The organism is Mucilaginibacter terrae (genome assembly GCF_042679325.1).
Taxonomy (GTDB): Bacteria; Bacteroidota; Bacteroidia; order Sphingobacteriales; family Sphingobacteriaceae; genus Mucilaginibacter; species Mucilaginibacter terrae.
The window spans coordinates 287939-345609 of the sequence record NZ_JBHTMJ010000003.1; the positions used below are offsets into that span (position 1 = coordinate 287939).

General features: G+C 42.3%; 46 protein-coding genes (2 of these 46 running past the window's edge). 23 read left to right on the forward strand and 23 right to left on the reverse strand.

The features are described 5' to 3' along the window. A protein-coding gene (locus ACFQ3S_RS03370; RefSeq protein ID WP_377161239.1) for a DUF294 nucleotidyltransferase-like domain-containing protein crosses the window boundary here: on the forward strand, positions 1-1433 show its 3' portion. Its footprint begins 469 nt before the window's first position; the window shows 1433 of its 1902 coding nt (coding positions 470-1902); its start codon lies off the left edge, out of view; the stop codon is at positions 1431-1433. Between the two features lie 97 nt (positions 1434-1530). Here ACFQ3S_RS03370 and ACFQ3S_RS03375 read toward each other — a convergent pair whose 3' ends face one another. From ACFQ3S_RS03375 to ACFQ3S_RS03385, 3 genes are all read right to left on the reverse strand, one after another. Then, positions 1531-1980 carry a retropepsin-like aspartic protease gene (locus ACFQ3S_RS03375; protein ID WP_377161241.1) on the reverse strand — a complete coding sequence of 150 codons (450 nt, stop codon included), beginning with the start codon at positions 1978-1980 and terminating at the stop codon, positions 1531-1533. 172 nt (positions 1981-2152) lie between these two features. After that, positions 2153-4414, reverse strand: coding sequence for a translocation and assembly module lipoprotein TamL (gene tamL, locus ACFQ3S_RS03380; protein ID WP_377161243.1), 2262 nt, complete (start codon positions 4412-4414; stop codon positions 2153-2155). A gap of 4 nt (positions 4415-4418) precedes the next feature. Then, positions 4419-9590 (reverse strand): translocation/assembly module TamB domain-containing protein, encoded by a 5172-nt coding sequence (locus ACFQ3S_RS03385; protein ID WP_377161245.1) that lies wholly within the window; start codon positions 9588-9590, stop codon positions 4419-4421. Positions 9591-9882: 292 nt separating this feature from the next. Here ACFQ3S_RS03385 and dnaE point away from each other — a divergent pair, with 292 nt between their 5' ends. Together dnaE and ACFQ3S_RS03395 are read left to right on the forward strand one after the other, a co-directional pair. Then, positions 9883-13467 carry a DNA polymerase III subunit alpha gene (gene dnaE, locus ACFQ3S_RS03390; protein ID WP_377161247.1) on the forward strand — a complete coding sequence of 1195 codons (3585 nt, stop codon included), beginning with the start codon at positions 9883-9885 and terminating at the stop codon, positions 13465-13467. Between the two features lie 152 nt (positions 13468-13619). After that, the gene (locus tag ACFQ3S_RS03395; RefSeq protein WP_377161249.1) at positions 13620-14744 is read left to right on the forward strand and encodes a DNA cytosine methyltransferase; all 1125 of its coding nucleotides are present in this window, start codon (positions 13620-13622) and stop codon (positions 14742-14744) included. Here the strand turns inward: ACFQ3S_RS03395 and ACFQ3S_RS03400 are convergent. Beyond that, complete coding sequence (locus ACFQ3S_RS03400) at positions 14734-15738, reverse strand: O-methyltransferase (RefSeq protein WP_377161251.1); 1005 nt, start codon at positions 15736-15738, stop codon at positions 14734-14736. The two genes, ACFQ3S_RS03395 and ACFQ3S_RS03400, sit on opposite strands and share 11 nt — an antisense overlap. A gap of 1 nt (position 15739) precedes the next feature. Further along, positions 15740-17194 (reverse strand): ATP-binding protein, encoded by a 1455-nt coding sequence (locus ACFQ3S_RS03405; RefSeq protein ID WP_377161253.1) that lies wholly within the window; start codon positions 17192-17194, stop codon positions 15740-15742. A gap of 75 nt (positions 17195-17269) precedes the next feature. Between ACFQ3S_RS03405 and ACFQ3S_RS03410 the strand changes: the two genes are divergently transcribed. Further along, a complete protein-coding gene (locus tag ACFQ3S_RS03410) occupies positions 17270-17692 on the forward strand; it encodes a very short patch repair endonuclease (RefSeq protein WP_377161255.1) in 423 nt (140 codons plus the stop codon). A gap of 297 nt (positions 17693-17989) precedes the next feature. Beyond that, a complete protein-coding gene (locus ACFQ3S_RS03415; protein ID WP_377161257.1) occupies positions 17990-18757 on the forward strand; it encodes a slipin family protein in 768 nt (255 codons plus the stop codon). A 314-nt stretch (positions 18758-19071) separates the two neighbouring features. On the opposite strand, the gene ACFQ3S_RS03420 is transcribed toward ACFQ3S_RS03415, so the two are convergent. After that, positions 19072-21231, reverse strand: a complete 2160-nt coding sequence (locus tag ACFQ3S_RS03420; RefSeq protein WP_377161259.1) for an LruC domain-containing protein — start codon at positions 21229-21231, stop codon at positions 19072-19074. Between the two features lie 198 nt (positions 21232-21429). On the opposite strand from ACFQ3S_RS03420, the gene ACFQ3S_RS03425 reads away from it, so the two are divergent. The 4 genes from ACFQ3S_RS03425 to ACFQ3S_RS03440 all read left to right on the forward strand — a co-directional run bounded on the left by ACFQ3S_RS03425 (position 21430) and on the right by ACFQ3S_RS03440 (position 26451). Beyond that, complete coding sequence (locus ACFQ3S_RS03425; RefSeq protein ID WP_377161261.1) at positions 21430-22569, forward strand: acyltransferase family protein; 1140 nt, start codon at positions 21430-21432, stop codon at positions 22567-22569. 9 nt (positions 22570-22578) lie between these two features. Further along, the gene (locus tag ACFQ3S_RS03430) at positions 22579-23010 is read left to right on the forward strand and encodes a VOC family protein (RefSeq protein WP_377161263.1); all 432 of its coding nucleotides are present in this window, start codon (positions 22579-22581) and stop codon (positions 23008-23010) included. 106 nt (positions 23011-23116) lie between these two features. Next, positions 23117-25123: a DUF1800 domain-containing protein gene (locus ACFQ3S_RS03435; protein ID WP_377161265.1), complete on the forward strand. Its 2007-nt coding sequence runs from the start codon at positions 23117-23119 to the stop codon at positions 25121-25123. Positions 25124-25176: 53 nt separating this feature from the next. After that, positions 25177-26451: a DUF1501 domain-containing protein gene (locus ACFQ3S_RS03440; RefSeq protein ID WP_377161267.1), complete on the forward strand. Its 1275-nt coding sequence runs from the start codon at positions 25177-25179 to the stop codon at positions 26449-26451. Positions 26452-26533: 82 nt separating this feature from the next. Here ACFQ3S_RS03440 and ACFQ3S_RS03445 read toward each other — a convergent pair whose 3' ends face one another. Beyond that, complete coding sequence (locus ACFQ3S_RS03445; RefSeq protein ID WP_377161269.1) at positions 26534-27478, reverse strand: DUF5996 family protein; 945 nt, start codon at positions 27476-27478, stop codon at positions 26534-26536. Positions 27479-27568: 90 nt separating this feature from the next. Here ACFQ3S_RS03445 and ACFQ3S_RS03450 point away from each other — a divergent pair, with 90 nt between their 5' ends. After that, entirely contained in the window at positions 27569-28141 is a 573-nt protein-coding gene (locus ACFQ3S_RS03450) for an NUDIX hydrolase (protein WP_377161271.1), read from the forward strand. Here the strand turns inward: ACFQ3S_RS03450 and ACFQ3S_RS03455 are convergent, their stop codons facing one another. Beyond that, entirely contained in the window at positions 28142-28843 is a 702-nt protein-coding gene (locus tag ACFQ3S_RS03455; RefSeq protein ID WP_377161273.1) for a pseudouridine synthase, read from the reverse strand. A gap of 184 nt (positions 28844-29027) precedes the next feature. On the opposite strand from ACFQ3S_RS03455, the gene ACFQ3S_RS03460 reads away from it, so the two are divergent. The 7 genes from ACFQ3S_RS03460 (at position 29028) to ACFQ3S_RS03490 (ending at position 35471) form a co-directional block, all read left to right on the forward strand. Continuing rightward, complete coding sequence (locus ACFQ3S_RS03460; protein ID WP_377161275.1) at positions 29028-31229, forward strand: tetratricopeptide repeat-containing hybrid sensor histidine kinase/response regulator; 2202 nt, start codon at positions 29028-29030, stop codon at positions 31227-31229. Between the two features lie 118 nt (positions 31230-31347). Further along, positions 31348-32448: a glycoside hydrolase family 43 protein gene (locus tag ACFQ3S_RS03465; RefSeq protein ID WP_377161277.1), complete on the forward strand. Its 1101-nt coding sequence runs from the start codon at positions 31348-31350 to the stop codon at positions 32446-32448. A 427-nt stretch (positions 32449-32875) separates the two neighbouring features. After that, a complete protein-coding gene (locus tag ACFQ3S_RS03470) occupies positions 32876-33376 on the forward strand; it encodes a hypothetical protein (protein WP_377161279.1) in 501 nt (166 codons plus the stop codon). After that, entirely contained in the window at positions 33351-33836 is a 486-nt protein-coding gene (locus tag ACFQ3S_RS03475; protein WP_377161281.1) for a hypothetical protein, read from the forward strand. The genes ACFQ3S_RS03470 and ACFQ3S_RS03475 overlap by 26 nt, the downstream gene beginning before the upstream one ends. A gap of 88 nt (positions 33837-33924) precedes the next feature. Then, on the forward strand, positions 33925-34377 hold the full coding sequence (locus tag ACFQ3S_RS03480) for a ferritin-like domain-containing protein (protein ID WP_377161283.1): 453 nt from the start codon (positions 33925-33927) through the stop codon (positions 34375-34377). Positions 34378-34381: 4 nt separating this feature from the next. After that, on the forward strand, positions 34382-34891 hold the full coding sequence (locus ACFQ3S_RS03485; protein ID WP_377161285.1) for a TspO/MBR family protein: 510 nt from the start codon (positions 34382-34384) through the stop codon (positions 34889-34891). A 40-nt stretch (positions 34892-34931) separates the two neighbouring features. Continuing rightward, complete coding sequence (locus tag ACFQ3S_RS03490) at positions 34932-35471, forward strand: hypothetical protein (protein ID WP_377161287.1); 540 nt, start codon at positions 34932-34934, stop codon at positions 35469-35471. 114 nt (positions 35472-35585) lie between these two features. On the opposite strand, the gene ACFQ3S_RS03495 is transcribed toward ACFQ3S_RS03490, so the two are convergent. Both ACFQ3S_RS03495 and ACFQ3S_RS03500 read right to left on the reverse strand, forming a co-directional pair. Continuing rightward, positions 35586-36299, reverse strand: coding sequence for a ZIP family metal transporter (locus ACFQ3S_RS03495; RefSeq protein WP_377161289.1), 714 nt, complete (start codon positions 36297-36299; stop codon positions 35586-35588). Continuing rightward, positions 36296-36865: a phosphatase PAP2 family protein gene (locus ACFQ3S_RS03500; RefSeq protein WP_377161291.1), complete on the reverse strand. Its 570-nt coding sequence runs from the start codon at positions 36863-36865 to the stop codon at positions 36296-36298. The genes ACFQ3S_RS03495 and ACFQ3S_RS03500 overlap by 4 nt, the downstream gene beginning before the upstream one ends. Before the next feature lie 203 nt (positions 36866-37068). Between ACFQ3S_RS03500 and glmM the strand changes: the two genes are divergently transcribed. Together glmM and ACFQ3S_RS03510 are read left to right on the forward strand one after the other, a co-directional pair. Then, positions 37069-38454, forward strand: coding sequence for a phosphoglucosamine mutase (glmM, locus tag ACFQ3S_RS03505; protein ID WP_377161293.1), 1386 nt, complete (start codon positions 37069-37071; stop codon positions 38452-38454). A 233-nt stretch (positions 38455-38687) separates the two neighbouring features. Continuing rightward, on the forward strand, positions 38688-39818 hold the full coding sequence (locus ACFQ3S_RS03510; protein WP_377161295.1) for a cysteine desulfurase family protein: 1131 nt from the start codon (positions 38688-38690) through the stop codon (positions 39816-39818). Positions 39819-39933: 115 nt separating this feature from the next. On the opposite strand, the gene ACFQ3S_RS03515 is transcribed toward ACFQ3S_RS03510, so the two are convergent. From ACFQ3S_RS03515 to tgt, 4 genes are all read right to left on the reverse strand, one after another. Next, the gene (locus ACFQ3S_RS03515) at positions 39934-40233 is read right to left on the reverse strand and encodes a hypothetical protein (RefSeq protein ID WP_377161296.1); all 300 of its coding nucleotides are present in this window, start codon (positions 40231-40233) and stop codon (positions 39934-39936) included. A gap of 1051 nt (positions 40234-41284) precedes the next feature. Beyond that, entirely contained in the window at positions 41285-42199 is a 915-nt protein-coding gene (locus ACFQ3S_RS03520) for a DMT family transporter (protein ID WP_377161298.1), read from the reverse strand. 122 nt (positions 42200-42321) lie between these two features. Next, positions 42322-43431 carry an LptF/LptG family permease gene (locus ACFQ3S_RS03525; RefSeq protein ID WP_377161300.1) on the reverse strand — a complete coding sequence of 370 codons (1110 nt, stop codon included), beginning with the start codon at positions 43429-43431 and terminating at the stop codon, positions 42322-42324. Beyond that, entirely contained in the window at positions 43431-44561 is a 1131-nt protein-coding gene (tgt, locus tag ACFQ3S_RS03530) for a tRNA guanosine(34) transglycosylase Tgt (RefSeq protein ID WP_377161302.1), read from the reverse strand. The genes ACFQ3S_RS03525 and tgt overlap by 1 nt, the downstream gene beginning before the upstream one ends. A 163-nt stretch (positions 44562-44724) precedes the next feature. Here tgt and ACFQ3S_RS03535 point away from each other — a divergent pair, with 163 nt between their 5' ends. Genes ACFQ3S_RS03535 through rsmG form a run of 3 tightly spaced genes read left to right on the forward strand, consistent with a single transcriptional unit; the run spans position 44725 to position 47069 of the window. After that, positions 44725-45858, forward strand: a complete 1134-nt coding sequence (locus tag ACFQ3S_RS03535; protein ID WP_377161304.1) for a glycosyltransferase — start codon at positions 44725-44727, stop codon at positions 45856-45858. Beyond that, the gene (locus ACFQ3S_RS03540) at positions 45849-46442 is read left to right on the forward strand and encodes an RNA polymerase sigma factor (protein WP_377161306.1); all 594 of its coding nucleotides are present in this window, start codon (positions 45849-45851) and stop codon (positions 46440-46442) included. Before ACFQ3S_RS03535 ends, ACFQ3S_RS03540 begins: the two co-directional genes overlap by 10 nt. Next, complete coding sequence (rsmG, locus tag ACFQ3S_RS03545) at positions 46443-47069, forward strand: 16S rRNA (guanine(527)-N(7))-methyltransferase RsmG (RefSeq protein WP_377161308.1); 627 nt, start codon at positions 46443-46445, stop codon at positions 47067-47069. A gap of 41 nt (positions 47070-47110) precedes the next feature. On the opposite strand, the gene ACFQ3S_RS03550 is transcribed toward rsmG, so the two are convergent. Both ACFQ3S_RS03550 and ACFQ3S_RS03555 read right to left on the reverse strand, forming a co-directional pair. Then, complete coding sequence (locus ACFQ3S_RS03550; RefSeq protein WP_377161310.1) at positions 47111-48727, reverse strand: M56 family metallopeptidase; 1617 nt, start codon at positions 48725-48727, stop codon at positions 47111-47113. After that, complete coding sequence (locus ACFQ3S_RS03555; protein WP_377161312.1) at positions 48724-49098, reverse strand: BlaI/MecI/CopY family transcriptional regulator; 375 nt, start codon at positions 49096-49098, stop codon at positions 48724-48726. Before ACFQ3S_RS03555 ends, ACFQ3S_RS03550 begins: the two co-directional genes overlap by 4 nt. Before the next feature lie 342 nt (positions 49099-49440). Between ACFQ3S_RS03555 and dprA the strand changes: the two genes are divergently transcribed. Next, positions 49441-50544 carry a DNA-processing protein DprA gene (dprA, locus tag ACFQ3S_RS03560; protein WP_377161314.1) on the forward strand — a complete coding sequence of 368 codons (1104 nt, stop codon included), beginning with the start codon at positions 49441-49443 and terminating at the stop codon, positions 50542-50544. Here the strand turns inward: dprA and ACFQ3S_RS03565 are convergent. From ACFQ3S_RS03565 to sppA, 7 genes are all read right to left on the reverse strand, one after another. Then, complete coding sequence (locus ACFQ3S_RS03565; protein ID WP_377161316.1) at positions 50537-51022, reverse strand: SixA phosphatase family protein; 486 nt, start codon at positions 51020-51022, stop codon at positions 50537-50539. The two genes, dprA and ACFQ3S_RS03565, sit on opposite strands and share 8 nt — an antisense overlap. An 80-nt stretch (positions 51023-51102) precedes the next feature. Then, the gene (locus ACFQ3S_RS03570; RefSeq protein WP_377161318.1) at positions 51103-51732 is read right to left on the reverse strand and encodes a porin family protein; all 630 of its coding nucleotides are present in this window, start codon (positions 51730-51732) and stop codon (positions 51103-51105) included. A gap of 183 nt (positions 51733-51915) precedes the next feature. Next, complete coding sequence (locus ACFQ3S_RS03575) at positions 51916-52944, reverse strand: glycosyltransferase family 9 protein (protein ID WP_377161320.1); 1029 nt, start codon at positions 52942-52944, stop codon at positions 51916-51918. Between the two features lie 2 nt (positions 52945-52946). Beyond that, positions 52947-53549 carry a DUF4254 domain-containing protein gene (locus tag ACFQ3S_RS03580; protein ID WP_377161322.1) on the reverse strand — a complete coding sequence of 201 codons (603 nt, stop codon included), beginning with the start codon at positions 53547-53549 and terminating at the stop codon, positions 52947-52949. 30 nt (positions 53550-53579) lie between these two features. Then, positions 53580-54074, reverse strand: a complete 495-nt coding sequence (rfaE2, locus tag ACFQ3S_RS03585; RefSeq protein WP_377161324.1) for a D-glycero-beta-D-manno-heptose 1-phosphate adenylyltransferase — start codon at positions 54072-54074, stop codon at positions 53580-53582. A gap of 153 nt (positions 54075-54227) precedes the next feature. Further along, positions 54228-55913: a helix-hairpin-helix domain-containing protein gene (locus ACFQ3S_RS03590; RefSeq protein WP_377161326.1), complete on the reverse strand. Its 1686-nt coding sequence runs from the start codon at positions 55911-55913 to the stop codon at positions 54228-54230. Positions 55914-56228: 315 nt separating this feature from the next. After that, positions 56229-57671: the 3' portion of a signal peptide peptidase SppA gene (gene sppA, locus ACFQ3S_RS03595; RefSeq protein ID WP_377161328.1), read on the reverse strand. The gene runs 342 nt beyond the window's last position; 1443 of the gene's 1785 nt are visible here — the last part of the coding sequence; the start codon falls outside the window, past its right edge; the stop codon is at positions 56229-56231.

The following is a 57671-nucleotide window of genomic DNA, read 5'->3' on the forward strand; positions in this document are numbered from 1 at the left end:
AAGCAGACCAACTGTATTCGCGCAAGGTAGAGAGTATTGAATACCGGCCTATTGTGCAATGCCATGGCAGTACACCTATTTACGAAGCCGCGCGCCAAATGGCTGCACATAAGGTGAGCTGCCTGTTTGTAACGGATGAACAACAGCGCATTTTTGGATACGTTACCGATATTACCCTGCGCGACAAGGTAATTGCCCGGCAAAAAAATGCTGCAGATAATGTGAATACTGTAATGGATAACCCCATTGTAAGTATCAATGTAGAGGCTTATGTGTATGAGGCTCTATTAATGATGTTCAGTACCAAAACCAGGTATTTACTGGTAGAAAAGCAGGGCGAGTTCATTGGCTTTTTAAGCCGTAATAAATTATTGAGCGAGCAGGCGCAATCGCCGCTGGTGTTTATCCAGTCGGTTAAATCGGCTTTGTCTGATGACGAATTGAAGCGCAAGTGGGACTCGGTTCCGCACTTTGTGAATCAACTATTGGAGCGGGGTGTAAACGCGCAAATTGCCAACCAAGTGGTAACCACCATTGCCGATACTATTGCCCAAAAGGTGATTGAAGGGGTAATTGAACAGGTAGGGACACCGCCAGCCAAATTTGTGTTCATGGTTTTAGGCAGCGAAGGCCGTAAGGAGCAGACCTTTAAAACCGACCAGGATAACGCCATTATTTATGAAGACAAAGCCAACGAACACCGCGAAGAAGTGCGTGAGTACTTCCTGGAATTTGCTACACAGGTTTCGGGCAGGTTAAATAGTATAGGTATCGCTTATTGCACAGGTGGCTTTATGGCACAAAACCCTAAATGGACGCACTCTTTATCGCACTGGAAACGCAACTATGTGAGCTGGATGGCCGAATCGTTACCCGAAACGGTGATCCATTTTTCTACCTTTTTTGATTGCCGCTTTGTTTATGGCGATGCCACTATTATGGATGAGCTTAAAGTTTTCCTGAACGAGGAACTGCAGAAGCCAATGGATAAGCTGTTTTACAACATGACTATCAATGCCTTGCAATACGAACCGCCGTTAACATTTTTTAATAATATCCGTACGTTTACCAAAAACAGCCGGGAAGTGTTCGATATTAAAAAAGCAATGACGCCTATAGTAGACCTGGTACGGGTTTATGCACTTAAAAACCGGGTGTTTGAAGTAAATACCGGCGAACGGATGAAGGCTCTGCGCAAGATAGACGTATTTACAGAAACGGCATATAACGAGTTATACCAGTCTTATTATTTTTTAATGAGCATGCGCCTGAAAAATCAGGCAACCCAAATTATACACGATAAAAAGGAACCCGACAATTATATCGACTTATCCAATCTCACCAAAATAGAGCGGGTAACCTTGAAAGAAATCTTTAAAGTAATCGGTAATTTTCAGTCGAAAATTAAAATAGATTTTACGAATAGCCTGTAGAGGAAAGAAACAAGAGATAAGAAGCAAGAGACAAGAAGCAAGAGACAAGAAATAAGATGGGGTCTGTAAGTGTACCGCTAAAGTTTACAGTAGGCTTCTATCTTGTCTCTTGGTTCTTATCTCTTGTTTCTAACTTAAGCTTTCTTTTCCCATAATCAATAACCGCATTATTCTGCATTAATATATCGCCGCCTAATACACCTAATACTTGGGGGTGGTTAAGCTGCGCATAGGCCTGGTTAATGGTTGATAAGTCTAATACCGCTACTTCAAAGTTAAGCAAACTAAGGCGACCGATTTTAAAAACAGGCAGAGTGGCGGTATAAGAAGCCATAGTTAAGGTGCCTAACCCGGCTGATAATCTGTCGGTGGACTCTATAACAATATCATTACTGGCTTTGGTAAGCATCATTTGGTCGAACACCGTTTTAGAGGCACCGGTATCTAACACTACTTTATAGCGTGTTCGGCCAATTTTTACCTCCACCAGTAAATGGTAACCATCGCCCTGCATATCAATTATATGTAGCGGAATATTAATTTTCATAGCAGGGGTAAAGGTATGGAAAGGTCAGAGTATGCCAATACTTAAATAAAGCCTGTCATTTCGAATGATAACGAGAAATCTTGTTAGACTAAGTAAGTTGCTTACTTTGCATTGAACAAGATCTCTCACTACCGTTCGAGATAACAACTGTGTTTAGTGTTGCTATGTGCACCTAAAAAGGATAACCTATAGCCAGGTTAAACACCATTTTATCGTAGTTTACAAAACTATTGCTTTGCGTAAAAGGTTTTAACACCGGGAAGCCAAGATCAGTGCGGAGCACCAGGACACTGGCATCAAAACGTAAACCAAAGCCAACGTCAGCAGCTATCTGGCTTAAAAACTTACCACCAAATGTACCACCTGCCTGATGGGGCTTAGCATTCCATACATTACCTGCATCTGCAAACAAAGCACCATAAACTATGCTGAATAGGTGAGGACGGTATTCGATGCTGGCTTCGAGTTTTATATCGCCAGACTGGTCAGCAATGAAACCCGTGTTCGGGGTAATATATTGTGAAGGATCAACCGAACCTGGACCAATAGAGCGGGCTCTAAATCCTCTTAAACTATTTGCGCCTCCAATAAAAAATTGCTGACTGTAAGGTAATATCGTAGAGTTACCGAAAGGTAGCCCTGCACTGGCAATTAAACGCGCCGCAACAGTGCTTTTTGCACCTAACTTATGGTAATATCGTATTTCATTTTCCAGTTTAATGTACTGGTTGAAATTTGTTCCTAAAACCTTTTTAGGGTTGCCTCCTAACGTATCGGCTCCGGTTAGTAAACCTGTCAGAAATCCTGATGTACTTAAACGGCTATTATAATATATGGTGTTAGTACGGTAAGTTTCGGTAGTGTTGGTATAGGTGTAACCGTAACTCGGGCCGAAAGTAAACTGGGGATCGATAACATGTTGCAGTGTTGGATTACGGGTTACCAGTATATTATTGGTATAAGCGGTGTCTACATTAGCTGGCTTGACAATAGTAACGTTTAATAAGTTAAGCTCATGACTCTTGTGCGTGCTTTGCTTCCATTGATAACCAAAAGAACCGTTAAATGAACTCAGATTATACAGCCCGCTACGGTTGATGATAGAATATCCTACTGACAAATTAGTACGTGGTATATAAGCATTGTCAGCCTTAAAATTAAACGGACTAATAAATCTCGGCCACGATAGCGTAGTTTGAATACCCACCTGCGATAGTGCGCCACCAGCGCCAAATTGCCCGGATATTTGTCCGTCGGTACTGCCAAACAGCGTTACGGTGAGGTTTTCGGCACCTTTAAAGGCGTTACGGTTGCGCCAGTTAATGTTAATCTGTGTACCATTGTAGTTAGCCGATGTAGTACGTACCAACGCATCTAATGATAATGATTTGCGTGGGTATTGTGTTAAAAAATAAAATACGTTAAGCTTAGCCGAATCGGTAGATACATCCTCAAAGCGGTTTTTTACGAACTTAAACGGGCCTAATTCCACAAAACGGTTCAGCGAATTGTTATGATCGGTACGGTTATAAACTTCACCCGGGTGCAGCAAAATGGTGTTTTTGAATACAAACGGTTTTACGGTACGGCGGCGGCGGTCTATTACATTATACCAGCGGTATTGCAAAGCCGAATCAAGCTTTAACGCGGTATCCCTTAACGAATAATTGGGGTACACATATATTTTATTGATACTATAAACTTTACGGGCCCTGTTATTTACATCGTTTTTTACACGCATGTAGGCATCTATCTGGTGGCCTGCAATGGTAGTATCAAACGCGCTGAAAATTAAATTTTCGGGGGCAAAATAATAAAAGCCTTTCTCTTTTAAACGGGCATCAATACGTAAACGTTCGGCCTTTATAGCGTCAAGGTTATACTGCTCTCCTTTTTTTAGAATGGTTTCGGAGGCGGTTGCCGCTATGGCGGTGTCTAACGGATCGGTACCGGTTGGGAATATGATGTTGCGGTAATGGTAAGACGGGCCTGCCGATACGGTGAAGACCGCTTTTGCCACCTTTTCTTTACCTACGGTATCACCTGTTACCTGCGCCTGAAAATAACTGCGGTTTTGTAAACGGTTCTGTAAGATAGTGCTGTTTTGAACAAGGTCTATCGCGCTAATTAAAACAGGTGGCTCGCCTTTGGTCATTAACCAATGTTTAAGACCTTTGGTTTTGTTGGTCTTAAATTTTTCATAGATCCATAGCTTAACGCGAAACGGGCCGATTTTGCCATTAGGTTTTGGCCTTAACAGTCCTTGCAAGTCGCTTTGTAACAAGCTTTGTTCTTTTTTGGTAATATCCTTATCGGTAAATTTTATTTCGGCGCCTGTATATAATTTTTGACCCGCAGGTAAATTTTTTGTAGTACTACAGGCACTAATTAATAAAGTTGAGGTTAACAGTAAATAGGCTAAATTTTTGGTCATCGGTTTAGTTTATTGTAGACGCGCTGTCTGTAGTAGTTTTCTTCGGTTCATCAGCAGGTTGTTGCAGTTCCTGTTGTTTTTCTTTTTCATCCTGCGCTTCTTTTTTGGCTTTGTCTTCGCGTTTACGCTGGCGTATCAGGGCTTTTTCTTCCCGGTTATTTTTAGAAAATATCTCTTTAAAGCGGTTGTAATCTACATTAACAGAGAAGCCAACACCGGTTTCTATCACCTGCCCTTGTATTACAATATACTGGTCGCGGCGATATGCGCGCAAGGCATAACGGCCATCTTTAGTTAAGCGATAGTTTACCGAAACGTTACCCGCTATAGTGCTCGAACGCTGGCCCGGCTGCTGTTTACCTTCCAGTTGAAAGTTGTTGCCCACTGTTACGGTAAGGCGGTCGTTCAGGAAACGTTTGGATAATCCCACATTCAAATCCGTCCGGTTTTGCTCTGTACCACTCGAATAATCCTGACCCGATTGCAGGTCGAAGTTCAGATCTACCCCACCAATAAAGTCGCCGGCCAATTTATTCAACTGGTTTGATAATAAGCTGCTCACACTGTTACGTACGGCACCTTCTACACCAGCGCTACCGCCCTGGCTTTCTAAAGGATTATCGCCAATAAAGTGACCCAGTACCAACACGCCTAATACCTGTTTGTTCATCTCGTTAGGATCGCGCCTTATTTGAGCTAAACGGTTGTTCACATTATCTATTACACTTTGAGTAATGGCGTAGTTACTGTCTGGCAAAATAATATCAAAACTTATTTTAGGCGTTAAAAGCTGGTCTTTCATGTTCAGGTTCACGTTGAAAGGTAACTTTTGTTTATATATGGTACTTGATCCGTCTGTACCGCCTAATTGATCTTGTACCAGATCGATAGGAGGAACGTTGGCTACATAAATTGCTGTAAGGTCAACGTTGGCATTGGTAGGATCACCGTTCCATACAATGGTGCTGCCTTGCTTAAAGGTAAATAAACGGCTCACCGGCCCGTATGATAATTGGTACGAACCCTGGTTAACGGTATAAGTTCCTGTTAGGTTAATTTTGCCGCTTGGGTCTATACCTGCATTTAATTGCGCTTCACCCTTAATATGTACCACGTCGCCGTTGCGCTCATCTATCACAATATTAAAGTTGGCATTTTTATGAACTACGATGGTGGCATTTACATCTAAACCAGTTAACTCCGATTTGCGCAATGAATCCAGCTGTTTTGCTACAAACATGGAATCCATATTAGGGTCTTTGCTAATAAATTCGACCACGCCTTTACGATCTTCCACACCCGGATCGGTGGTGGGCAGCACAAAGGTCATGTCGGTGTTATCATCTACGGTTAAATTAGCATCCACAACCGGCTTGTTCATATCGCCGCGGATCTTAACACGGGTATCAATGTAAAGCTTACCATAAAATAATTTATTATCGGCCTTGGTAGAGTTTACCGCGCGGAAATTAGTAGCGTTTATATCCAATCCAAAACGGAAATCGGTATAGGTTTTAGTGTAAACAGCTCCCGAAATAATGGCCTTGTTACCCGTAGAGTCGATCATGGTAAAATCGTTAAAGCGTACCCCTTCGTTATTAAAGGTGATACTTTCTTTAGGCATGGTAAAGTAAGAATTGAGCATAGATACATTAAAACCTACCTGATTAAAGTTTATATCTCCCCTTACAACCGGTGCTGCTGTATTACCTGTAATTTTTAGTCCGCCCGTAATATTACCCGTGGCCCTGCGGATGCTGCCGAAGCTAAAGCCTTCAATACTTTTCATGCTCAGGTTAACAATATTGAGGTCCATGTCCATTCGTCCTTCGGGGGTATCGGTATAATACATACCACCCAAGGTAACTTGGTTACCCTTTCCGGTGATGCTCACATTGGCCGCGTAGGCATTGGCAGTTTGGTTGTTTACCTTAACAGCAATATTTCCCAGCGTATCGCCTTTAAAGTTAAAATCTCCGATGTTCATATCTGCCAAAAAAACCGGTGACGTTTGCAGGTTACTTACCACCGCGTTTCCGTTAATGGTACCGCCAACTAAAAGTGAATCCTGCTGCGCCATGCGGGTAAGCGTTTCTATATGAAAGTTGTTAAACTGAACAGTAAGCGGAGCATTAGGCTGCGCCGGATTGCTATTGATACTTAATACCTGGTTGTTATTGGTTAAAGCAAAATCGCGTGCTAAAATACCTTTGCTGCCGTATTGGAATGAGTTATTTGGATTAACGGCCCATTCGGCATAATCTAACAGCAACCCATTTTGCAAAAAGCTAAATTGGTAGGCACCCGGCAATATATTAAATACCCCGGCTATACGATAGCGTTCTTTTTTTGCCGCGTCACGAATCTGTAGGCTTAAATTAAGCTTATCGTTTTGGGCGTTACCACTTAGGCTTGGATACAACAGTTTTAAGCTGCTACCTACTTGTATTTGGTCGAACGTAATGCCATAGTTTAAGGATTTGTTATTAGTGTTAATATTGATCTTACCGTTGTCTATTACGTTGGTGCCGTAAATGATCTTCGGCATGCTGCCATTCACTAAAAGTTCGCCGGTTTGGCTATTGAAACGGCCATTGATCAGCACCGGGTCAAGCTGTTTAAGGTCGGGTGCAAACTCATCTAACAGCTTGGTTTTTACCAGGCGCATATCAAAATTAAACTGTTGCGGCGAGTATGGTATCGATTTTACCGCTTTTGCTTGTGTAGCCGGTGCGGCAGCTAATGCGGTATTAAAGTACTTGTTAATGTTATCTTGCAAAGCCGTACCTATTTGGGTCAGCTTATATTTACCACCTAAATGCGCGGTTAAAAACGGTGTCGTCAATCGTAAAGTACTGCTATCGGCATTGGCTGTAGATACCATGCTCACGGTATCGAGTGCTATACGCTGGCCTTTATTAACCAGCAACATATCGGTTAATAATACGCTGCCGTTTAAATAGTCAGCATCGGCGGTTGGCAGGTCGGCTATCAGCTTACCATGAAAGCGCATATCATCCTTTACAAAATTTAGCTTTTGTAAGTTAATGCTATCAATCATCATCGTAGCATTAACCGACGGATACTTTTTATTCATGTTGGCCTTGGCATCCAAACTAAAGTTAATGTTAGGATCCTTCATGCGGGCGTTGGCCACATAAGCGCCGTTACGGGCGCTGCCTTTAGCCACCAGGTTGCGGTAGGTATATCCCTTTATTTGGGCGCTTATCACATTGGCGGCAAACTGCACATTTAAGTGTTTTGGATCGGCACCTATACCTTTAGCATTTGCTGTCAGTGTTAAACGGCCAACCATTTGCGGCATTTTAGCTAAGGCACCCGCGTTCAGGTTATTCAGTTTAACCCTGGCATCGTAAGCTATGCGCTTCATATCCATAGCGTTCTTTACATTGGCGGCCACATCGGCACTGCCATAGCTCGAACGCAGGTTCATTTGGGTAGTTAAGTCCTTCATGCTGCCTTTCAACTTACCTCTCAGGCTCATAAATTCAGGTATGCTCACCGTAGGAGGGATGGTACCACGTGGGGCCAGGCGCATAATATCGCGGCGGCTGGTGGTAAAGTCAGTAAGGTTTACATCAAAGTAAGCCTTGTTAACATCGGGCATTCCACGTAAAACTGCCGAAGTTTTAATGTGTGTGTTTGATAAACCAGTTATCTCTAAATTAGGAATACGCAGATCGTTCACGCGTCCGCTCACATTACCGTTAATTTTGAACACGGCGTTAGGTGTGCTCTTGAAGGGTTCCATACTGGCCATGGTTGGCATCAGGAGTAATACATCTTTTAAGCCTAAACGGCTACCATCTAAATTGGCATTAATGCCTAACTTGCCAATATCTTTGGTCAGGCTTTCTATGGATGGATAAGTAACTTCTACATTGCGTTGCAATACAGTTTGCGGCGTTTCTACATACAAGTCTTTCAGGTAAGCGCTTTTAGCGCCATACATAAATGAGGTGCGAAACTGCTTTAAGTTAAAACCGCTTTTATCGGTAAAAGTAAATTGCTCTACCTTACCGGTAATGGTATCGGGGCTGTATGACAAGTTTTCAATTTCGGTACTTAGGTTTTTAATATCCATGTGCCCAAAATCAATACCACGGCGCAATGGGGCTTGAGCATTGTTGTCAAACTTAATATCATTATTGGCAAAGCTGATCTTGCCAATGGTAGCCCTCCAGGGCTTAGTACTATTTGGTGCTGTAACCAAAGTGTCTAACTTTTTTGCGCCTTTAACTACAGCCTGCACTACCGATTGTGGTTTGGCCAGCGTTAAGCCGGCTTTAGTATCGTTTAAGGTAATGCTTTTAATACCTACGCGCTGGTTCTTCAGGTCTATCTTGTCCATTTCTACCAACAGTTTGCCCAGGTTGGTAACGGTTTTCATTTCATTGGTACGATAATCTATCTTGATCTTCGAGAAATCGATAGTACCCAGTTCCAGTTTCAAATTGAGCGGGGTAGTGGCGGTATCAACCTTATTGGTTTGAGCTATTGACGAACCGGCAGGTGTTTGAATAATACGGGCGTTCACATCCGATAGGTTGATCTTTGGAATAGCAAAACGCATGCTATCCAGGTCGAAGGTTTTTATACGGGTATCAAAGTGTCCTAACAAAAACTTCACGTCGTTACCGGTAGTCACATCCTTATAAGCAATGTTGATCTTGTCGAGGATGATCTTATCCAACAAAAACTTCATGGTCGAAGTAGTGTCTTCAGGCTTAACCTCTTTTTTTTGCTCTCCGGCAAAGGCTTTAATAATGTAATCGAAGTTGAAAGCGCTATCGGGGCCGCGGCTAATTTTGGCGGTAATACCTTGCAGGTTGATCTCGTTAATTTCCACCTGGCTTTTTAGTAGCTTCATCATGCTGATGTCTACCTTTAGTTTATCGCCGGCTATCAGGGTATCGCGTTTTTGGTCTTCAAAGTACACGTCTTCTAAAACCAGCATTTTAGGTAATGCTAAAGAGATGCGGCCAATTTCTACTTTGGTACCAATTTTTCCTTCTAAGAAATTTACAGCTTTTGTTTTAGCGAAGTTTTGTACGGCTGGCACTTGTATCAAAACGAATACAAGCAGCACCAGAAAAATGACACTACCAATTATCCATAGAATGGTTTTTAAAGCTATACGACCAAATTTTTCCAATTTATTAATTTTTCAAAGGTGAAGATTGATACCATTGCAAGTAGTACAAACACTATGCCTTAGCCCTCCCATCCCCCTAAAGCCAGGGGTAGAATAGAAGGGCTGGTTTGTGTAAAAACCGATAAATGTATAAATAGTTTGACTATAATGATGGGAAATTAGTGATATGAAGGGTTTAAAAGCAAGCCGTGCAATGTGATGAATAAGCATGTCATTTGTTGATAATATATTGCCCCTCATTTAGTGGGCTGGGGGGGCTTTTTCGTATTTTTGCGATTGAAACGGATTAGCTATGCCAGATTTTTCTCATTTACACGTACATACTCAATTTTCCTTACTCGACGGTGCTGCCGATATATCCAAGCTCTATAAAAAAGCAGCCGCCGATGGCATGAAAGCGCTGGCCATAACCGATCATGGTAACATGTTCGGGGTATTTAAGTTTGTGGCCGAGGCTGCCAAGCACAATGTAAAACCTATTGTAGGCTGCGAGTTTTACGTGGTGGAAGACCGGCACAAAAAGCAATTCACCAAAGAAAAAAGGGACGTTAGGCACCACCAGTTATTGCTGGCTAAAAATGCCCAAGGCTATAAAAACCTGATCAAGCTATGTTCCCTGGGGTATATGGAAGGCTTGTACAGCAAGTGGCCCCGTATAGATAAGGAACTGATTTTGCAATACCATGAAGGACTGATTGCCACCACCTGTTGTATCGGTGCATCGGTGCCCCAGGCTATCCTCAAAAAAACCGAGTACGAGGCCGAGGCCGAGTTTAAATGGTGGCTGGATATTTTTGGTGAAGACTATTATATAGAAGTACAACGTCATGATATACCCGAGCAAACCATTATTAACAACGCGCTCATCAAGCTTTCTAAAAAGCATAATGTAAAGATCATTTGCTCTAACGATTCGCACTACGTGGATCAGCAGGATGCTAACGCGCACGATATTTTGCTGTGCGTAAATACCGGCGATATGCAAAGCACGCCCATTGCAACCGATGAAGAAGGCGGCAAGGGTTACCGCTTCGGTTTTCCTAACGACCAGTTTTATTTTAAAACACAGGCCGAAATGGCTAAGCTGTTTCACGACATCCCCGAATCGTTAGATAATACCAACGAAATTGTAGATAAGGTAGACGTGCTGAAGCTGAAACGCGACATCATGCTGCCTAACTTTCCAATCCCGCCCGAATTTAAAATACACCAGGGTGCCGAGTCGGATGTGTTGAACCAGTGGGAGTATTTAAAGCACCTCACCATGACCGGCGCGCGCGAACGCTATATAGACTTTACGCCCGAGGTAGAAGAGCGCATCAACTTTGAGCTGTTTACCATTAAAACCATGGGTTTTGCCGGGTACTTCCTCATTGTGGCCGACTTTATTAAGGAGGGCCGTAACATGGGTGTGTTCATTGGGCCGGGCCGTGGTTCGGCGGCGGGTTCGGTAGTGGCCTATTGTACGGGCATCACCAATATCGATCCTATTAAGTATAACCTCCTGTTCGAGCGTTTTTTGAACCCCGACCGTAAGTCGATGCCCGATATTGATACGGATTTTGACGACGCGGGCCGCCAAAAGGTGATCGACTACGTGGTGGATAAATACGGCAAAAACCAGGTAGCGCAAATTATTACCTACGGTTCCATGGCTGCGCGTACCAGTATTCAGGATGTGGGCCGGGTACTGGATATGCCGCTGGCCGACGTAAATGCCCTGAAAAAGCTGGTGCCCGAAACCTTAGGCATCAACCTTAAACAAGCCATTGAGCAGGTGCCCGAACTGAAAGAGATCTACAAATCGAAAGATTTAAAAGGCGTTGTACTCCGCGAGGCCGAAAAGCTGGAAGGATCGGTACGTAACACGGGTGTACACGCGGCGGGTATCATCATTGCGCCCGACGATCTCACCAATATTGTCCCGGTGGCTACGGCTAAGGACTCGGACCTGTTGGTGACCCAGTACGACGGCCGGGTAATTGAGGATGCAGGTGTAATTAAGATGGACTTTTTGGGCTTAAAAACCCTCACCATTATTAAGGATGCCCTGCGGCTGATCAAGCAAAATCATGGGGTAGATATTGACATAGATTACATACCGCTCGACGATCAGCAAACTTACGAGCTTTACCAGCGCGGCGATACCAATGGTACTTTCCAGTTTGAAAGTGACGGCATGCAAATGTACCTGCGCGACCTGAAACCCGATAGGTTTGAGGATTTGATTGCCATGAACGCCCTGTACCGCCCGGGCCCAATTGAGTACATCCCCAGCTTTATTAAGCGTAAGCATGGTTTAGAGCCGGTATCGTTTGATTTGGCCGATATGGAAGAGTACCTGGGCGAAACTTATGGTATTACTGTGTACCAGGAGCAGGTGATGCTTTTATCGCAAAAGCTGGCCGGCTTTAGTAAAGGCGATGCCGACGTTTTGCGAAAGGCCATGGGTAAAAAGCAAATTGAGGTCCTCAACAAAATGGAATCGCAGTTTATGGATGGGGCGGCTGCCAAAGGCCACCCTAAAGATAAGCTGACCAAGGTTTGGAACGACTGGAAAGCCTTTGCCCAGTACGCGTTCAATAAATCGCACTCTACCTGTTACGCCTTTGTGGCTTACCAAACGGCTTACTTAAAGGCGCATTACCCGCCCGAGTATATGGCCGCGGTATTAAACAACCAAAACAACATCGAAAAGATCTCTTTCTTTATGGAAGAAACCCGCCGCATGGGTATTAACGTGCTGGGACCTGATGTAAATGAATCGGACATGGCCTTTGCCGTGAACAAGGCGGGCGATGTACGCTTTGGCCTAACCGGGGTGAAAGGCGTGGGCGATAAGGCTATTGAAAGTATTATAGACGAGCGCAACCTTAACGGGCCATATAAATCCATATTTGATTTTGCGCAGCGTAGTAACGTGCGTAACGTCAACAAAAAATCGTACGAAAACCTGGTTTATAGCGGGGGCTTCGATAGTTTTGGCTTGAACCGGGCCTGCTTTTTTGCCAAGACCGAAAACGGCTTGCTAACCGGCGTGGAACGTTTAATTAAATACAGTAACGATTACCAGAACACCAGGAGCAGTTCGCAGTCGTCGTTATTTGGTGGTACGGTGGAGGCTTATATACCCGAACCTGCCATGCCCGAATGCGAAGAATGGCCGCTGATAGAGAAGCTTAAGTATGAAAAAGATGTGATCGGCATCTATTTAACCGGTCACCCTTTGGATAATTACAAACTGGAACTGGAAAAATACTGCCAGAACAAGGTATCGGATTTAAAGGTGCTGGTAGCCATGCGCAACGGCGAAGCCCCGCCCGAAACTATGGAACGCTTTGCCTACCTGCGTAAGCAGGGCGAGCTGAGCATTGGTGGTTTAATGGCCAACATACAGCACAAAATGACCAAAACGGGTAAACCCTTCGGTACATTTGTAATAGAGGATTACTTCGACAGCTACGAGTTCGCCTTGTTTGGCGACGATTATATCAAGTTCCGCAACCTGCTGGGCGATGGCTATTTCATCCAGATTAAAGGGAGTATTGAAGAAAAATACCGGCAGAAAGATAACTGGGATTTGCGCCTGAGCGCCATTAACCTGCTCTCGGAAATGCGGGATAAACTGACTTCATCATTAACGGTGTGTATGCACCTGCATGCGCTAAACGACCAAATGGTACAAAGCCTGCACGATATGGTGGAACTAAACAATCAAAAGTACCCGCTAAAGAACTGCGAATTACGCTTTATGATTAAAGACAGCGAAGATACCCTGTTTATAGACCTGCCCTCCAAAACCTGCAAAGTAAACCCAAGTGATGATCTGATACAGGGGATTTATGGGTTGACCAATGTGCAACCGGTGTTAAAGTAGGATGATATTGAATAGATTACTTACGCAGATGAATATTGGAATCGTATCAATTACTTACGGATTCTATTATCTCTAAGTAATGTGAATTACTAATTTCTGATTGTTAACTTCTAAACAGATCATAATGTTACCTTTGGCATTATTTTTCTTGAATGCCCAATCAACCACAAATTATCGATTTATACGCCGGGGTCGGAGGTTTATCCTTAGGGGCAACTAAAGCAAACTTTCAAGTCGCGGGTGCGGTTGAATTTGAGAAAAGAATTATCGACTCTCACGCTAAAAACTTTCCAAAAACACATCATATCCACGCGGATGTTTCAAAACTAACCGGTAAAGATCTATTCCGTTTAAGTCATTTAAAATCATCTTCGTTAGCCGGATTAGTGGGTGGCCCACCGTGTCAAGGTTTTAGTACCATGGGTAAAAGAAATCTTTTAGATGAAAGAAATAACCTCTTTGTTGATTTTTTTAGATTGGTTATTGAAACGATGCCTGCATTTTATTTAGCCGAAAATGTGCCCGGTATTCTTAATACGCAATACGATGACATTAGAAAAACAGCATTCAGCATTGTCGAAGGTTTCTATGATGTTCTTGAACCTCTAAAAATTAAAGCCTCTGACTACGGTGCAGCTACTATACGTACACGGGTATTTTTTATCGGTGTACGAAAAGATATAAAGGGTAGCGAACTTATAAAAGATGCAATCATTGGAGCAAAGTTAGATACATCCAATTTTGTGAATACCGCCATAGCAGGGTTGCCAGTGGAAATTTCAGATAATTGGGACGACTATTTATCAAGTTGGAGGGAGATAGATGTTTCTCAAAATAATGCTTATATACAAACGTTAAATAGAGTAATAGACAACATAGGTGATGACCAAGCTATATCAACCTATCTTAACCAATATAAAGTGTCCGGCAGCTTTGGAACAAAGCACTCTAAAGAAGTAGCTTTGCGGTATGCGAATTTAGAGCAAGGGCAACAAGACCCGATTTCTAAATCCGTCAAACTCAAACCGGACGGATATTGCCCTACGTTGAGAGCAGGCACTGGATCGAACAAAGGTAGCTTCCAAGCAGTTAGGCCGATACATCCTACTGAAGCAAGGGTTATCACTCCAAGAGAAGCAGCAAGATTACAAGGTTTTCCAGATTGGTTTCAATTTCATGAAACAAAATGGCATAGCTTTAGGCAAATAGGAAACAGTGTATGTCCGATTGCCGCTGAAAAAGTACTTAGTGTAATTAGGGAAACACTTAAATTGTAACCCTTGAATAATAAGGCAAGTAACTGTAAAATTTAACATACCCATCTATTAAATGCTCATGATGCGCATTGTTTTCCCCATTGTCTTCTTCACTGCCGTATTTAAATTGAAGTCCACTTGCAATTGTCTTGCTATCGAAAACAGTTAATTTTTTATCTACTTCAATTCTTTCGGGAACCGTCATAACTGGTACCTGAATCGAATAACTTTTTGTTTTCCATGTGGTAACTTCTTGCAAGCTTAGAAATGGAAAATTGTCCAATCCGCTTAGTTCCAAGATATCATCAAACTCATTTGCTTTAGTAATAATCCCAGTCATTGTAGTCATCATGGCACCATCTGCATATTCGAAAGCTGTAATATTAGTATAAATCAATTGCTTCCGCCCATTAGAAATGCCTCTTTGTAAAGCTCGTATTGCCATCACTCTTAATACCGAAGCGAAATCTTGTGATAAATCACTCCTTTGCAAATTAGGAGGAGCATATGTTTTTAGAGTTTCATTTGTAGTAAATTTATTATATACTTGATTATAGTTCGTAAAACGGTCACTTTGGCAATTGAAAGTAATTTTAATCACGTCCAATTCGTCAACTTTCGAACCCAATGCTTCTAAATCTTGTAGCTGATATTCATATCCGCGGTCCGCGTAGTCTAACCAAATAATTTGATTCTTATCACTTTTAAAATCACCGCTTTTGATGTAATCAGAGGATGAAACTGGAAACAAATCAACAAATTGATAAGGTTTATTAAAAACTTGTCTTGTAAAAGCGCACTTGTCCATTTCAATGCTATCCATGTTTGTGATTCCAAATTCGGAATGCATTATTTTGAAATCCTCCAAAAATGCAGCTCCGAATCCAACATAACGATAGTCTGTCAAGTTGATATTTGGCCATCTTTCGAGCATTTTTAGCGTTTTAATAAATATATTTCTCTCAATCGCCTTGTGGGGGCGTAAATGATAAGGAATTGTCGCACCTGCACCCATTTTAAATAGTCTGTTTATAAAGTTCATCGAAACACCAAGCACCCACATCGCCGGGAGTTACATTCGGATTTGCAATAAATGTATCACGAACTGCGGCTATTTGGTCTTTGTGTCTTTTGAAAGTAATTGAACGAATATCGTTATTAACAATCGAAACCGGCTTTGGTAAATCCGGTAATTGGTAAATTCCCTCATCATTCCTTTTTTTGTCTGTAGCTGATATTAACTCAGATTGCCCGTGACCCAATGAAAGAGCAGCTATAGGTTTAAGGTCTGAAAATAATGCAGTTCTTTCTTCACTTTCTGATTTCCATTTATTAGTGAAATCGGTAAAATATTTAATACCCTCTTTAATCCTATTCTTTACTTCTGCATATACTGGTGAACTTGTGTCAAGTCCTCGCTTGGTGGTAGTTACAGGCAATTCGAGTGAATTTTTGGCTCTAAAATGTGCAACGCCGGCGATTGATATAAATTGTGTATGGTATTTGGGCATTCCAAACTCGCCCCATCCAGTCAGGAACGTCCTGTCAGCATATAAAACAATGCGGTCATTACAAAGCACAGTAATTCCTGCCTTTTCAGACTCTCGTTTTGGTAGATTTCCTTCTAAATCTTGATCCATTTCTGAATTGGTTGCAGGTCCTCGGTAAAATCCTACAATTACGTCAACTTTAACACCGCCTATTTGGTCAGAATAAAAGTAAGGTGATATAGACCCCTTACTACGACGTTCGGATGTTAAAATATTAATATCCAGTGCTTTAATAGGTGTTTCATTAACTGTGAGTTGGAAGCCTTGTTTTATGATATAGCCATAATGCTTTTCAAGATCAATTCTTAAATCCGTAATATATCCTACCTCATCACTGAATTGAGTTTTTATATTTTCATTTAGTGCAGTAACATGAATTGTCGTTCCCGGCGTTGGTAATTTTGCTTTAATACTGTTCTTTGTAAGCGTTTCGAAATCAAAATACCAGTCATCTGATGACTCCCAATTTTCGGGGACGGTAACCTTAAATGCATCTTGTTTAGTATAAGAGTAAATTTCAGCCTTCATGCCCATCTTAAAAATGGCACGTTTCATTCCGATACCATACATGCCGATAGTTTCAAGTCCATCATCGTCTTTGTATTTGTCAGACCGCCCCATTTTAAAGGCATATTCTTTTGCAGTTTTTAAAGGTATGCCGCCGCAGTTGTCGGTAAGAGTAAAACCGTCTTTATCTAAAGTGATTTTCCCAAAATAGCCTTTGTATTTTTCTTTAGAATTTTCTACCTGATTGGGATTTTGTCGGTGTATTCCGTCTATACAATTATCGAGCAAATCCATAATTGCATCATTTAGCGCTATGTCTCGCGACAACATAGACATGAAAAATCTTTTTGTTGGTAGTGCTGTAACTTTGTTATCAGGTATAGCTGTTCCATTATCGTCGACAAACTGTGACATGGTTTAGTTGTTTAGATTTAATATGTGTCGGCAATATATTCAGTTTTTCAATTAAAAACTATTTTCAAGAAAATTATGGCAGATATTTTTTCATCGATTCGCCGTAGCGAAATAATGAGCAGCATTAAAGGCAAGAATACGAAACCTGAACTGCGTGTTAGAAAAGTCTTGCATAGATTAGGATTTCGGTTTCGATTGCATGACAAAAGATTGCCCGGCACGCCTGACATTGTATTAAAAAAGTACAAGACCGTAATATTTGTAAATGGTTGTTTCTGGCACGGACATACAGAATGTAGGAGAGGTGTTTCTATGCCTAAATCTCGCACTGAATTTTGGCAAAATAAGATAAGTAACAATAGGGAAAGGGATGTTAAAAAAATTGAAGAATTAAAAAAGATTGGATGGAAGGTTATAAGTGTTTTTGAATGTGAATTAAAAAGCAGGAATATTGAAAACACGATCAATACTATCCACCACTCATTGATCAAAACATAAAATGCGTTGTGCACAATTTTTACCACGTACTACCATGCCTTTAGTACATTAAAGTGCCCCCGCTGTCCGTAGTGTTAATACAATGCGCTGTCCGAATGTCTCCAACTTCGGACGGCTATGCAGATAGTCTTCAGACTATTGCGACTTAATCCTCTTGTTATCGAAAAATTCTGCCTTGTGGTAAACCATATCTTAAGCGCAACTCCTATGCATTCACCTATATCATAATATAAAATAATTGGCTGATAACTTTCGTACATTGGCTCATTCTTATACCTCTAAAATAATAGCATCCACATGTATATTTTACCAATAATTGGCTTTATCGTCGTCGTAATTTTGTCGGGTTTTCGCATTGCGCAGGAGTATCAGCGGGCGGTGGTGTTTAGGCTGGGCCGATTTCAGGCCATTAAAGGTCCGGGTTTGTACTGGTTGATTCCGTTTATAGAAAAGCAGCAACTGGTGGATATCCGCACCAAAACGGTAGACCTGGAGCAGCAGGAAACCATCACCAAGGATAGCGTGACCATTAAGGTGAACGCCGTGCTTTGGTTCAAAATTACCAACCCCGAGGATGCCATTATTAAGGTGGCCGATTACAATAAGGCGGTTTACCAGTTTTCGGTAACTGCACTGCGTAACATCATCGGTCAGCACTCGTTAGATGAGGTGCTGCGCGAACGGGAGCAGATCAACGCTACGTTGCAAAAGATAGTGGATGCCGCTACCGTGCCCTGGGGTATAAAAATTGAAATGGTGGAAATGAAGGATGTGGAAATACCTGAAGCCATGCAACGCGCGATGGCGCGCGAAGCTGAAGCCATCCGTGAAAAACGTGCCCGTATCGTAAAAGCCGAAGCCGAATTAGAAGCTTCCATCAAGCTTACACAGGGAGCCAAAATTATGGAAGGCAGCCCGGTAGCCCTCGAACTAAGACGCATGCAAATGCTTTCCGAAATCGGTATCGATAACAATACCACCACCATCGTCATGATCCCGTCTGATTTTACCAACGCAGCCCGCAGTTTAACCGAACTGGTTGCGACTAAAAAAGCAGAGGAATAAGAGGTTTTGCTATCAGTATTAGCTTGTCGAAGACCTCCCTCTATTACCGCAAGGCCACCCTTGTAGATAAGCGTTTAATAGGGTGTGTAAGTTAGTTGTCATTTGCAAATCAAACAACAACGCAGCTTTAAAAGTTCAAGAATGAAGTTTTTGAACTTTATTGAGCAAAGGATAATATTTTAGCTGTGAACACTCATCACTAACATGCACTACAATGCTGGCATACTTTAGTATGTTTAATGTTGTTATACAACAAAAAACGGGGCTTTCTGAAAAGGAGTCCCGTTGAAGTTAATATGTTTAGTTAATCGAAATTACTTCGAGTAGATCTTGGAGTTATCTCTGAAACCCGAGAGCAGGCTGCTGTACCAATCCGGGAACAAGGTACCGCCCGATGTAGCCCATTCTGCAAAGCGTGGGTAAGCGCTGGTTACCGGCTGCAATTCAATGGGGTAATTGTAAGTGCCGGTAAAGCTAATAGCCCAAGGGTAGTTCTCTTTTGATAAGTAGTATTTACCGCTGGCTGCTACCGAAGTATCATCATCGGTACCAAACAGGGTTTTATCGGCCTTATCGGTTGGGGCAAAACCCGGCAGGTGAATTTCGTAACCGCGGCGCAGGTTGCTAATGAGGAACGGGTTGAACGCGCTTACCTGTAAGTTTGCAACTGGTATAGGAGAAGCGAAAGTTACGTTAACGGTAGCCGTATTGCCGGTAACTTTGTCTTTGGTCATTAGGGTATTAATGAAAAAAGCACCGTCAGGGTTTCTGAGCAAAGCCTCATGGTTATCAAATGGAACAATTACCGCCTTAGCCTGACCGGCTTCCACACCGTTGCTTGCTTTAACAATGTAGTTGCTGATGGCTTGCTGGCCGGTAACCGAACTTACAGCCGAAGCGCTAACGGGTAATTGTACCGCGAAACCGTTCTTAAATGATGCACCTGAGGCCAACGGGATATATTCGCCTTTCATTTCTACCACCTGGTTCTGGGCGTTGTTAATAAAGGTATAACGGTATTTCACTACTAAATCGTTCAGGTCAAAATCACCTTTTTTAGGCCAGTTATCTTCAAAGGCAATGCTGGCATAACCGGTTTGCGATGGGTAATAAGTTACATAAGCTTTAGTACCATCGGTAGGGAAAGCATCCTGATCATCTTTTACACCGTCACCATCGCTGTCGCCGCCTTTATCAATAGGAGGTACCCCGTTGTTGGATATGGCGGTAATAGGGTTTGCCGAAGCATAAATCACCAGGTCGTTAAAGTCCTGGTCCGAACTACCTTCCCTGTCAATATCTTCAAAGCCTAACAAAAACAGTTTATGTATATCATCGTACAGCAATATCGTATGCTTTTTCTTCGATGTTACAGATTCGGGGTTTAACCTTTGATCGGAGTAAAACTTGGTATTACCGGTTAGTACACCGCTGCCGTTCCACGCGTTTTGAATTAAAACAAAACCAATGGAGGTGCCGGCATTAAAACGGCCTATATTAACCTTATCTCCCGATTTTAAACCGCCTCCCGCGCCCAGGGCCGAAGCATTTGGGAAGATCAGGGTAGCATCAGCCACATCCGATACGCTGGTTGGCGCGTCGCCGGTTTTATAAGTGTAATAAGCCAGGCTGTTCATAAAGCCCGCGCCTTCCGATACGAAAGTGATCCAAACATCGGATGTTGCCGTAACGTTAAGGTTAGGTACGGTGCTGGTATTTAAATACTCGGGGTGGGTAGTAGTGAGGGGTTTGCTTTCGGGCAGCGAAGCATTTACAAATGAAAGCAACGATGCGTCGATATTATCGGGCGTAGTTTCCAGGTAAACAGGTCTTCCTAATTTAAATGGATAGGCCGATGTATTTAAAATAGCGTTCGACGAACCACTGTAACCGGTTGGGTAAACAATAGCAGGGCCCGAAGCACCAAATGTACCTTTAGTTGAATACGACAGGGTACCTGCAGGGGTTGATACAGCTACTTCTTCGGCAACAATATCGCCACTGAAACCATCTTTACCACCAATAGTAGCGGTAATACTGTTTGCGGTAGTAATTAACGCCTGTGCGTTGCGTATTAAACCCACATAAGCAGGGTCTATAATTAATTTATTAATTGAAGTTGGTACGGTAACCGTGCCTTGCAATAAACCGTCTGTACTGGTAATGCCTTTAAATACAGGTTCATCGGTGCCTGGTAAGTACACGCTTACCACCACACCCGTTAAAGGATCGTTATTTGATGAACGCAGCGTAACATTAAGGGCTACGTTTTTGGTAGTGCTGAAGTTAAAACCATCGGGTGCAATTTTATTACCGGCAGTAGGGGCGGTTGTTTCTCCCTGGTTTTGTGCAGAATCTTTTTTACAGGCAGAGAATGAAATAACGCCCGCCATAAGGGCTAACGTAAAAAGGTGTTTCATGTTCATATTTTCGTTGTACGACAGGCAATAGGCAAAGGTTATTCCAATGTGCATTAACAGGTAAAATTTTTTTTTACAGCAAATAAGTGTGGCAACTATTCCCCATTTAAGCCAATGAAGTGCAGCGTATGCACCTGTTAAGTATGAAAAGCGATAACTTTAATAACCATTAATTAATTGCAGAGGATTTCTACCGTAAGCAGGCTCCCTATTTAAACATGTTGTATATTTATAAAGTTTATTACCATAAGTATGACCCAACCCTTAGCCTCTGCACAACCATCTTTAATAACAAACAAACCTGTTTCGGAAAGATTAGACTTTATTGATAGCCTGAGAGGGCTGGCAGCACTGTATGTAGTTATATTTCATGCGGTTTTAGTACCTCAAACCAAGCTTGCCATACCCGGGTGGATAAAGCCATTGGTTATGAACGGGGGATCGGGGGTTACCTTATTTTTTGTGATCAGTGCTTTTACGCTGTGTTATACTTTGCAGTTCCAGCAAAAAGAAAACAGGTATCTCCTAAAGTTCTACATGAGGCGTATCTTCAGGATATTGCCATTATATTATGCCTGGTTCCTATTAATGCTGTATATCAGTATGGGGTTTAGGGGTTTATTTGCTCATAAATTTATTTTATTACTGTACGCCGTGTTCGGCTATAACTTTGTACCTGGTCACCAAGAAGGTTTAGTTGCTGCAAGCTGGACATTAGGAATTGAAATGATATTTTACCTTATTTTTCCTTTGGTCTTCCATTATGTAAAATCAATCAGGGGCGCTCTTATGTTTCTGGCCTTAACGCTCATCATTGCATGGTCGCACACCCAGTTTATAAAACACTTGATTGGTGCAGGTATATTACAAAGCGACAGCTATAAAATAAATCTGAGCTTTTTTCATCAGTTACCTGTTTTTGCATTAGGCATGGTTTGTTACTTTATTTATGTAGATGTTATAAAAAACAAGGATGTTTCACTAAAAATTCACCTGATACTGCTTAGTACCGGGGCAATACTGTTTTTTTTATTGCCTTATGTTATTGCACCTTACCTGCCATCAGGAACAGGGTTATATTTTACAGCCATTAATTATACCATTTTGTTTTTAGGTCTCTCAAAAATTCCTGTTAAACTCATAGTTAACAAAGTAACTGTGTTTTTTGGTTTGTTAAGCTATTCCTTATATCTCAATCACCCGCAAATTGTAATGAGATTAAATAAAACCTATATTAAAATTTATGACTACGCCGGCAATAGCGGTGTTGCACTCGTGTGTTGCATTTTACTTACCCTGGTTATTGTGGTGCCCCTATCATATCTAACGTACCGCTTTATTGAACAGCCTTGTATAAATTATGGCAAAAAGTTAATTAAGTCTATTGGCTGATATAAATGTATGAATACATTAACCCCTTTCCACGTGGCTGTACCGGTGTACAATTTGGAGGAAGCCCGAAAGTTTTACCGCGAAGTACTGGGCTGTGCCGAAGGGCGTAGTTCCGACTATTGGACCGACTTCGATCTTTACGGGCACCAGTTTGTTATTCATCTTAAACCCAAACCAGCCGGGGTTGATACCGGCTATTACACCCCTATAGTTGACGGACATGATGTGCCTGTTCCGCATTATGGCGTGGTGTTAACCTGGGATTTATGGCACGGTTTAAAAGCCAGGTTACATGGCCTCGGTGTAAAATTTTTAATGGAGCCGGGCATACGCTTTGCAGGTCAGCCCGGCGAGCAGGCCACTATGTTCCTTCTCGATCCATCGGGCAACGCCCTGGAGTTTAAAGCTTTTAAAGATATAAAACAGCTATTTGCAATATAAACGAGTGATATTATATACTCGTTAATTAATTTTTAATGTAAATTTGAGTAAGTGGTTAAACCACAGGCCACTTTGCGTGTCAAACCAATTCAATAAACCAATGCTTATGAAAAGTAGAGTTATACAGTTATGCTATGCAGCTGCATTTGTGCTGGCAATAATGGGGCTTTCGGCTTTTTACACCACGCCAGGCGCCTACAATGCCACTGTTAGGTTCCCCTATAAATTAGCAGGCTTAACTGAGCGGCAGGCTGCTGCCCATATACTCAGCCGGTTTACTTATGGTGCTACACCAGGCCAGGTTGATGAAGTGATGAAAATTGGCCTCGAAAAATGGGTGGAGCAACAACTGGAAGCCAAACAACCCGATGATTCCCTCCAAAATTTGATTAGTAAGTTTGATGCCGTTACGCTCACCAATGCGCAAATGGCTACTAAATATCCACGCCCGGGCCAGTTAACCAAAATGGCTATCCGCGATGGCGCGATAAATAAAGATTCGGTAAAAACCGATAAAAAAGGATACCGCAATGTGCTGCTCACTTATATGCAGCAAAAGGGCATGGCCCCCGAGCAGGAACTTTTTCGCCAGTTCATTAACCAAAAGGTGCTTCGTGCCGCCTATAGTCAAAACCAGTTACAGGAGGTGATGACCGATTTCTGGTTCAACCATTTTAACGTATCCATAACTAAAAACCAGTGCGCTGTGTTTATACCCGCCTATGAACGCGATGTAATACGCCCTAATGTATTGGGCAAGTTCGGCAACCTGCTGCTATCTACCGCCAAAGCACCCGCTATGCTGATTTACCTGGATAATTTTTCGAGCGTAGGCAGCAATGCGGGTCAAAACCAGGCTAAACCAGTTAATGCTATGGTAAAACGCCGTTTAGCGGCGCGCATGCAAAACAACAATATGATGGCCGATACCGCCATGATGGGTGGTACCGTGAAACGCCCTAAGCTACCCGCTAAAAAAGCACAAGGTTTAAACGAAAATTATGCACGCGAAGTAATGGAACTGCATACTTTAGGTGTTGATGGAGGCTATACCCAGCAGGATGTAACCCAAGCCGCACGCGTACTTACCGGCTGGACATTGTACCCCATGGGAGATGATACCTACGGTGGCGGCATGCGTAAACTTATTGACCGTATAGGCAAAGACAAAATGGAGAAACAAGGCTACGTACACGATGGCGATTTTTTGTTTACCCCTAACCGGCACGATAGTGGCGAAAAGACTGTAATGAACAAACGTTTTGGCCCTAACGGCGGCTACCAGGAAGGTGTTGACCTGCTGAACATGCTGGCACACCATCAATCTACCGCTAAATTTATAACCCGCAAACTTGCCGTACGTTTTGTGAGTGATAACCCACCGCAAACCCTGCTCGATAAAATGACCAAAACCTTTAACGAAAAGGATGGCAATATTAAAGAAGTGCTGTTAACTATGGTGGCAGCTCCTGAGTTTTGGAGTGCCGCATCAGTTCGCGAGAAAACCAAATCACCTTTTGAACTGGCTATTAATGCTGTGCGTAGTTTACATGCCCAAATTACTCAACCCTATCAATTATATAGTTGGGTTAATAAAATGGGCGAAAAAAAATATTATTACCAGGCACCTACCGGTTTCCCCGATAAGGGACAATACTGGATTAATACCGGAGCCTTGCTTAACCGCATGAACTTTGGGCTGGCACTGGCATCGGGCCGTATCCCCGGTGTAAAAATAGACTTAGCCGCACTTAATAATCATCATGAACCTGAAAGCGCGCAGGCAGCATTGGTTACTTACAGTAGGCTGATTATGCCCGAACGCGATTTGAATGAAACCATTAAACGCCTTACGCCCATGCTTATCGACCCCTTATTAATGAATAAGGTAGAAGCCGCCAGCAGCCAGGCTAAGCCCGCTACTGGCAATTCGGCCATGCTGCCCGACGACCCCATGATGATGGGTGATGCTGAACCTGCTACCAAAGTAAAAGGACAAAAAGTAAAAGGCAAAAATGCTTATATGGCTATGCAAACAGTAAACGGTAATAACAGTATGCTGTCGCAAGTGGTGGGTGTTATTATTGGTTCCCCCGAGTTTCAACGTCGTTAAAGTTCAATCCTTCCCTACAGGGAGGGCTTAGTAAAAAAATTAAATATTAAGTTATGGTATCCAGAAGAGGATTTTTAAGATCGGGGGGTATAGCCCTAATGGGTGTAGGCCTTATAGGCGGTATTCCAGGCTTTTTGGCCGAGGCCGTAGCCGGTGAGCAGCTCATTAAGCCTTATGGCAAGCGCAAAGTGCTGGTATGCATATTTCAGCGCGGCGCTATGGACGGTTTAATGGCCGTAACACCTTATACCGATCAGTATTTAAAAACTGCCCGGCCCAACTTGTTTATGTCTCCCGCTAAGGGCGGTTTGTTGGGTAAGCCCCTTATAGACCTGGACGGCCACTACGGCTTACATCCTTCCATGCAGGCATTTGAACCTATGTTTCGAGAAAAACGCCTGGGCATAGTGCATGGTATTGGTTCGCCTAATACCACCCGTTCACATTTCGACGCGCAGGATTACATGGAATCGGGTACGCCGTTTAATAAAGGTACAGCCAGCGGTTGGTTAAACCGGGCGGTCGGTTTGCTTGGGCACGATGCCGCTACTCCTTTTACAGCTGTAAGTTTAACATCGGCCATGCCCCGTTCATTTTACGGGGATAGCCCAACAGTGGCTATCAGTAATTTGCAGGATTTTGCCATACAAATGCGCGGCAACCAGGCAGGAGCCAATATGGCCGCCAAAAGTTTTGAAGACCTTTACGATAAAACCTCGACCGGCTTACTGCACGATACCGGTAAGGAAAGTTTCGATGCCGTAAAAATGCTGCAAAAGGCCGATGTAAAAAATTATAAACCTGCCAACAACACTATTTACCCAACCTCGGCTTTAGGAAATTCGCTGAAGCAAATAGCGCAGTTAATTAAAATGGATGTAGGTATGGAAGTTGCCTTTACCGAATCGAACGGATGGGATACCCACTACAACCAGGGAACCGATAACGGTATCTTTGCCCGTAACGTGGGCGATTTGAGCAACAGTATGATGGCGTTTTGGAACGATTTGAGTGCCTACCAAGATGATGTTACGGTAATGACCATGACCGAATTTGGCCGCACCGTACGCCAGAACGGTACCGGCGGTACCGACCATGGCCGGGCATCGTGCAATTTTATTTTAGGCAATAATGTAAACGGCGGACTGGTGCATGGCAAAATGCAGCCTTTGGCTGTAGAGAACCTGGAAGATGGCCGTGACTTGGCCGTTACCACCGATTTCAGGGCCGTGTTTAGCGAGGTAGCCGATCGCCAGTTAAAAGTAAACAACGACCGTGTTTTATTCCCCGACTGGAAAGGGGAGAAGATAGGCGTTATGAGGGCGTAAATACTTTTATATCTATTATAATTGAATATGTTAAAGGGTTGCTAACTAACGGTTTGCAACCCTTTAATAATTATACAAGGTGTTATTTGTTTTCAAAATCAGTGAGGTCGCATTCCAATGCTTTTCGGTTCCAATGGGCGGTATTAGCTGCGGCCTCGTAGGTGGTTTGTAAAAATGAAAGTAACTTCGCTTCGGGATTGGCCGATGCTCGCACACTCTCATAAGGAAGAAAAAACTCAGCCATTTCGTCACTGTAAAATGCTTCTGCGGGTTTAACCGGTTGCTTGCCAAAATCAGGAGTACCGGGGTAACAATATGAATAAAATGCAGCTTGAGGAAACTCTTCGCTTCCAGGCCAAAACCCGCATGAACTTACCTCATGCGAATAAGCTTCCTGCATTACACGTAATGGCATGTTAGGTGCGCCGCCTTGGTGCACTGGTGCTTCTCTTCCAGAAAATCGGGTTACTGCCAAATCAAAAGCGCCCCAAAAAAAGTGTACCGGGCTGCACTTGCCCGTAAACCCCGCCCTAAATTTTAAGAATACATTATGGATACTGATAAGTGCCTGCCAAAAGTCTTTTATCTTTTCGGCCTCGTAAGCTTTATGTACTTCATCTTCTGCAAACGGAATGGCGGTTTCCAACTCATTAGGTGCAGCATGAATATCTGCATTAATACCACAAGCAGTTAAACAATCCATCAATTCGTGATAAAAACTGGCTACTGTGCGCGGGTATAGTTTAATAATGTGCCTATCGCCTGTGCTGGTATCCAGCCTTAATTCCTGGTGTAAAAAGTTAAAGTCAATTTGAAATATACCGTTTGAATAGGGAATACTGCCTGTGCTTAAGCCCTGCGACGACACATAAAGCGTTACATGCCACGAATGATTGAGCCACGGCATATTCAACAACCTGATCTTTCCCACAATCTGTGTCCATAAATGCACGGTGTTTAAAGTGTCTTTCCAACTGTTAAAATCTAACACCGGCCAGCTATTCTGTTTATTTGAAGTTATCATCATAGTTAATACATGAATACTAACAAGGTAGGTAAAACAGTGATTAAATAATAACCCCCGTAAGTTTTACATTAACATTGTTATTTTAGCCGTATGAAGGCCGATCAAATTCAAAAGTGGAAAGTATTAAAAGAGCAGGATGTATCTCCAAGCCCATGGTTCCCATTGTTGCAGCATACGGTACAATTAGCCAACGGGCAAATTGTGGATGACTACTTTTTTTCACCCTTGGGTGATGTAGTGATGGTTTTGGCACTTACACCAGCACATGAAGTGGTTTTGGTAAGGCAATACAAACATGGTTTAGGCGAAATACTGCTGGAACTTCCGGGTGGTATGCGGCAAAACGGGAAATCACTCATCCAATCGGCACTTAATGAGCTGGAAGAAGAAGCCGCTATTAAAGCCGACGAGAGCCAGCTGATCTCTTTAGGTAAAATTGCTAACAATCCTACCAAAACCCGTCAAATTACCTACGGGTATATTTTGTTTAATGCCCAATTTAATTCGGTACAAAAGCAGGACGTGACCGAAAATATAGAAATACTCACCATGCCCGCCCCACAGGTATTGCAGCATGTGAAAGATGGCAAGATATGGGTGACCGATTCGGTGAATTTTATCCTGAAAGCGGCTTTGCAGTACCCCGAAATTTTTAGTGTTTGATTACAGTGCGTTTAGCTTTACATCGTTCCAGCCCATTAGTTCTATCATCCGGGTAAACTCCGGCTGTAAGGCGGCTTCAATACCAATTGGTTTTTTACTTAACGGGTGCGTAAACTCCAGCTTTAGGGCATGTAAAAGCATGGTGTTCATTTCCCAGGTTTCGGTAAACAGCCTGTTTTGTTTGTTACAGCCGTGTGTACGGTCGCCGATAATAGGATGAAATATATGGCTGAAATGTTTGCGTAACTGGTGCATACGCCCGGTGGTGGGTTTGGCTTGTACCAGCGAATAACGCGAGGTAGCATGTTTACCAAAAGCAACGGGTAGTTCGGCGTGGCCCAGAGTTTTATAGGCGGTAAAAGCATTTTGCAGTGTTCCGTTCTCTTTGCGTAAAGGGTAATCAATTTCGCCGGTATCGGGTGTGTGGCCACGCACTATAGCCAAATAACTCTTATGCACTTGGTTTAGGGCAAATTGTTGCTGCATGGCAACCTCGGTTGTTTTATCGAGTGCAAACAGCAGTACGCCACCAGTTTTACGGTCGAGCCGGTGCGCCGGGAAAACATGCCGGTTAATTTGGTCGCGCAGTATTTGCAAAGCAAATTCTTCCACATCGGCCGCAATAGAAGAGCGGTGTACCAATAAACCGTGAGGCTTATTAATGGCGATCAGAAAATCATCCTGGTATATAACAGATAACATGAGGGCTAAATTACCTATTTTTACCTATTAAGATTTATTTTATCTTAGTCCATTAATTGAGGATAATAAGTTATATCAATAAAATAATACATCAAATAATTGTATTTAATAATATATTATTTGTTTACTTTGTTTACAACCTATTTTAACAAATTTCGTATAAAAGCAATTTTACTATAAAATTATGAACGCAGTGGTTACTGATCTTAGTTTTGATGTTACATCACTGTTAAATAATGCTTACTCCTGCCGTATAAATAATCTCAAGCAAAGTATTATCTTATCAAAAAAAGCGCTTAGTATAAGTATAAAGGCTAACGAGCACGCACTTATTGGCAAAAGTCTTACCCAGCTTTCTTTGTTCTATATGATAAGGGGTGAGTACAAACGCGCCATTGGTTCAGCCAAGGAAGCCATTGGATATTTTGAATTACTGGGCGACGAAAAAGGCATTGCCGATGCCCAGTACAGTATTGCCGGCGTATATTATAAAACCGATAACTATCATCTCGGGCTAATGCACCTGATTGACAGTCTTGTTATATATAAAAGGTACAACGATTATTATAATCAGTCCAGGGTTCAAAAATCCTTAGGCACCATATATGAGTATTTCGGCGATCGTAAAAATGCCATACGTGCTTACCAGGCCTCTATTGAGGAGGCAGAAAAGGTGAAAGACCAGGACCTCATAGCCAATGCCTACAACCCTCTTTCGGGTATGTATATTAAGCAAAATAAAATTTCGATGGCTGCAGAGATGATCGAAAGATCAATAGCCATTAAAACCAATAGCGGCGATTTAAGAGGGCTTGCATTTGCCTTATACGGCAGAGGTAAAATTCACATGGCAATGGAGCAATGGGCCGATGCCGAAAAGGATTTGCACAAGGCGCTGAAGATTCATCGTGAAATGGGTGAGCGTTTGGGCTTAGGCATGGCTTATTGTAAATTAGGTTCGTTGTACATAAAAACCGGCCGGTTAAGTAAGGCTAAACAAGTTTTAGAAAAAGCACTTCATTTTAGTACCAAGTATAATATTACTTATATTAAGTTTAAATCTAACCATCTGTTGTATCTTGTTTATAAGCAGGAAAATGATACAGTAAAATCATTAGAATACCTGGAAAAGTACCTTAATGAAAAGGAAACGGTAATTAATGCGCAAACGCTCAAAGTAATTGAGAATTATGAGCTTATCACCAAAATAGAAAGTATGGAAAAGGCCTCTCAAATGGAACTGGAGCGGGCCCGCATTATGGAAAACCAGGAAAGGGCAGAAAATACCGCCCGGGTTAAGCAAAACTTCCTGTCTACCATGAGCCATGAGATCCGTACGCCTCTTAATGCGGTAATAACTATAACTTCCTTACTCAATGAGCGTGTTGACCCGGCTGAAAAGCAATTGTTAGACTCGCTGAAATTTGCCTCCGATAATTTGTTAATGCTCATTAACGACATCCTGGATTTTACCAAGCTCGATGCCGGTAAAGTTCAGTTAGAATTACGTTCGTGCAGTTTAATTAGGTTAATGAAAGGCCTTGCCGAAACCTACAGGAACATGGCAGAGGTTAAAGGCCTGAAAATAGCATTACTGATTGATGAACGTATAGCTGACACCTACAAGCTGGATGAAACCAAGTTATCTCAAATATTAAACAATTTAATAAGCAATGCCATTAAGTTTACCAACAAAGGAAAAATAAGCATTGAATTGCAACAGTTAAATTCGCAAGCAGGTTACGATACCATTAGGTTTACCATTGCCGATACGGGCGTAGGCATACCGGTAGAGTTTTTTGATGAAATGTTCGATAGCTTTTCGCAGCCTAAAGCTATAACTACCCGTAAGCAAGGCGGATCGGGGTTGGGACTTGCCATTGTGAAAAAATTGGTAGAGCTGTATCAAAGTCAGATCCATTTTCATAGTACGGTTAACAAGGGTTCTAAATTCTACTTCGATATTACGCTTAAAAAAGCTGATACCATACAAAACGCCCCGGTTAAGAATTTAAACCAGCTGCAAAACAAGGTAGCGCTACTAGCCGATGATAACATGATTAATGCTATGGTAGCGCGAAAACTATTGTCGAACTGGGGTATATCTGCCGATCATGCTGTAAACGGTTTAGATGCCATTGAGATGGCAAAAAACAAGATCTTCGATTTTATACTGATGGATATACACATGCCCGAAATGAACGGGTTTGATGCCACCGTACATATCCGTAATAACCATAACCTCAACATTGCCACCCCAATATTTGCCTTAACCGCCGATATTACCGCCGAAAGCCATGAGGAGTATATAGGCTACTTTACGGGGTTTTTAAGAAAGCCCATAGAGATCGATAAGTTATATGAGGCTTTATTAGGTGTATCTTAAAAGTAGTGCTTTAGCTACATTAATTCTCAGCGTTAAATCTTTTTGTTAAAATAGGTGCAATTAAAAAATAATTTGTTTCTTTATGCAACCGATTGCAAAACTTTTATAACATTAAATTATGCTTAAAATAACACCATTATCAGCTTTTGCTTTGCTGAGCGCCACCGTACTATCGGCCTCATGCCAAAACAATGCAGGTAGTACCCAAACAGCTGAAAAAAAGGATACGGCAAAATCTAAATTTATATCCAAACCGCTGGTTACACAAATTTATACCGCCGATCCATCGGCACATGTGTTTAATGGCAAAATTTACGTTTACCCATCGCACGATATTGATACCGGAACCCCTGAGAATGACAATGGCGACCATTTTAATATGAAGGATTTTCACATTCTTTCCATGGATAGCATAGGAGGGAAGGTGACCGACAATGGCGAAGCACTGAACATAAAAAACATTCCCTGGGCGGGCCGCCAGCTTTGGGCACCCGATGCCGCTTACGAAAACGGTACCTATTACCTGTACTTCCCGGTTAAAGATAAATCGGATATCTTCCGTATTGGGGTAGCCACCAGCAAATCGCCTGTTGGTCCATTCAAAGCCGGGGCCAAGCCTATTGAGGGCAGCTTTAGCATTGATCCGTGTGTATTTAAAGATACCGACGGCAGCTATTACATGTACTACGGTGGTATTTGGGGCGGGCAATTACAACGCTGGGCCACCGGTAAATATTCGGGCCCCGAGGGCTCTAAAACCGATTTGGGCAAGGATGACCAACCGGCCTTAACCCCCAAAGTAGTTAAACTGAGTAAAAACATGCTGGGCTTTGCCGAAAAACCCAAAGATGCCGTGATACTGGACGAAACTGGTAAACCTTTATTGGGTAAAGATCATGACCGCCGCTTTTTTGAAGGATCGTGGATGTATAAATATGATGGCAAGTACTATTTTACCTATTCTACCGGCGATACACACTTGCTTTGCTACGCTACGGGTACCAGCCCGTACGGACCATTCACCTATAAAGGCGTGATCTTAAAACCGGTACAAGGCTGGACTTCTCACCACTCTATTGTAGAGATTAAAGGCAAATGGTATTTGTTTTATCATGATACCGAGCTATCGGGCAAAACCCACCTGCGTAATGTTAAAGTAACCGAATTGAAACATCGTGCCGATGGTTCTATTGAAACCATTAACGAGTTTGTGAAATAAGCCCTTCTATGTATTATTGTTTATAAGCGCATCACCGAAAGAAAGGTATCCGCTTTTTTTGTGGTTGATTAATTCACTATGGTCATCGTCTCAAATAGTGATGAGAGATCTTTTTTCGTTATCACCAGAAATCACAATTGATTAAATAGTATTCATTTGTTACTAAAAATATAAGGTAACTATATATCAGTTTGAACAAAGAAGGTTTTAGTTAACTATTCCTCACGACTTTTTAGATCTGCTGCTTTACCTTGTGTTTTTTTAATACCTTAACTGGCTTTTGCAGGTTTACACTAAGTTACATCCTAAGAAAGGGTAAGAATTACTTATATCCCATTGTAACAATTTATACCTTGTACTTGACTATATGTATAAACAATATGTATATTGTTAACGTATAAGATAATAATTACCTTTGCGCCCGATTATGGAACTTACTAAACATACAGAAGGTCAACTAACGAACGATGTTATAAGTAACTGGTTTGACGACTTACTTTCAAGGATATCTGTCGATAAAATGATGATGGAAACTCAGACTGCGCCACCTGAAAAAGAGCAGTTCTATAAGAATGCAATTAATGACGATCATGATGCAAACTATAATATGCTTCGAGTTCAAAGCACGAAATATTTTATATCAAAACTTCTGACGGATTACATACAAGAGTTAGCGTCCTTTAAGGTAGTGCCTCAAAAATTAGCGTTTGAACTTTCCGAAGCAAAAATATTGGTATGGGGTCAAATAAAAGATGGTGATGAGAGCGCAGAAGATGCACTAATATTGTCCGAAGCGAAGGCTAATTCTAAATATAATAATTATGGATTCTATATATCTTCTACAATAGTAGAGGAAAGTGACAGCCTGCCAATTCCGCCACATTACCATGAACTAAAATTAGATGGCAGATTTTCAGTCGCACATTAATCAGGCCAAGAAAAATTTAATTTTTCTCTCTGAAGTTAACCAAAAAATATCAAATAGCTGGGATTGGCAAGTTACTACAGCTTATTATGTAGCCGTTCATTTAGTAAATTCCCATATTGCTAAGACGGCCAATATGCACTTTAGCTCCCACGAGAGAGTAAAAAACGCTCTTTACGATCCGAAATCATTCGCTAAGATTGATGACTCAGTTTATTTAGCATATGTAAAGCTTGAAAATCTTTCAAGGAGAGCACGCTATTTGTGCAACGATAATGGCGATAAAACCGAGTTAGATATGACATTTGTTACACATGATGTGCATCTCAAAAAAGCTCTTTCAAAATTGGATGTATTGATAGATTTCATAACAAAAACGCATGGGCAGTCATTCAATATTATACCTATTAATTGCATTGAAATAAAAAAATCAAATTTATTGTATTTCAAGTATCGGGGCTAAGACCTACCATCGCCCTTTGTGCCAACTGATATATTCACCAAATATAAACTACATTGCCCCTCATTTGTAGTACAATTAAACCAGTGCAATGGATAACCAACTCAAACAAACCTCCGAAGGATTAAATCACCTCATTATTATTGCTAATGATGGCAAAGAAGGTTATGCCCAGGCGGCCAATCACGTGGGAAATCTCATATTAAAGGCTGTATTTACCCGTAATTCGGCTACGCGGGCTAATTTTGCTGAGGAGTTGAGTGGCTTGGTCATTGCTACCGGCACGGAACCCGAAAGCGGAACGGGACCTTTAGGTGCACTGCATCGTGTATGGATAGATATTAAAACATCTTTTGTAAGCAATAATGATCAAGCGGTTTTAAAGGAATGTAGCAGGGGGGATGAAGCCGCTGTATCGGCTTACCACACGGTGCTAAATAGTAACGGTTTAACAGATGAACAACGAAATATACTGGAAAAACAACTTAAATTAACAAAAGATTCCCTGTTCTCTTTACAGCAGGAATTAAAAACACATGTATAATAAAATGGCAACTTTGCAAGCTCAGGCGGGTCAGTCGCGTAAATTTCAATGGGTTCCGTTAATTATAAGTATCCTCATTACCGAAGGTATTGCCTTTACGGCCTCCATGTTCACCATATCGCAAATACCGGTTTGGTACAGCACGTTAAATAAACCGTCATTTAATCCGCCTAATTGGTTGTTTGGCCCGGTTTGGACTATTTTGTACATCATGATAGCCGTAGCTGCATACCTGGTTTGGCAGCGCAGGGATAACAGCCAATTGTATAACACCACCCGTACGGTTTATATAGTTCAACTGGTGCTCAACTTTGCCTGGTCGGCCACATTTTTTGGTATGCATCAGGTTTTGGGCGCATTGGTGATAATTGCGTTGTTATGGCTCAGCATTGTAGCCTGTATCAATTACTTTAGTAAGTTTAACAAAGTGGCTGCCTGGCTGCTAGTTCCTTATTTACTTTGGGTAAGCTTTGCAAGTGTGTTAAATCTGTATATTTACCTGCTCAACAGGTAGCCGCATAATAGGTTGCCTGCTTATTACAACACAAGTAGGAATGAAAAAAATACTGTTTGCTGCGCTCTTTTTATGTATATCGGTAACTATGGCTCTGGCCGATACCGTAAGCATCAAGCAATTCACTATTAAAGAAAACCCCTTTGCCCGGCAGGAAATAGCCATTGTAGCCACCGATACAGCAGGTTTGGTGCAGGAAAACGTAAGCGGCAAATTCGCGTTCACCATCAACGGGTTCGATAATGAGCTCACCTTTCAAAGCGGAACGGCTTTTTACCGGCATAAGGTGCAAAAATCGGCGTTTATGTATATCAAGCATAAAAATGAGGCCGGTACTCATTCGGGACTATATTATATTTACAAACGTGGCGATAAGTTAACCCCGCTGCACATTAGCTGGATGTGGCTGGTAGCTATACCGCTCATTATTATTTTTGCAGGTTACCTGTTCAAGCGTTTCATTATTTTAGCGGTGATAGTGCTGGTGATTTTCATTTATTTTAACCACAGCAACGGGCTAAGCATTCCAACTTTCTTTGAAAGTATATTTGATGGCTTGAAGCATGCGGTGACGGGATAAAAAAGGTAGACACAAGAAATAAGAGCCAAGAAACAAGAAGGGAAGAATAAGTAGATAGAGAAAGTTGACCGACACGTATCTCTTGTCTCTTGTTTCTTATCTCTTGTATCTTCCTTATATCTTGCTCACAAACCCCACCAAAGCTATCCCTACACCCAATAATACCGCCACCAACTTGCGCCGGTTAAACTTATGATCGGGCCCGGCTTCAAACAGTATAGTGGTGGATATATGCAGGAAAATCCCGATTACCACACCCATAATACGGTTGAAGTATTGTTGCAGGTTACCAATACCTCCACTGCTGATGGCATTACTAAAGAAATAACCGGCTGGTGCCATTATGGCAAACAGGGCTATAAAAAATATAGTTTTGTTTTTGCTTTGATGGTTAGCCAATAATACCGTACCCAGCGCAAAAGCAGCAGGTATATGGTGCAAGGCAATGCCATACACTAACTGGCTTTGATGCCCGCTTGCTAAAGGCATTCCTTCTAAAAAACCGTGTAGGCATAAGCTTACCATAATACCCAGCGGAAAAACTGCCTGTGCATGTTCGTGTACGTGCATGTGGCCGTGCTCAATACCTTCCGAAAACTGTTCGAGCACGATCTGGAAAATAAAACCGGCCAAAATAAATACGCCCACCAGGCTATCATTACCATGGTAGGCATCGGGTATTAAATGCAGTACGGTAATGCCAAACAGGTAGGCACCACTAAATGATAATATAAGTTTGAGCTGTTTGTGATTGCCGCCTTTAAATAAGAACACGGCCATGCCCCCCAAAAAAGCACAAAAAAAAAGAAGAAGTAAATACCAGGTCATGAGTAAAACTGAGGTTGAAATTTTTTAAACACCCGTGCAAATATCAGGCCTATCAGCGCGCCAAACAAGGCACCGGCTGTTACATCAATGGGGTAATGTACGCCTACATACACCTGTGCAAAGCAAACCAATACAGCCCATAATAGTACCCATATCCATATCCACCGCCATTTTTTGCCATAAACCAGCCCTAAAAATACCGACATGGCAAAATGATCGGTCGCATGGGTAGATGGAAAACTGTAGCCGGTACCACAGGGCACCCGGCTGGTAATGGTTGGTGCCAGCACTTCATCGCGGCAGGGGCGGTTGCGTTGTGCCTGCTTTTTAATTAGGGTTGCGCTGCCAAAATCGGCCACGCCAACAGCAATTAACAGGAGCAATACGAGGTAAGCCCCTGCTTTTTTATATTGATAAATGCTGAAACCGATAATGAAGATATAAACCGGGATCCAAAACTTAGGATTACGCAGCCAGGGCATTACCCAATCGAAAAACGGATTGGTAAGGGTATGGTTAATGAAATAAAAAACCTGCCGGTCGGGTTGTAATAAAAAATCGGGCATTAGTTAAAGGTAATAACGGCCTCACCTAAATCCTCTCCAAAGGAGAGGATTTCACAAATGTTATAGCTCCCTCTCCTTTGGAGAGGGCCGGGGTGAGGCCCGCTGCAAATATAGCCAATAAACTATGGCATTAATACGACAAGGTTTTTATACCGCTATCAGTTAATAAATTTTTATTTTTGCGGCACTTAATTTAAATTGTTTTGACGCTCATCAAATCTATATCTGGCATACGGGGTACCATAGGTGGTGCCGCAGGCAACGGTTTAACACCTTTAGATGTTGTAAAATTTACTTCAGCTTTTGGTGCCTGGGCGGTTAAAAAAACAGGCATCCGCAAAATTTTAGTAGGCCGCGATGCCCGCTTATCGGGCTCCATGGTGAATAACCTGGTGATAGGTACGCTGCAAGGTTTGGGCATTGATGTGGTGGATGTGGGCCTGTCTACCACCCCTACGGTTGAAATAGCCGTGCCTGCCGAGCAGGCCGCCGGTGGCATTATTTTAACGGCCAGCCATAACCCTAAACAGTGGAATGCCTTAAAACTGCTGAACCATACCGGTGAGTTTATTACCGATACCGATGGTACGGAAGTGCTGGATATAGCCGAACGCAGCGATTTTACTTATGCCGGGGTAGACGATTTAGGCACAGTAACCACCGATGATTCATATCTGCAAAAACACATCAACGAAATACTGGCACTGCCTTTGGTAGATGCCGAAGCCATAGCCAAGGCTAATTTTACCATAGTGGTTGATGCCGTAAATTCAACAGGCGGTATTTTTGTACCGGCTTTGTTAAAGGCGTTGGGCGTAAAAACCGTTCACCCGTTATACTGCGAGCCAACAGGCCACTTTCCGCACAACCCCGAGCCGCTACCCGAAAACCTCACCGAGCTATCGAAACAGGTGTTAGCCAACCAGGCTGATTTGGGTATAGCGGTTGACCCCGATGTGGACCGCCTTTGCTTTGTATGCGAAAACGGCAAGATGTTTGGCGAAGAATATACGCTGGTTGCCGTGGCCGATTATGTGCTGCAGCATACCAAAGGTAATACGGTTTCCAACCTATCGTCCACCCGTGCGCTACGCGATGTTACCCAACGGGCAGGAGGGGAGTACCACGCCGCCGCCGTTGGCGAAGTGAACGTGGTAACCAAAATGAAGGAAGTAAATGCCGTAATTGGCGGCGAAGGCAACGGTGGTGTTATTTATCCCGATAGTCATTACGGTAGGGATGCGCTGGTTGGTATTGCGTTGTTTTTAACACACCTGGCCCAATACGGCCATCCGGTTTCGGTATTGCGGGCCAGTTACCCCAGCTACTTTATCTCTAAAAATAAAATAGAGCTAACCGCCGGTATGGATATTGATGCCCTGCTGTTAAAGGTGGAAGAAAAATATATGGCCCAGCCGCACAGTACTATAGATGGGCTGAAGATAGAGTTTGACAAACAATGGGTACACCTGCGCAAATCAAACACCGAACCCATCATCCGCATTTACTCGGAAGCCGAAACAGAAGATGCTGCCAATGCTCTGGCGTACCAGCTTATTGCTGATATAAAAGGAATACTTGGAATTTAATGAATGATTTAGTGAATGAGCAAATGAGTGATTTTTTCAATGTTTAAAAATGGAAGATTATGGAAAAAGCGAGTTTGCAGAGCAGTTTAGAAATCGCACTAAGAAGCTTAGAATAACAAAAGTTAAATCATTTAATGATTGAAGAAAACGAGATTTTGAAAGTTGTATCATCTGCTCGTAAAACAATTTCTTCCAAACTAAAAAATACTCACTAATTCACTCATTGTATTATAATGCGAATTTACCTCGATAATGCTGCCACTACGCCGATAGACCCGGAAGTGATGAAACAAATGGTACAGGTAATGGAGAGCCAGTATGGTAATCCTTCATCCATACATGCGCATGGCCGCGAGGCCCGGTCATTGGTAGAAAAAGCGCGTAAAACCGTTGCTAACCTGTTGCATACTTCACCTGCCGAAATCTTTTTTACATCGGGTGGTACCGAAGCCGATAACACGGCCATCCGTTGCGGGATCATCGACCATGGTTTAACGCATGCCATTACCAGTAAAATTGAGCACCACGCCGTAGTACATACGCTGGAAGCTTTGGAAAAAGCAGGTAATATTAAGCTGAGTTTTGTTGATGTTGATGATAAAGGTGAAATCAATTACGAGCACCTGGAACAGTTACTAAAAGATAACGAGCGCAGCTTTGTATCGCTGATGCATGCCAATAATGAGTTGGGGACCTTAACGGACCTGGAACGGGTAGGAGACCTGTGCGAACAATACAACGCCTTGTTTCATAGTGATACCGTACAAACCGTTGGCCACTATCCGCATGACCTCAGCAAGCTTAAAGTTCACTTTATGGTATGCGCCGCGCACAAGCTGCACGGGCCTAAAGGTACCGGATTTTTGTATATCAACCATAAAGTGAAGATAAAGCCGATGATTTACGGCGGTTCTCAGGAACGAAATATGCGTGGAGGTACCGAGAATATCTACGGCATTGTGGGCCTCGCTAAAGCGCTTGAAATGGCTTACAGTGATATGGCCTCCCACCAGCATCATATACAGGGACTTAAAACCTATATGATGGAGCAATTGCAGCAAATTCCGGGTATCCATTTTAATGGGGAGACCGCTGCCGACAAAAGTTTGTACACCGTGCTCAACGTGTCGTTCCCCGAAATGGAAATGGCCGATATGCTTTTGTTTAGTTTGGACATTGCCGGTATTTCGGCATCGGGTGGCAGTGCTTGTAGCTCGGGTACCAACATTGGCTCGCATGTGCTAACCGGCATCGGTGCCAACCCGGGTAGGCCCGCCGTGCGTTTTTCGTTCTCTAAATACAATACACGCGAGGAGATCGATTTCACCATCGCCAAAATCCGCGAGATCGTTAGCTCTTCGTAAATCCCTTGCCGACAGGGAGTAGCCCCTACTAAATCCTCCCCGGGAGGGAGGACTTTAAAATAGTTATTATCTTGGTTCTCTCCCTCCGGGGAGGGTTAGGGAGGGGCTTCCTTTTTTAACTTATATAATCCCTGTCCTCATCACTTAGTGTATCGGGACGTCTTCTCGGACGGTCATCATCGTTCTCTTCTTCATCATCGTATTCGTGATAGCGTTCGGGTTGTTTAGTTCGGCCGGGACGGCTTACCAGCAACCCCAGTAGAAACGCACTTACCGATACCGCCGTTAGCATTACCAACTTGGGCAGCTTTACCGAAGCGAACAAAATGGTGAACTCGGCCTCTCCCTGGTTTTGCATAATGAGGATGGTAAGCCCGATGGTAATGATAATGGCAATGGTGGTTTTAAAACTCATATCTTTTTTTTGAATGGCTATATCCATTGTCAAGATGCGAAATTTTTGCCATTGATTCATACCCGTTTTTTCGGTGATAATTTGAGTAAATCTGAAATTTTACGAAATTTCATGAAGGTGGGAGAGGTTTTACGACAAAGATTTTTTGCCCGTTTTTACGCCGGTTTAGTTAAACCCGTACACCATATTTGAAAATGCGCCTATCTGGCGCATAATTTTGCATTTGTGCAAATTGTATCTCAATACACACTTAATTTTCTAATATAAAAATAATTAAAGAAAGCTTTTATTCATATTTTTCAGTTTAGTATGCTGATAATCAAATTAATGTATTACAAAATATACAATAAAAATATGTTTTGCTAAAAAAAATAGTATTTTATTTCATTTAGGTGTGTTTTAACATCAAATTATACTTTATATATAATTTTTAAGTTGTTGATAATCATATATAATTGATAATTATATAAAGCTATATGATGATGTTATACTACGAAAAATACCTAATTTTATGATTTTCATAGTTAATTTTTGCAAATGAAATATACACTAAGCTTAAAATGGAAATTACTCCTGCTGTATTATTTTGAAATGTACAACACAGGAATGCCTGTAAAATTGAGGTACGCTTAAAATGGCTTAAAATGCGTTATAGATTAGCACTGTTTTGGGAAAGTTCTTAAAACAGTTGGAGAGAAATTAATAGCCACTTCAATTAAGCTACTGTATTTGGAAGTAATTGAAAAACATTTTTATAAATTACATAGCTTCAAATAATTTGTAATTAGGGTAAGCGATGAAGACTTAAATTTAACGATGCCGATACTTTGCAGGTTAGTTTCAAATAGGCCCGAAAGCTGGCATCGGCATAAGTATAAAACACAGCTGCCACTAAAACGCTGTGTAGAATAGGTTTTGTAAAATGCAGATAGAGAATTTGATTTACTGATTCTAAAAAAATTAATAGATTGGAACAGCATAAAAGTACCAAGTGTAATACCACAGCATGCTTTATAATACTACTTGGTGTAGCTAATTTATTTTCAAAACTTTATTCAGCTCGTTTGTTTTTGTACCGTACCACTTGTTTTTGAGCAACAGGGTATAAAAATATAGTTGATAAGATAATGCCCGCACCTATCCAAAAACCCAGGCTCATGGTATGCATATCTCCGAAAAACATGAATGCCATCATGATGCCGTACACCGGTTCGAGGTTGGTAATCAAGGCTACTTTAAAGGCCGAAAGTTCACGCATTACCGATACCCCTGCTACATAAGCTACCGAAGTACAGATGGTTCCTAATATAATCAGGTAACCTATGTCATTGCTTCGCGGTAGTACCAGATCTTTTAAGGTATTGCTGGATAGCATGTATAAAGTGATCCAAAAGAAAGCGCCCAGTAGTTCATAAAAGGCAATTACAGGCGGCTCCAGCTTTTGTACCTGCCTGGAATTGATGATGGAGAACAGGCTGGCACAGGCTGCGCATATCAATCCTAATATAATACCCAGGGTATATTGCGTTTCAAACTTAAAAATAAGCACAATGCCCGCTATAATAAATATTCCTGACAATATCTCTAACCTGGAAATAGCCTTGCGGTTGATTAAAGGCTCAAATACTGCCGTAAACAAGGTAAGCGATGACAGGCACACCAGCGTTACCGATACCGTAGATACCTTAATGGCCTGAAAAAAGAGGATCCAATGCCCGCCTACCAAAGCCCCTGTAAAAAAGAGCTTGATAAAGGTGCCCCGGCTAACTTTTAGGTCTTGCTTATTAAACTTAAAATAAAGAAACAAAGTGCAAAAGGCAATAAGTACCCGGTACCAAACCAGGTTAACCGCCGTAATAGTAATTAACTTTCCCAAAATACCGGTGAAGCCCCATATAAAAACCGTGAAGTGTAATATGAGTAGGTTTTTATTAAGTTCGGTTGATTTGGTTAGGTGCTTTGGCATGGGTGGGTCGTGTCGGTTATCGGTTGTCAACGGTTAGTAGTCAATGGTCAGTATTCAGTGGTTAAGAGTAAATGTTGATTTACCATAAACTATGAACCATTCACTACTCACTACTCACCAAATTATTTTGGTGCTTTTTGCAATAGGTATAATCCGGTAATGCCGAATAAAATATTGGGTATAATAACGGCTATCATGGGCGGCAGGCCTGCCTTTAACGAGAACACGTTGGCAAACCTATCTACTATAATATAAAGGAAACAAAGTAAAATACCAACCCCTAACGGCAAACCTATACCGCCGCGTACCTTGCGCGATGAGATGGATACGCCAATAAGCGTAAGTACGAAAGCCGAAAACGGGTACACAAAACGCCGGTATTTTTCCAACTGTAATTCCACTAAACGGCCAGTGCCGCGTATCTTTTCTTTTTCGATGTATTTGCTAAGATCAGCTGTGGATATGGCCCGGTAAATGTTGGTATTAATATCAGTATTGGCTTCAAAGTCCGATGGTCGCATATCCAACACGGTATCTTTTTTGATGCCATCTACCATTTTTTCTTTTAATCCGTTTACATAGCGCACCTTAAATTCCTGGATAGACCAGGTGTGCTTTAAGGAGTCGTAAGAAATTCTTTGCGCGGTTAATTTTTCCCTGAGCACATCACCGTCAAATTTTTCCATCATAAAATTGTAACCGGTATGCACCACATTATCGTACGATTGCAGGTACACGAAAGTATGATCGTCTAACTGCATGTGCAGGTCTTTTTGGGTAGGGTCGGAATTGTTGGTGTAGGTGTTATTGAACCTTACGCTTAACTGATTGGTAAAAGGGATAAAATAAATATTCCCGAAAAAGAACACTATAAAAATAACGGTCGATGCTATAAAATAGGGTCGTAAAAAACGGTTGAAACTCACCTTGCCACTTAAAATGGGGACGATCTCGGTTTGATTAGCCATTTTGGCGGTAAAAAATATCACCGCTAAAAAGTTAATAAGCGGCAGCAGTATATTGGCATAGTAAGGCAGGTAGCCGCCGTAATACAACAACACAATAGCGCTTAGCGGTGCTTTGCTCTTTAAAAAGTCATCCAAATGTTCCGATACATCAAACACTACGATAATAACCAGGAACAACGATAGGGTGAATACAAAGGTGCCCAGGTACTTTTTAATAATGTACCAGTCGATAATCTTGATATAGTTATCCAGTAATTTGAACATTACAGTCGTTGGCCTAATTGTTTAACCATAGTATTCTTCCAACTGTAAAAATCGCCACTTATTATCTTTTCGCGTGCTTGTGTTACCAGCCACAGGTAAAAATGCAGGTTATGTAAACTGGCTATTTGTGCGCCCAGCATTTCGCCCGAGGTTACTAAGTGGCGTAAATAGGCTTTAGAGTGTTCCCGGTCTACCCATAAATCGCTTTCGGCATCAATGGCGCTAAAGTCGTTCTTCCATTTTTCGTTACGCATATTCATAATGCCGTTTTTAGTGAACAGCAAACCATGGCGCGCGTTACGGGTAGGCATTACACAGTCGAACATATCAATACCTAATGCAATGTTTTCCAAAAGGTTAATAGGTGTGCCTACACCCATTAAATAGCGTGGTTTGCTTTCGGGCAGTATGTTACAAACCACTTCGGTCATGGCGTACATCTCCTCGGCGGGTTCACCTACCGAGAGGCCACCAATGGCGTTTCCTTCTCTGTCGAATGATGCAATGGCTTCGGCCGAGCGCTCGCGCAGGTCTTTATATACCGACCCCTGCACAATAGGGAACAAGGTTTGGCTATAGCCGTATTTAGCTTCGGTGCTATCTACCCGGTCACAGCAGCGTTTGAGCCAGCGGTGGGTCATTTCTATAGACCGTCGGGCGTAATGGTAATCGCAGGGGTAGGGTGTGCATTCGTCAAAAGCCATAATAATATCGGCACCAATTACACGCTGAATATCCATGGCGAACTCGGGCGTAAACAGGTGTTTCGAACCATCAATATGTGAACGGAAGGTAACGCCTTCTTCTTTTATTTTACGGGCTTTACTTAACGAATATACCTGGTAACCACCGCTATCGGTTAATATAGGACGGTCCCAGCCGTTAAATTTGTGCAGGCCGCCGGCCTTTTCCAGGGTTTCTAACCCCGGTCGTAAATAAAGATGATAGGTATTGCCCAGTATTATTTGCGCCTTAATATCATCTTTCAGTTCTTGCTGGTGAACGGCCTTAACCGTACCGGCAGTGCCCACCGGCATAAAAATGGGCGTTTGAATAACACCGTGGTCGGTAGTAATCTCACCGGCGCGTGCCTTCGAGAATTTATCTTTAGCGGTTAAATTAAATTTCATTACAAGTAGCAAACTTAGCAAAATTTAAAAAGAAGCCCCCTCTAAATATCCCCCGGGAGGGGAGACTTTGTAAAAACTTTCTAATTTAAGCCCTCCCCCTTGGGGAGGGTTGGGTGGGGCTTGTAATTTTTACTAAATTTGCACATTAATAACCCGTTAACATTTGGAACAATTTATCCCCGAGGCATTATTTATTTTATTTATGCTTTGTTTTGTGGCTCAAATGGGCTTTCTGCTCATTCAGCAGCGCCGTTTAGCCGTTTACCAGGTGTCGCAGCAAAACCTTTCCGCAGTTACTTTGCCCATCTCGGTCATTATCAGCGCACGTAACGAAGCCAAAAACTTACCTCATTTTTTACCTGCTATTTTAGAGCAGCACTACCCACAGTTTGAAGTGGTGGTGGTAAACGATTGTTCGGTTGATGATACGCATCATATATTGCTGAAAATCAGTCAAAAATATCCCCACCTTAAATTGGTTACAGTTACAGAGCACCCCCGTTTTAAAACCGGGAAAAAATTTGCTTTAACCATGGGTATTAAAGCCGCCAAATACGAACACTTATTGTTTACCGATGCCGACTGCAAGCCGGCCTCGCCGCAATGGATTGCCCACATGGCCGCCAACTTTACCGGTAAAACCGAAATCGTGCTGGGATATTCTCCCTACATCAAAACAGGAGGGTTTATCAATGCTTTTACCCGTTTCGAAACTTTAAAAACAGGCATCAATTACTTGTCGGCTGCTATCGCAAAAAACGCCTATATGGGTATTGGCCGCAACCTGGCATACACTAAAAGTTTATTTTTTCGGAATAAAGGCTTTGCAGCTCACCTGCATGTATTAGCCGGAGATGATGATCTTTTTGTAAACAGCCATGCAACGCCCGATAATACTGCGGTTGAAATTCACCCCAACGCTTTTACTTTTACCGAAAGTAAGCGGACGCTGAAAGGCTATTTCAGGCAAAAGAAACGCCACATGGGAGTGGGCAAGCTTTACCAAAACAAGCACCGGCGTATGCTGAGCTTTGAAGCGTTAACCGGGTTTTTGTTTTATATTACGCTGGGTTTATGTATTTATTATTTAATGGATAACCGGGTGCTGCTCACTATGGTGGCAAGCGCGTATTTGCTGCGTTTAATAGTTCAAGTTGTAATTTACTACCAGGCGGCTAAAAAACTGACTGGTACAGGTTTAATATGGTTTTTACCATTATACGATCTGTTGCATAATTTATATTTAATTGTATTTGGCCTGATAGGAGCCTTTATAAAAACCACAAAATGGAAGTAAACGCCAATTTTACCGAAAACGCTAAAAACGACTTTCAGTTAGTGCTGAAAGCCAAGGCGGGTAGCCAGAAAGCTTTTGCCGATCTGATGCAGCGCTATAAAGATTCCATCTACTTTATGTCGCTTAAAATGGTGAACAATAAAGAAGATGCGATGGATATAACCGTAGAAACCTTTGCCAAAGCGTTTGAAAAGCTGGATAAATACCAGCCCGAATACGCCTTTAGTACCTGGCTTTTTAGGGTAGCTACCAATAACTGTATCGATTTTTTGCGGAAGAAAAAATTGAATACCGTTTCTATAGATAATATGATAGATGACGATGATGACCGGCCTATGCAAATTAAATCGGACACGCTGAACCCCGAGGAATCATCTATTAAAAAGCAACAGTCGGAAGGGTTGAAATTACTGATAGAGAGCTTGCCTGCCCGTTATCGTAACTTGCTAACTTTAAGGTATTTCGATGAGTTATCGTATGAAGAGATCGCACAGCAATTAGACCTGCCGTTGGGCACGGTTAAGGCGCAATTGTTCAGGGCCAAGTATTTGTTAGGCAACATTATAAACCGTATAGACCGATAGATGGACGCCGGACTTATCTTGAAATATTTTCCTGATTTAACGGTTCAGCAACAGGCGCAATATGCGCAATTGTCCAACCTTTATACCCATTGGAACCAGCAGATCAATGTCATATCCCGTAAGGATACCGACCTGTTGTACGAACGCCATGTGCTGCACTCTTTGGGTATTGCCAAAGTAATGCCTTTTTTGCCAGGCGAGCAAGTGCTTGATGTAGGAACTGGCGGTGGTTTTCCGGGTATTCCGCTGGCTATTATGTTTCCCGAAACCAATTTTCATTTAGTCGATTCCATAGGTAAAAAAATTAAGGTAGTACAGGAAGTGGCGCAGGCTTTAGGCTTACAAAATGTTAAGGCAACACATGCTCGTGCAGAGCAAATACCGGGTAAGTTTAACTTTGTGGTATCGCGCGCGGTAACGCAGTTAAAAGATTTTTATCCCTGGGTAAAAAACAAGTTCGATAAGGGATCGATTAATAATTTAGCTAATGGGATTTTGTATTTGAAGGGGGGAGACCTTGAACAGGAAATTGCCGAATCGGGTTTGGCCGTTCAGCAATACTTCCTGAAGAACTACTTTGAGGAAGAGTTCTTCGAGACCAAGCAGGTGATCTATGTGAAGGGATAAATGCTTAGCTAATAATATTTTAAGTGTATTTGTATAATTAATTAATTCTTGTTACCAAAAGCAGTTATAGCTATCTCACCTGCTGATGCCTTTTCCTGATCGGCTTTTTTTTCGATGCCTTCGCTAATGGTTCCATCTGCATATTCCAGCTTAAAGCTTAATCTTAAAGTATAAATACCGGGTTTGGCAATAACCTTGCCTTTGTATGCCGATAAAGCTTTCACCACTTCAGCATCTAAGTACGGATCGACAGCTTTTTTTACAGATATATTTGAAATTTCCTGTTTTTTATCAACTGTAAAACTGGTTAGTAAAGAACCTGTAATATTATTTTTTTGCGCCTCGGCAGGGTAACGCATGGTTCGGCTGATGTGTTTTTGCAAGTCTCTAAATGAAAAAGTAACTATGGTATCGCCGAGTTTTAACCTTCTAAATTCATCTGCCGTCAGTTCCTTATCTGCTGTATTGTTGTTGGCAGTAGGTGGTGGCGGCGGCGGAAAATCCGATGTTTTGATTTGTGCATTTAATAGTGGCGGTGGTGGTGAGGGTACATTGTTCTTGAATTGAGCTGATTTTGCCGGTGGAGGCGGAATAGGCTTGTTTTTAACTCGTCCCGGTTTTGCTGGCGGTGGAGGTGGAAGTAATAATTGAGCATTTTTTGAGATAGATTTGATGCGTTTAGGAGTATCAAGTATGCTATAATTTTCATTGTTGGTTTTTGTTAAGGCAGATAATGCTAACTCATTGGCTGATTGAGTGTTTAAGCTGATTTTAATCCACCCGTAATTTTTGCTGAAGGCCAGGGTAGAGGCACAAAGCAAGCCGGCGCACAGCGGCAGGGCCAGCAGGTAATTTAGCCTGGCTAACCTACCCGAACGTTGTTGATAAAGTTTCATTATTCTCGATTTTAAAAGTTGCTGGTTTGAAAAATGATTGGTGAAAGGTATTCCGCTGCATTGATAAGCCTGGCTAATCATTATGTTCACATAGCCGTCTTGCTGATTATCGCCAGCCGCGCAATGGTCGGCCTCAAATTCATGCAGGGCTTTCAGGCTGTTTTGCAGGAGGTACACCGCTGGGTTAAACCAGTTAATAATTTTCAATAGCTCGGTAAAAATAATATCCCAGCTATGTTTTTGGTTAATGTGTACCAGTTCGTGTCGTAAAACAGTTTCCTGTAAATTTTCGTGGCTGCTCAAAAATAAATAACCGAAGAATGAGAAAGGCGTAGGGGTTTGATCTAAGTAAACCAGTGTGTAGCGCTGTTGCTTAACCCGCCGGTTTGTTGAAATTAATTTTAAGAGGCTGTAAAGCTTTATAAAAAACAAGGTGAGCATTGCTAAGGCTCCGGTACAATAAACTGCTGTAAGGGCTTTATTTAGTGTTAAAATGCTTTTGGCTGGTGGGGGAGTAAATGCCGGTAATGCTGCGAAACTAATTTGTGCATTGGTTTGCAGGGCATTTGCAACTGGAGCTGCCGGTTGCAAATAATCAAATTGCACTAGCGGAATAACAAAACAAATTACCGTGCTTAATAGCAGGTAAACCCGGTTAGCCGTATAAAAAGTTTGTTTGCGGAACAGCAGCCAATAGCAGCCGTAAGCCACAACGAGGTACAGGTTAGCCTCTAAAAGGTAGTACAGCCAGTTTATCATCATTTGTCTTTATTACGGCTCCGTTCGGCCAGTAAAATCAGCTCTGCCAGTTCACTTAAATTAAGTTTTTGCTCCTTAACCAGGTACGATACCAGGCTTTTGTAAGAGTTATTAAAATAGCTTTTGATCATTTTATCGAAGGCGAATTTTTTGTAATCATCCTCGCTCACAATAGGGAAGTACACATGCGAATTTCCGTATGCTTTGTGGTGAACAAAACCTTTGCTTTCCAACACCCGCACTACGGTACTTACCGTGTTATAAGCAGGCTTTGGATCGTCGGGCATTTTATCTAAAATCTGCTTTACAATGCCTTCTTTCAGCTGCCATAAAATCTGCATTACCTGCTCCTCGGCTTTAGTTAATTCTTTCATTGTTTTTCGGGCCGAAAAGGCCAACTGTTTTTATAGTTTCGGCAAACTATGCGAGTAGTTTGCAAACTGTATTTATAGTTCGATTGGTCAAATATGCTACTATTTTTATAGTTTGCCAACTATTTAAATAGTTTTATTATTTAAATAGTTGATTATCAGGTATTTTAATTTAATAAGAAATACTTGAGTAGCGTCTCTTGCTTTTGGCTTTGAATACTAAACCTTATTTAAACAACTTAAAGGCTATTTTTACATTGCAGGGCCTTGGGGGTTATTAAAAGGCGCAGTTATTTTATCGTTTGCCTAACCGCTGAAATTTCCTATTTTTAAAGACGATCTTATATGTCACTTAAACACCAATTAGCCCTCACCTTTATTAAAGGTATAGGCCCAACCTTATCCCGATCATTGTTAGCTTATTTTGGCGATGCCGAATCTGTTTTTAAAGTACCTCCGGCCCGGTTTAAAATGGTACCCGGTATCAATACTAAAACCATTGAACAACTTAACCTGAACGAGGCGCTGGGGCTGGCCGAAAGGGAGATGGCGTATGTAGAAAAGAACAACATCGATGTTATATTTTATACAGACAGCCGCTATCCTAAAAAATTAAAATTGTGTAACGATGCCCCCGTACTTTTATATAGTAAGGGTAATGCCGATTTAAACAACCAGCGCATTGTAAGCATAGTAGGTACCCGCAACGCTACCGACTATGGCAAGCAATTGTGCAAGCAACTTTTAGAAGATTTGCAGCAGTACCAGGTACTGGTAATAAGCGGCCTCGCTTTAGGTATTGATGTGGCCGCGCATAAAGAAAGCCTTAGGCTTAATATACCCACTGTGGGAGTGCTTGGCCACGGGCTCGATAGGTTGTACCCCAACCAAAACAGGGCCGTTGCCGATAAGATGTTGCTGAACGGCGGCCTGCTGAGCGAGTACCCATCGGGCACCAAACCCGACCGGGAGAACTTCCCGCAGCGTAACCGCATAGTGGCCGGTATGGCCGATGTTACCGTAGTGATTGAGGCGGGTGTAAAAGGTGGGGCATTAATTACGGCCGAAATTGCCAACTCTTATAACCGCGATGTATTTGCTTTTCCGGGCAGGATAACAGACGAATATTCGGAAGGATGTAATTTTCTGATCAGGAACAATAAGGCCGGCTTGCTCACCTGTGCTGCGGATCTGGCTTTTTTGCTGGGATGGGATACCGGGAACAGCAATCTTAAAACATTACCCAAGCAGTTTACCTTACCTATTGATTTAAATGAGCAAGAGCGAAAAATATGGGAAACATTACAGCAAAATAGTGCCCCCATGGCTATTGATGAATTGGGTATTAAACTGAATATGCCCGTTAGCCAGTTGGCTATGAACCTGCTTAACATGGAAATGCAAGGTTACCTGCAGGCCAGGCCGGGTAAAATGTATGCTATTAGTTAGTGTGTTGAGGAGTGGTATAGTAGGTGATAACGCCCGTTTCATGGCTTACTTCCTGCCAGCTGTGTGCGTCTTCAAATACCAACATAATGGCGGTGCAGGGAGGCACATCGCGCACTTTGCCGGTTAAGTTAAGTAACAGGTAGCCAATACCCGGGTTGTGGCCTACCAATGCCATAAAGTCAACCGAATTGGGGAAGTGATTAATTACATTCAGTAAGGTTTTTTCGCTGGCCTCGTAAACAGCCGGGTTGTGTTGTGGAGTACTCATTGCCCAGTCTCTTGTTAGTATATAAGCTGTTGTAAGGGTACGTAGGGAAGGACTGCATACCACCTGTAAGGGTAATAAGTTTTTGTTCTTCAGCTTTTGAGCCAATGCTATAACGTCCTTTTCTCCTTTTACAGAAAGCGGACGCGCGTAGTCTCCTTTGTCGGTGTAACCTTTGGCTTCGGCATGCCTGATGAGTAGCAGTTTCTTCATCACGGCAAGTTATATGGTTTTTTTATAAAAAACAAAAGAGGAGACAAGCCCCTCTTTAGTTTTTTATAGAATTTATTAATTTAGAAAGTAAAACCTACTGACAGGCCTACCACACGGTGTTTAACTTTAGCGTCGGTGTCGGGAGATACATTACTTAAACCCAAATCATAATTTACTTTAAATAATAATCCGTTAGTTAAACGGATGCCAGCCATACCCGTAGCACCGAAATCAGTACTCTTGTAAGTGTCGGTACCGGTATCGTCGCCAAATTTAATATCCTCATTTATAGACACACCCGACTCGTTACTTTCATTTTTGCCGTTTAAACCAAATGCGGCATACGGGCCGGCACCAAAAAATATACCGCCACCGCTGAAAGGCACAGTGTAAACCAGGCTTACAGGTACTTGCAGATAAAAGGGTTTCGATTTTACTGTTGTGCCCGATTCGCTTAACTCAAAGCCTTTTCCGGTGTAATACAAACCAGGTTGTACCGAAAGGTTTTTGCTTCCAACAGGTATATCGGCAAATGCGCCTATTGAAAAAGTAGTTAAAGAATTTGTTGAAAGACTTAATGATGATCCAAAAGCTGAAATATCCACTTTTGCGAAGTTTAAACCTCCGCTAATACCGAAAGTTGTTTTTGATTGTGCAGATGCCGTAAATAATGAACCCGCTGCCAGAACTGACAAGATTAATTTTTTCATTGAATTGTGATATTGTTGTTAAACTTAAATTACAGACTCAGGTAAGCATAATGTATTACATTACGTTATAAAAATAACATTTAAACGGTTAAATTTCAAATTTATAAATTTAATTTTTAATACAAGTGTGGGTACAAATTGGCAAATAAGTGATTACCGTCATTATTAAAGCATAGGCAATCTTTATACATTAACATAAGGCAATAGCCGGTTTACCACAGTTTGCGGCTCTATATTATATAAACAGGCATAATCTTTACGGAAGCAGGGCTTGTTGCCGTAAACCGAGCAGGGGCGGCAGGCAATGTCATCGGCCACAATATTATCTGCCGATTGCCCGTACCCTAAAAAGCCGGCAAAGTGGTGCGTGGCCCCCCAAACCGATACTACCGGTGTGCCTTTTAACGAGGCCAAATGCATACCGGCCGAATCCATACCCAGCATTACATCCAATTGGGCTATCAGCTCAAGTTCCTGCGCCATACTCATGCGGTTAATAACCGATGTTACGGTTGGGTATTTCTGTTCCCAATCGGCCGCAATGGCTTGTTCGTGGCTTAACCCGCCGAAAATGAACAGTTTTACCGGCTGGCGGTTGAGTAGTTGGATCACTTGTTCCATACGCCCTAATGGATAAATTTTGCCTTTATGCTGCGCAAACGGAGATATGCCTATCCAGGTGGTTTGTTTATATCCAATTACAGAATGTGTATTAATTGTTGGAAATGCTTTGTTAAGCCGATGCGATAGTTGCAGGGGTAACCCCAATTTCCTAAATACATCGGCATAACGCTCCACCGTAGGCCTTAAGGGTTGAAGTACTTTATTGGGGAAGCGGATAAGCAGTTTTTTTTCGGTGCGGCCTTTATCTACCTTTTTACCGGGCACACCGCTAACTTTAAAAAGGCCTTGAATAATATTAGTACGTAAGTTATTATGTAGGTTGGCTACCGCGGCGTAATTAGCTAAGCTTTGCAGCTTTTTAAACAGATTGTAAGTGCCGGCTATGCCTTTATATTCTTCTTTAAAGTCGGCGTTGATGTATTGCAACCGTTCTATACCGTCAAAAAAAGCGGCAAATGCGGGGCGCGATACATAGGTGATGGTCAGTTGTGGGTGCTGTTGAAGCAGTTCTTTAACAACGGGCACGGTCATGGCTACATCGCCCATGGCCGAAAAGCGCATCACCAGGATATGCTGAGCATCGGCCATACTTATTTATTACTGTATAAAACGGGGTTGAGCATGGGGTCGTTGTACATTTTCATCTGCCGGTACACGCGCATGCGCTTTTCGCCTTTTTCAATATCTTCCAACAGTTCATCAATAGCGGTACACAGATCTACTCGCTGTTGCTGCAATACGGAAAGTTTGCTTTTACAGGCCAGTAACTGGTCGGCACTGATATCGGTACGCAAGGTTTCTTCCTGCATGTGATAGATTTTTAGCGCCAGAATTGAAAGACGGTCTATAGCCCATGCAGGGCTTTCGGTATTGTAACGGGCATTGGCATTGGGGGTAATGTGCTGGTACTGATTTAAAAAGTAGTCGTCAATACGTTCCACAATATCGGTACGGTCCTGGTTCGATTGATCTATCAGGCGTTTCCAACGCAGTGCGGTCACCGGGTCAATGTCCGGGTGGCGCACTTCATCTTCCATGTGCCATTGCGCGGTATCTATCCAGCACTTTTTATATAAAATATTTTGAAAGCTGCGGGCAGGGTATGGGTTAACAGCAATACGCTCTATCTCGTTATAAACGTGATAGTATTTAATAACCTCATCAAACAGCACATTGCAATTTTGGCTAACCATATTTACCGGTAAAGCTGCAAATATAAGTATTTAACCCTTTATTTGATTAATGATGGAGGTTGATGAGTACCCGTCAACAAAATAGAGCGTTTTAACCTCGCCGCCATTGGCCATTACTTCTTTGGCGCCCACCATATTTTCAATAGCGTAATCGCCGCCTTTTACAAAAATATCGGGCAGGAGTACACTGATGAGGTTAAGCGGTGTATCTTCTTCAAACACTACTACCGCATCCACAAAAAACAAAGAAGCCAGTAACAGTGCCCTACTATCCTGTTTATTAATGGGTCTGCTTTCACCTTTTAAGCGTTTCACAGAAGCATCTGAATTTAAGCCGATAATCAGTTTGTGACCAAGTTCTGCCGCTTTAGCCATATAGGTGAGATGCCCGGTATGCACCAGATCAAAAACACCGTTGGTAAATACGATTTTTTCACCTTGCTGTTTCCAACTGGCCACGGTTTGCTGCAGCGTAGGTAGGTCAGTTATTTTGGCGAAGAGCTGTTTTTGGACGTTGGTTCGCATGGTTGAAGCCGGGTTCAGATTGTGTTTTTTTACAGAAAACACAAAGTCATGGTGTCTCTACACTTGAACTTAAATGTTTTTTGCTATCGTAGAGACACAACACTTTGTGTCTCCAAACTATTGTAGGACACCATACTTTGTGTCTCTAAGCCATTAGATCTTTATTATCGCTTGACCAGATTTTTTACGCTCGAACACTTCCTTAATCTCATTTAGCGACAGCGCGTTTAAGCAGTTTTGTTTGGTTACGCCACCTTTGCGGGCCGAAAGTATCCCATATTCCATATCCCGGAAACCATCTACGCGGTGGGCATCGGGGTTAATGGAAAGCAGCACCTGGTTTTTAATAGCGTACTGGCACCAGCGCCAGTCTAAATCGAGGCGTAAGGGGTTGGCGTTAATTTCGATGACTACATTATTGGCCGCACAGGCATCAATTACCTTTTCATAATCTATCTCATACCCTTTGCGGCTTAACAATAAACGGCCGGTAGGGTGCCCTAATATAGTAGTATATGGATTTTCGATAGCCTTAATAATACGGGCTGTGGCTTTATCCTTATCCATTTTAATGTTAGAATGTACCGATGCTACTATAAAATCAAAGCGTTCCAGGATCTCTTCGGGGTAATCTAATGAACCGTCGCTCAGTATATCCGACTCAATACCTTTAAAAATATGGAAGCCGTCCAGTTTTTTATTCAAATGGTCTATCTCTTCCTGTTGCTGTAAAACGCGTTCAATACTTAAACCTTTGGCATATACAGCACTTTTACTATGGTCGCAAATGCCCAGGTACTCCAGCTTCATTTCATCGCGACAGTATAAAGCCATTTCTTCGAGAGTGTTGATGCCATCGCTCCAGGTACTGTGGTTATGTAGCGATCCTTTCAGGTCGTAAAGGTCTATCAGATCGGGCAATACCGCTTTATCAATAAAGGCTGAACCCTCGCGGAGTTCTGGGGCAATCCATTCAAGGCTTGCTTTTTTGTAAATAAACTCTTCACTTTCGGGCTGGTCTAAAGTGTCATTAATACGTTCCAGTACGGCTTCTACGTGGCCTTCGTTGCCCGTGTAAGTAAATAAATCGCGATAAAAAAAGCGCTTTTCGGTCACTATAATATCTACCAGTAAACCGTTGGTGGTTTCGCCGTTAATATGTTGATTTTTTACGGTTATGTTATTAAGCAAAGCAGTAGTGGATAGGCTGCTTAAAGCCAGTTCGGCATCGCGGCTGCCCAGTACAATGGTGAGTTCGGATATTACCTCACAACAACGGCGAAAATCGCCGGCAAACTCTATAAGCGCACCTGGAAACGTGGCTTTAAGCAAGAGCATCAGTTCGTTAGCTTCGTGGCGGGCCTGGGCATACAGAAACTTACCGTTACTGGCCATCCTGAATTCAAGCGCACGCTTGATCTCCTCCTGGGTTTTTATACCAAAGCCTTTGGCCTCTACCAAGCGGTTCTCATTGCAGGCATAGTAGAGTTCACCGGTGTTTTCGATACCTAACTGTTTCCATATAACGGCTAATTTTTTTGGGCCAATACCTTTAATGTGCAGCATTTCTACCACACCTTCGGGAGTGTGATGTAATAGATCTTCGAGCTCGGCTATGGATCCGGTTTCCAAGAGCTGTTTAATATAGGCAGCTATGCTTTTGCCAATGCCATCTATCTGGTTAATTTCTTCAATACTTTTTGTAGCCAGCTGATAGGGTAGCTTATCTATTTTAAAGGCAGCATTAGCAACCGAGCGGATCTTGAACGAGTTTTGTTCGTGCAGTTCCATCAGTTTCGCTAACATTTTAAGCCGGCCGGCTATCGGTTTATTTTCCATAATGGGCAGTTAGGCCGTAAAAGTACAAAAGGCATTTGTTAGTTCATAGTTGAGTTTGTTTGTGGTTAATAGTTCATAGTTAATAGACCCTAGTCCGTAGTCCAAAGTCAATAGGCTATATTCTAAAAGACGAGTGCTTTTAGTCATAAAAAAGGCCGTTATGTAAATAACAGCCTTAAATATTCATAAAATTAAAACAAACATCGCATTGGGCAATTCCGACTATCGACTATCGACTATCGACTATCGACTATCGACTATCGACTATCGACTATCGACTATCGACTATCGACTATCGACTATCGACTTTTTCGACTACCTAATCTCCGCTATAAAAGGCATACGCGCTTGCGGTGTGCGCATCATTTGTTGTATGCCTTTCAGTTGCTGGTAGTAAACATAGTTGTCGCCCAGTTCGGCTTTGGCAAAGTGTGTACTGATGCGGCTTTGTATGTCGCTGCCGAAACTTTTAAACAAACTCTTTTGCTCGGGATAGGCTACAATATTGTAATTTTTAAGCTTTGCCTTTTTGGCGGCACTGGCAATAGCATCGTTAATATTGCCTAAGCGGTCTACCAAACCAATTTTAATAGCTTGCTCGCCGGTCCATACGCGGCCCTGGCCAATGCTGTTAATATATTCCTGCGATTTTTTACGACCGGTAGCTACGGCCTGTGTAAAGTCATTATAACCCTGGTTAACCTGCGCTTGCAAAATAGCACGTTCCTCGGGGGTAAGCGGACGGCTAACATCACCCAAATCGGCATACTTCCCGGTTTTTACACCATCGAAGGTAAGGCCCAGCTTATCATTAAAAAACTTTTGCATATTGGGCAATATGGCAAATATACCTATGGAGCCTGTTATGGTATTTGGTTCGGCAAAAATAGAATCGGCCGCACAGGCAATGTAGTACCCACCCGATGCTGCATAATCGCCCATAGATACGATTACCGGCTTTACCTTTTTAGTCAGGCTAACCTCGCGCCATATTACATCAGATGCCAGCGAACTACCGCCCGGAGAATTTACACGGAGCACTACGGCCTTCACTTTATCGTTTAAACGTACGTTACGTATAGCGGCCGATATTTTATCGGAGCCAATGGTATTATCATCACCGTTACCGCCGGTTATCTCGCCCGAGGCGTAAATCATGGCTATTTGGTTATCGGGGCCTTTGTTGCCATCGTCGGTAGTTTTGCCATCTTGGTCATCACCGTTTTTGGCATACTCATCCAGGTCAACAGTTTTCAGGTCTTTTTTCAAATCGGTTTTAGTCAGCTTTTTAAGTTCATCTAAAACTTCGTCTTTATATTTCAGGCCGTCAACCAGTTTATATTTCAGGGCATCTTCGCTTTGGCGAATTTTTAATTCGTTGGCTATATGGTACAGACTGTCTTTATTTACGTTACGGCTGCTGCTGATGCCGGTTAAAAACTGGTTATACAGCGAACCCAGGTACGCGGTAACCTGCTGGCGGTTGGCATCGCTCATTTTATCTAAAAAGTAGGGTTCAACAGCGCTTTTATAAGTACCCACCTTAATAATCTGAGCTTCTATCCCTAATTTATCTAACGCACCTTTAAAAAAAGTAATTTGCGAACTCATACCGCTAAAATCAAAAATACCTTTAGGGTTAATGTACACCTTATCGGCCACGGATGCCAGGTAATAAAAGCTTTGGGTGTACACTTCCGAATAGGCGATGATGAATTTTTTTGATGTTTTAAAATTTATAAGTGCATTGCGGATCTC

Coding starts and splice junctions, on each gene's coding strand:
- ACFQ3S_RS03480 (WP_377161283.1), top strand. CDS start 33,925: ATGGATAACCAACTCAAACAAACCTCCGAAGGATTAAATCACCTCATT.
- tgt (WP_377161302.1), bottom strand. CDS start 44,561: ATGAAATTTAATTTAACCGCTAAAGATAAATTCTCGAAGGCACGCGCC.
- ACFQ3S_RS03510 (WP_377161295.1), top strand. CDS start 38,688: ATGCGAATTTACCTCGATAATGCTGCCACTACGCCGATAGACCCGGAA.
- ACFQ3S_RS03455 (WP_377161273.1), bottom strand. CDS start 28,843: ATGTTATCTGTTATATACCAGGATGATTTTCTGATCGCCATTAATAAG.
- ACFQ3S_RS03570 (WP_377161318.1), bottom strand. CDS start 51,732: ATGAAAAAATTAATCTTGTCAGTTCTGGCAGCGGGTTCATTATTTACG.
- ACFQ3S_RS03410 (WP_377161255.1), top strand. CDS start 17,270: ATGGCAGATATTTTTTCATCGATTCGCCGTAGCGAAATAATGAGCAGC.
- ACFQ3S_RS03400 (WP_377161251.1), bottom strand. CDS start 15,738: ATGGGTGCAGGTGCGACAATTCCTTATCATTTACGCCCCCACAAGGCG.
- ACFQ3S_RS03500 (WP_377161291.1), bottom strand. CDS start 36,865: ATGCCCGATTTTTTATTACAACCCGACCGGCAGGTTTTTTATTTCATT.
- ACFQ3S_RS03420 (WP_377161259.1), bottom strand. CDS start 21,231: ATGCACATTGGAATAACCTTTGCCTATTGCCTGTCGTACAACGAAAAT.
- ACFQ3S_RS03485 (WP_377161285.1), top strand. CDS start 34,382: ATGGCAACTTTGCAAGCTCAGGCGGGTCAGTCGCGTAAATTTCAATGG.
- ACFQ3S_RS03375 (WP_377161241.1), bottom strand. CDS start 1,980: ATGAAAATTAATATTCCGCTACATATAATTGATATGCAGGGCGATGGT.
- ACFQ3S_RS03540 (WP_377161306.1), top strand. CDS start 45,849: ATGGAAGTAAACGCCAATTTTACCGAAAACGCTAAAAACGACTTTCAG.
- ACFQ3S_RS03440 (WP_377161267.1), top strand. CDS start 25,177: ATGGTATCCAGAAGAGGATTTTTAAGATCGGGGGGTATAGCCCTAATG.
- dprA (WP_377161314.1), top strand. CDS start 49,441: ATGTCACTTAAACACCAATTAGCCCTCACCTTTATTAAAGGTATAGGC.
- ACFQ3S_RS03425 (WP_377161261.1), top strand. CDS start 21,430: ATGACCCAACCCTTAGCCTCTGCACAACCATCTTTAATAACAAACAAA.
- ACFQ3S_RS03515 (WP_377161296.1), bottom strand. CDS start 40,233: ATGAGTTTTAAAACCACCATTGCCATTATCATTACCATCGGGCTTACC.
- ACFQ3S_RS03550 (WP_377161310.1), bottom strand. CDS start 48,727: ATGATGATAAACTGGCTGTACTACCTTTTAGAGGCTAACCTGTACCTC.
- ACFQ3S_RS03490 (WP_377161287.1), top strand. CDS start 34,932: ATGAAAAAAATACTGTTTGCTGCGCTCTTTTTATGTATATCGGTAACT.
- dnaE (WP_377161247.1), top strand. CDS start 9,883: ATGCCAGATTTTTCTCATTTACACGTACATACTCAATTTTCCTTACTC.
- ACFQ3S_RS03470 (WP_377161279.1), top strand. CDS start 32,876: ATGGAACTTACTAAACATACAGAAGGTCAACTAACGAACGATGTTATA.
- ACFQ3S_RS03520 (WP_377161298.1), bottom strand. CDS start 42,199: ATGCCAAAGCACCTAACCAAATCAACCGAACTTAATAAAAACCTACTC.
- ACFQ3S_RS03465 (WP_377161277.1), top strand. CDS start 31,348: ATGCTTAAAATAACACCATTATCAGCTTTTGCTTTGCTGAGCGCCACC.
- ACFQ3S_RS03430 (WP_377161263.1), top strand. CDS start 22,579: ATGAATACATTAACCCCTTTCCACGTGGCTGTACCGGTGTACAATTTG.
- rfaE2 (WP_377161324.1), bottom strand. CDS start 54,074: ATGCGAACCAACGTCCAAAAACAGCTCTTCGCCAAAATAACTGACCTA.
- ACFQ3S_RS03495 (WP_377161289.1), bottom strand. CDS start 36,299: ATGACCTGGTATTTACTTCTTCTTTTTTTTTGTGCTTTTTTGGGGGGC.
- ACFQ3S_RS03565 (WP_377161316.1), bottom strand. CDS start 51,022: ATGAAGAAACTGCTACTCATCAGGCATGCCGAAGCCAAAGGTTACACC.
- ACFQ3S_RS03405 (WP_377161253.1), bottom strand. CDS start 17,194: ATGTCACAGTTTGTCGACGATAATGGAACAGCTATACCTGATAACAAA.
- ACFQ3S_RS03575 (WP_377161320.1), bottom strand. CDS start 52,944: ATGGCCGATGCTCAGCATATCCTGGTGATGCGCTTTTCGGCCATGGGC.
- ACFQ3S_RS03475 (WP_377161281.1), top strand. CDS start 33,351: ATGGCAGATTTTCAGTCGCACATTAATCAGGCCAAGAAAAATTTAATT.
- ACFQ3S_RS03460 (WP_377161275.1), top strand. CDS start 29,028: ATGAACGCAGTGGTTACTGATCTTAGTTTTGATGTTACATCACTGTTA.
- ACFQ3S_RS03445 (WP_377161269.1), bottom strand. CDS start 27,478: ATGATGATAACTTCAAATAAACAGAATAGCTGGCCGGTGTTAGATTTT.
- ACFQ3S_RS03450 (WP_377161271.1), top strand. CDS start 27,569: ATGAAGGCCGATCAAATTCAAAAGTGGAAAGTATTAAAAGAGCAGGAT.
- tamL (WP_377161243.1), bottom strand. CDS start 4,414: ATGACCAAAAATTTAGCCTATTTACTGTTAACCTCAACTTTATTAATT.
- ACFQ3S_RS03580 (WP_377161322.1), bottom strand. CDS start 53,549: ATGGTTAGCCAAAATTGCAATGTGCTGTTTGATGAGGTTATTAAATAC.
- ACFQ3S_RS03590 (WP_377161326.1), bottom strand. CDS start 55,913: ATGGAAAATAAACCGATAGCCGGCCGGCTTAAAATGTTAGCGAAACTG.
- ACFQ3S_RS03415 (WP_377161257.1), top strand. CDS start 17,990: ATGTATATTTTACCAATAATTGGCTTTATCGTCGTCGTAATTTTGTCG.
- ACFQ3S_RS03555 (WP_377161312.1), bottom strand. CDS start 49,098: ATGAAAGAATTAACTAAAGCCGAGGAGCAGGTAATGCAGATTTTATGG.
- ACFQ3S_RS03525 (WP_377161300.1), bottom strand. CDS start 43,431: ATGTTCAAATTACTGGATAACTATATCAAGATTATCGACTGGTACATT.
- rsmG (WP_377161308.1), top strand. CDS start 46,443: ATGGACGCCGGACTTATCTTGAAATATTTTCCTGATTTAACGGTTCAG.
- ACFQ3S_RS03395 (WP_377161249.1), top strand. CDS start 13,620: ATGCCCAATCAACCACAAATTATCGATTTATACGCCGGGGTCGGAGGT.
- ACFQ3S_RS03435 (WP_377161265.1), top strand. CDS start 23,117: ATGAAAAGTAGAGTTATACAGTTATGCTATGCAGCTGCATTTGTGCTG.